Source organism: Gammaproteobacteria bacterium (assembly GCA_013697705.1).
GTDB lineage: Bacteria > Pseudomonadota > Gammaproteobacteria > UBA6002 > UBA6002 > UBA6002.
The window spans coordinates 1-57,671 of the sequence record JACCWJ010000004.1 but is presented as its reverse complement, the minus strand read 5'-3'; the positions used below and the strand labels follow the sequence as shown (position 1 = coordinate 57,671).

Here is a 57,671-nt window from a genome sequence, read left to right as displayed (position 1 = left end):
CGCATTAATTCTTTTCGGTCATTAACACCCGCCACTTCCTCGAGAGAGGGAGCTAAAAGACCAGCGATTTTATGGTCATTTTCAGCGACAAGGGAGATGATATCAGTTAAATAATATTCAGATTGCGCATTGTGATCTTTGAGTTGGGGCAACCATCTTTTAAAGGCAGCAGCGGGACCTGTTAAAATTCCAGTATTCACTTCCTGAATCAATAACTGGTCGGGTGTAGCGTCTCTATGCTCGATAATCGCCACAATCTCGTTATCAGGATTTCTAATGATCCGTCCAAATCCGGTAGGATCATCGAATGTCGCTACTAAAAGTGCAAACTGCTGCTCATTGTCGGCCAACAACTGTTTTAAAGTAGCCGTTTTAATAAGCGGCACATCACCATAAAGAATTAAAACTTGGTGATCATCGGGAATATGGGGCAAGGCTTGCAGAACTGCATGGCCCGTGCCTTTAGGGTTGGCTTGATTTACCCAATTAACGGGCAAATCCCCTAATGTTTCTCTGACGCGACTTCCGCCGTTACCATATACTACATAGATGGCATCTGGATTGAGCGTCTGCGCTGTTTTAATTACATGGAGAAGAAGGGGCTGACCTGCGAGCTGATGAAGTACTTTAGGCAATTTCGAATACATTCGTTTGCCATAGCCTGCGGCCAGAATAACCACACTTAAGGTCATTCGCCTCGACCGAATTTCTTACGAATTTGTTTCACGTGTTTGATAGCGCGAAGTCTTGCCGCTGCATCTGCGAGCTCACTTAATGTTTGGGAATATTCAATATTTGATTTGCGACTTGAGGCGGTTTTCTCTGCACGCTGGCGCGCTTCCATCGCGGCTATTTCATCTAAGTCTTCAGCTCGAACTGCAGTGTCAGCCAATACCGTGACAATATCAGGCTGCACTTCAACGGTCCCACCCGAAATATAAAAGACTTCTTGCTTACCGCCTTGCAAGGTGACTCTTATTAAGCCAGGCTTTAAGGTTGTTAACAGGGGAGTATGACCGGGCATGATACCAAGTTCCCCCTGACTGCCTGAGACGGCTACCATTTCAGCTCGCCCCGAAAAAATTTCACCTTCTGCGCTTACAATATCTAAATGTACGCTCATCGCCATTTTTACACCTTTATTTATAATGACTTAGCACGTTCCACGGCTTCATCAATGGTGCCAACCATATAAAATGCCTGCTCTGGAAGATGATCATATTCACCGCTAAGAATCGCTCTGAAGCCTCGAATGGTATCTTGAACCGATACATATTTTCCAGGTTGACCTGTAAAGACTTCAGCCACGAAGAATGGCTGAGATAAGAAACGCTGAATACGTCTTGCACGACGAACGGATGTTTTATCTTCTTCCGATAACTCGTCCATCCCTAAAATTGCGATAATATCTTTTAATTCTTTGTAACGCTGTAAGGTTCCTTGAACCGCTCTGGCGACATCATAATGTTCTTGTCCAATGACTAATGGATCAAGTTGACGACTTGTAGAATCTAAAGGATCAATTGCTGGGTAAATACCTAATTCCGCGATTTGGCGCGAGAGTACAACCGTTGCGTCTAAATGGGCAAACGTTGTTGCTGGTGAAGGATCTGTTAAATCATCCGCAGGTACGTATACGGCCTGAATAGACGTAATTGATCCTGTTTTGGTAGAAGTAATTCGCTCTTGAAGCATTCCCATTTCTTCTGCTAAGGTGGGTTGATACCCTACTGCAGAAGGCATACGACCTAATAATGCTGAAACCTCGGTTCCCGCTAAGGTATAACGATAAATATTATCGATGAATAATAAAACATCGCGACCTTCATCACGGAAAGCTTCAGCGATCGTCAAACCCGTTAAAGCCACTCGCAATCGATTTCCGGGTGGTTCATTCATCTGTCCATATACGAGAGATACCTTATCTAGTACGTTTGAATCTTTCATTTCATGATAGAAATCGTTTCCTTCACGTGTTCTTTCACCTACTCCTGCGAAAACGGAATAGCCACTGTGTTCAATCGCAATATTTCGGATAAGCTCCATCATGTTAACTGTCTTACCTACACCCGCACCCCCGAACAGTCCGACTTTACCGCCTTTAGCAAAAGGACACAGTAAATCGATCACTTTAATTCCGGTTTCTAATAATTCGGTGCTCATCGCTTGATCGGTAAATTTAGGCGGAGCGCGATGGATTGGTAGAATTCGGTTGGCTTTAATTTCGCCTTCTTCATCAATAGGGTTACCGAGTACATCCATGATGCGACCCAGGGTATCTTTACCCACTGGCACCATAATAGGATCACCCGTGTTCACTACCGCTAAACCTCGCTTTAGTCCATCAGATGAGCCCATAGCAATAGTACGAACAATTCCATCGCCTAATTGCTGTTGTGCTTCTAGCACTAAGTTTGTTTCCACAACTTTCAAAGCATCATAAATTTTAGGTACGTGACCGCTAGGAAACTTGACGTCCACTACTGCGCCAATAACTTCAACAATTTTACCCGTGTTAGTCATGAATTCTTAATCCTCTCTACAAAGTACTAAACAGCGTCTGCACCAGCTACAATTTCAGCGATTTCTTGCGTGATAGCAGCTTGGCGAGCCTTATTATAAATTAATTGCAGGTCTTTAATAATTTCACCTGCATTCTCTGTGGCATTTTTCATTGCCACCATTCTTGCGGATTGTTCACTGGCTATATTTTCTATTGTTGCCTGGTAAACCTGTAATTCTATATAACGCACCAAAAGCACATCTAAAATTTCTCGCGCATCCGGCTCATAGATATAATCCCAGTATTCTGGGGTATTCTGCGAAGGCACTACCACCGGAAGTAAGCGTTTGATTTCAGGTTTTTGGGTCATGGTATTAACAAATTCATTAGAGATTAAGTAGAGGGCGTCCAAGGTGCCCTCATTATATTTATCGAGCATTGTTTTAATAACACCGATTAAATCATTAATAGTGGGTCTATCCCCTAGATGATCTGCTTCTGCGACGATGTTAGCTCCAATACGCTTGAAGAAATGTTCGCCTTTTTGACCAATAACACACAGCTCTGACTCAACATTTTTGTTGTTCCAAGCTTGCATATCCGCTAGCGCCGTTCTAAATAAATTAATATTTAAGCCACCACAAAGTCCACGATCAGTTGAGATAATTATGTACCCCACCTTTTTAATACTTTCACGAGGAGTCAGGTAGGGATGTCGATATTCACTATGGCTACGAGCGATGTGTTCAATCACCCTTAATATAGCCTTAGCATAAGGACGTGTGCGCAGCATATGCTCTTGAGCTCGACGCATTTTACTCACAGCAACCAATTGCATCGCGCTCGTAATTTTCTTCGTCTTTTCTATGCTTTTGATTTTGGTCTTAATTTCTCTACCGATGGCCATTATTAACTACCACGATTGTGTTTTCTTAAATTCTTTAACTGCTTCATGAAGCTGTTTACCAATTTCGTCATTATAAACAGGATTCTCATTAATGGTTTGCAATAAATCAGCGTACTTATCATTCATAAAACGTCGCAGCTCTTCCTCGAAACTAACCACCTTTTTAAGTTCAACGTCGTCAAGGTATCCTTGATCGGCGGTAAATAAGGTGATAGCCATGTCAGCAACACTAAGAGGAGAATATTGTTTTTGTTTTAAAATTTCAGTACTACGTTGCCCACGCTCTAATTGTTTTCGAGTAGTTTCATCTAAATCGGACGCAAATTGTGCAAAGGCTTCTAACTCACGGTATTGCGCTTGAGCTAATCGAAGGCCACCACCAAATTTTTTAACTATCTTGGTTTGCGCAGCACCACCCACCCGAGAGACTGATAACCCTGCGTTAACAGCAGGCCTGATACCCGAGTTAAACAAATCTGTGTCGAGATAAATTTGCCCGTCTGTAATAGAGATTACATTAGTAGGAACGAAAGCAGAAACGTCGCCCGCTTGAGTTTCGATAATGGGTAATGCAGTCAATGAACCTGTTTTACCTTTCACGCGACCGTCGGTCATTTTTTCCACGTATTTTGCACTTACCCGTGCGGCACGCTCTAATAATCTTGAATGTAAATAAAAGACATCCCCAGGATACGCTTCGCGGCCTGGCGGTCTTCTTAATAAAAGAGATATTTGACGATAAGCCCAAGCTTGTTTGGTTAAATCATCATAGATAATCAGTGCATCTCGGCCACTATCCCGGAAGTATTCACCCATAGTGCAGCCAGAATAAGGAGCAATAAACTGGAGCGATGCTGACTCTGCAGCTGTCGCAGCAACCACAATGGTATGATCCATCGCGCCATGCTCTTCTAATTTTCTAACTACGGTTGCAACTGAAGATGCCTTCTGACCGATCGCCACATATATACAGATAACACCCGTATTTTTTTGGTTTATGATGGAGTCAATTGCAATCGCAGTTTTACCTGTTTGACGGTCACCGATGATCAATTCTCGCTGGCCTCGTCCTATGGGTACTAATGAATCAATACCTAATAATCCGGTTTGGAGGGGTTGATCTACGGATTGTCGAGAAATTACACCAGGAGCCACTTTCTCTATAGGAGAAAGATAAGGTGTATCAATTGGCCCTTTGCCATCAATCGGGGCACCTAAAGCATTTACTACTCTACCGAGCAATGCTTCGCCCACCGGAACTTCCAAAATTCGACCTGTGCATTTGACGATTTGACCTTCTGCAAGATGCTCGTAAGGTCCAAGCACAACAGCGCCTACTGAATCCTGCTCCAGATTTAAAGCCATTCCCGCAGTGCCACCTTCAAATTCCAACATTTCTCCGTTCATTGCCTCATAAAGACCATGAATCTGTGCGATACCGTCTTTCAATCTAACGATAGTCCCTTGTCGAGAAATTTCTGGGCTCAACTTTGCGCTTTCGATTCGCTTTTTTATGAGCTCACTAATTTCGGATGGGTTTAATTGCATCTTTGTTTGCATCTCGGTTATATCCCCCTAACAACTCAATCTTTCAAAAAGTCTATTTAGCTTGCTGCGAAGTGAGCCATCGATCACTTCATCACCAGCATATATAATTGCACCGCCAATAAGCGTGTTGTCTACTACAAACCGTATTGCAACCTGGCGATTTAAATAATTTTCCAAGGCTTGTTTTAAGCGTTGCAACCTGGGCGGGTCGATGGAATACGCGCTTACCACTTTCACTTCAATTCGTTTCTCAAGGTCAGCCACGCAGTCTTCAAATAGTTTGGCAATAGCGGGCAGTAAATTTAATCGCTTCCCTTCGGCAAGTAAGTTGATGAGGTTTTTTGAGTCCTCATTTATTGATTCGCCACCAAGATCAATAAAAATGCTAGCCAGCTCTTCTTTTGGCACGAGCGGGCTCGTTAAAACAGGTTGCATTTCTTTACTACTTGCAATGAAGGCTAATCTTTTTAGCGTATCTGACCATTCTTTAAGCGAGTGCTTTTCACAAGCTGATTCAAAAATGGCTTTCGCATAAGGTCTCGCAACGGTCGTGATTTCAGACATAGTTAAATCTCATCAATCAACTGGTCAACCAAAGCGTTATTGGCTGACTCATCAATTTTTTTTTCTAGAATTTTTTCTGCACTCGCAATAGCCAGCGTCGCCACTTGTTGTAACAAATCATGTTTTGCAGTCTGCATTTCTTGAGCAATTTGATCTTTGGCGAGCATCACTAGACGCTCCCCTTCTTCTCTTGCCTTTCCTTTTGCATCTTCAATCATACGAGTAGCACGCTGAGCCGCTTGATCGATTAATTTAGCGGCTTCGAGCTTGGCATCACGCAGACTTTCGGTTGCTTTATGTCTTGCAAGCTCAAGCTCATGATGACCCCGTTCTGCTGCCTCTAAACCATCGGCTATTTGCTTACGCCGATCCTCGAGCGCCTTCATCATAGGTGGCCAAATATACTTCATTGTCACGCCGACCAAAATCATGAAAGTAATCATTTGGCCCAATAAAGTAAGATTTATATTCACGTCTCTGACCTCTAGTAGATTATTGAGCGACTTTGCCTACTTGCTCAAGCAGTGCAGCAACAAATGGACTATCCACAGTAAACCATAAAGCGATACCCACACCGATCATCGTAACCGCATCCAGTAATCCCGCTACAATAAACATTTTTACTTGTAGTTGTGGAATCATCTCAGGTTGTCTAGCCGACCCTTCCAGAAACTTTCCGCCTAATATTCCAAAACCAATTGCAGTGCCTAACGCGCCTAATCCGATGAGTAATCCCACCGCCACCGCAGTTAAACTTTGAATTTCAGCTATATATTTCAATGTTTCCATTGTATCTCCTCAATTTTGTTAATATTAATGATCTTCGTGAGCCAAACTTAAATACACAATCGTTAGCATCATGAAGATAAACGCTTGTAATGTAATGATTAAAATATGAAATAATGCCCAAGGGCCTCCAAGAGTCCATTGTATCCATGCAGGTAACAGCGCAATCAAAATAAAAATTAATTCTCCTGCATACATATTTCCAAAAAGCCGCAATGAAAGTGAAATTGGTTTCGCTAATTCTTCCACGCATCTCAGGAAAAAGTTAAAAGGCATTACCAATATATTCCATGGGAAAGGATAGGGCCCGAAGGGGCGCATGAAATACTCATTAAATACACCACGAGCGCCTTTAATTTTAAAGCTATAATAAATAAGTAATAAAAACACAGAGATGGACATCGCAAATGTTGCACCAAGATCTGTGGTTGGTACAGCCCTCAAATAAGGTACGCCTACCATTGAGGTGGCGCGTGGCAACAAATCGACTGGCAACAAATCCATCGCATTCATCAAAAATACCCACACAAATATGGTGAGGGCGAGAGGAGCGATAAGAGCGCTTCTGCCATGAAAACAATCTTTGACCTGAGTGTTTACGAAATCCAGCACAACTTCAACAAAATTTTGGACCTTTCCAGGAGCGCCAGAGGTGGCTCGCTTAGCTACTGTTCTAAAGAAAATGATAAAAATAGAACCGAGCAACATCGAAACGAATAATGTATCGAGATTTAATGTCCAAAAGCCACCATCACCTAACGACATTGTCTTTAGATTAAATTGCAAATTTGTTAAATGATGCTGAATATATTGCGATGCAGTTGCCGGACTTTCCACGTTCATATTTTATTAACCGTTCGATGTCTGAATAATGCTGTAAACCAAAAAGTAAATTGTGCAACGATATAGCCAATAAAAATGGCTAATTTATTCATATTAAAATATTTAAATGCTATGACGAATAGTACAATTGTAATTATAAATTTCACAACTTCACTTATATAAAATGAAGTAATAATCTGGCGCGTTGCTTGTGCGCCTGTTTTTGCAAATAGTTTATGTGCAAAGTACGCATTCGGTAGTATACAAATTATTCCTCCCCAAAAAAATGAAAAGGCTGTATTACCGCTGCCCATAAAATATATTAAGACTGTCGCGAATAAGATCACGATGATCTGGATGTATACGTAGCTAAAAGCAACACCCCTGATGGATCGGAGGATGTTATTAGACAACGCTGCACCTCTTTGCCGTTTTTATGAGACCTGGCGGAGTATATATGATTTTGAGAATGATTTACAACTGTGTTTAATGCTATAGCTTATGAAAATATTAAATTTTCAAAACGAATCGATCTTATTCCTCAAAATGCTCCAAAATCGAATGTAATTGGTCACTATTTTTATAATGCACAATTAACTTGCCCTTGTTTTCATCCTTTGCCTTTATTGTGACTCTCAGACCCAGATGTTTAGCTAATGTCTTTTCGATCCGAGCCAAATTTACATCTTTTTCGACAGGAATAGGGATATCAGAAAGATTTAAAAGGCGTCTAATGTAGAGCTCGGTTTCTCGCACGGATAATTTTTTTAAGTTAATCTGTTTTGCTACTTGTAGCTGGCGTTCTTCATCGAGGGACAATAGTGCTCGTGCATGGCCCATTTCGATCTCGCCTTTCTCCACCATCAACTTTATTTCAGAAGGAAGGGTTAATAACCTCAATAAATTACTGATTGTTGCTCGCGACTTGCCCACTATCGTCGCTATCTCTTGATGTGTTAATGAAAACTCTTGGCTTAATCTTTGTAAGGCAATCGCTTCCTCTATTGCATTCAAATCTTCTCTTTGGATATTCTCGATCAAGGCCATTGCTATGGCAGCTTCATCAGGGATGTCTCTTACTATGACCGGGATTTCTTTTAATCCGGCAATTTTTGCCGCACGCCACCGCCTTTCGCCAGCAATAATTTCATAGCGTTTTGCTGCAATTTTACGCACTACAATGGGCTGAATAATCCCTTGAGATTGGATTGACTCAGCTAATTCTTGCAAAGATTTTTCATCAATATCTCTTCGAGGCTGATATTTTCCAGGCTGAATAGCGTCAAGATCCAAGTTTTTTAGTTCAGGGTGCTTATCAGCTTCGCTACTTGGGGTGTCAACAACTTTTACCTCTGTCGACATACGGCTAAGTAATTCATTTAATCCAAGATCACTAAGACCTCGTCCTAATCCTCTCTTCTTAACTGTCATACTCAACCTCTTGTCTTTGATTAATAGCCGACGTTTTAGTTTGTTTGCGAACAATCTCTCCTGCCAAAGCAAGGTAGGCAGCCGCTCCTTGAGACTTATTGTCATACAATAAAACGGGCAGGCCATGGCTGGGCGCTTCGGCCAGACGAATATTTCGTGGGATGACTGTTTGATATACTTTTTCGCCAAAGTGGCTGACTAGTTGATCTGATACTTCAATCGCCAATCGATTTCTTCCATCGAACATTGTCCTTAGCAACCCTTCCAATTCCAGGGTTGGGTTAGCTGAATAACGCAGTTGTTCAATGGTGCTTAGTAATCCCGCAAGACCTTCCATTGCATAATATTCACATTGCATAGGAATCAATACAGAATCACAAGCGACTAGGGCGTTGACGGTCAGCATATTTAGCGAAGGAGGGCAGTCTATTATGATATAGTCATACTCGTTTTTTGCTGAACTAAGGCTTTCTTTTAACAGAAATTCACGTCTTTGTTGCTTAAGCAAGCGGACCTCAGCCACAGTCAAACTATTATCAGAAGGTAGCACCTCGTATCCCGCCGGCGCCATTACCTTGACCCCAGCTACATCCGCTTCACCTATTAAAATATCATTCATAGTAGGGGATGTTTCGAGTGGACGCACTCCACTGCCAACGGAAGCATTGCCTTGAGGATCTAGATCAACCAGTAAAACTTTCCGCTTGGTCGCAGCAAGCGATGCTGCAAGATTGACACAGGTGGTGGTCTTTCCAACCCCCCCTTTTTGATTAGCAACAGCTATAACATTACCCATCAAGAGATCCTTTAATACAGACTAAATGTCGCTGTTCGTTGAGCCCAGGAACTAGTAATTTGTGAACTTTAACATGGTTGTTTATATTTTGCAGCTCTGCACTCGGATAAATACCCTTCATAATAAGTAATTCGCCGCCTGCACAAAGTAGGTGTCTTGTTTGTAACAAAATATTCTCAATAGAGGAGAATGCTCTTACTAAAATAGTATCGAAATATTGCTTGGGGTGATAATCCTCTACTCTGGATTGTATAACCTCTACATTTTTCATCTGTAATTCTGCAACCGCCTGGGTCATAAAACGCGTTTTTTTGCCATTGCTGTCAAGCAACGTAAAATCCTGGGCGGGTAGGGCTAAGGCACAAGGTATTCCAGGCAAACCTGCGCCTGAACCAACATCTAGAACTTTTTTGCCCCGAATATAAGGTGTAATGCTGAGACTATCCAAAAGATGACGCTGAATAATTGCTTCAGGCTGGACAATAGCGGTTAAGTTATAGACCTTATTCCATTTGATTAGCAGGGAAATAAAAAACAGTAATCTTTCTTGATCAATGTCTGATAATTTTATGCCCAATTCATTTAGTCCAGCATCAAGCACTGTTAATAATGAATTCTTTTCATTCATAAACTTAGTACCAGGGGATTAAAAGGTCGTTTTTTTAAGATGAATAAGCAATAACGAAAGGGCTGCCGGAGTTACACCCGGGATGCGAGAAGCTTGACCAATGGATGTAGGTTTAACCTCCTTGAGTTTTTGTCTGACTTCGCTCGACAATCCTTGTACCTTGTCATAGTCAATTCGAGTGGGCAACGTGGTTTCTTCATTGCGCCGCTGGCGCTCTATTTCTGCCAATTGTCGTTGAATATAACCTTCATATTTTGCCTGAATTTGTATTTGTTCTGAGACCTTGCTATCTGCTACCGGCTCTCCAAGTCCTTTAATATTCATTAAAGTAGCATATTGCGCTTCTGGCCGTTTAAGTAAGTCCATGATTCTATATTCCCGTTCTAAGGATTTCCCAAGCGCTTTACCCACTTCTAGACCTGCCTCGGAATGGGGTAGAACCCAGGTAGAATGCAATCGTTCGCGTTCTTTTGCTATCGCTTCACTTTTTTGGTTGAACAGGTCGTAGCGGTGATCATCAACTAATCCTAAGTGACGCCCAATTTCGGTTAAACGTAAATCAGCATTATCCTCTCGAAGAATCAACCGATGTTCAGCGCGACTCGTAAACATACGATAGGGCTCTTGCGTGCCGGCAGTAATTAGATCGTCGATTAGAACCCCTATATAAGCCTCATCTCGTCTCGGCGACCATAATTCTAAATCGAGAGATTTTCGCGCCGCATTTAAGCCAGCAATAAGTCCTTGCGCTCCTGCTTCCTCGTAACCTGTCGTCCCATTAATTTGCCCAGCAAAAAATAATCCTGGGATGGCTTTAGTTTCAAGATAGGGGGTTAGGTCTCTCGGATCAAAGAAATCGTACTCAATTGCATAGCCAGGGCGAGTAATATGAGCTTGTTCAAGACCTGTAATGGTGCGTAAGAATTTTTCTTGGATATCAAAAGGTAAACTCGTAGAAATGCCATTGGGATACACTTCATGCGTCGTAAGTCCTTCAGGCTCTAGGAAAATTTGATGGGATTGCTTGTCAGCAAATCGCACCACTTTATCTTCTATGGAAGGACAATACCGCGGCCCTATACCCTCAATAATTCCTGTATACATGGGCGATCGATCAAAACTTTGTAAAATTATTTCATGGGTCTGAAGATTAGTATGAGTGATATAACAATTAACCTGCTCAGGATAACACTCACTTGCTATGAAAGAAAAATGGGGAATAGGGGAATCGCCAGGCTGTTTCTGGATCTTTGAATAATCAATAGTTCTGCCATCTATGCGAGGGGGTGTCCCCGTTTTTAAACGATTAACACGCAAGGACAAATCCCGTAAGCGCAGGGCTAAAGTCATAGCAGGAGGATCACCTGCGCGACCTCCTTGATAGTTTTCTAATCCTATGTGGATTTTTCCACCTAAAAAGGTACCCGCTGTAACAATGACTTGTCTTGCGTAAAACTTTATTCCAATTTGAGTCTGAACACCTATGACTTGATCATTTTCAAGTAAAATATCATCGACAGCTTGTTGAAATATTCTCAAATTAGGCTGATTTTCAAGTTTATAGCGTATGGCTTGTTTATACAGAAGCCGATCGCCCTGCGCTCGGGTTGCTTGTACTGCCGGACCTTTACTTGAATTTAACGTTCTAAAATGAATTCCTGCTTTATCAATCGCACTGGCCATTGCCCCTCCCAGGGCATCAATTTCTTTCACGAGGTGACCTTTACCAATACCACCAATAGCAGGATTGCACGACATCTGGCCTAAGGTTTCTATATTATGAGTCAGCAAAAGTGTTTGAACGCCCATGCGCGCGGCGGCTAATGCAGCTTCCGTTCCGGCGTGACCTCCTCCTACTACAATGACGTCATAACAATTTGAAGAATTCTTGCTCATATGAATGTCCAGCTACTTACCTATACAAAAAGAAGAAAAGATCTCACCTAGCAGATCATCATTACGAAATTCACCGGTGATTTCTGATAAAGCATTTTGCGCCTCTCTAAGTTCTTGTGCAACTAACTCGCCCGCTTTGTACTCCACCAATTGTTCAAGCGCTTTTAAACAGTGGGATTGCGCCTTGAGTAATGCCTCCAAGTGTCTTCTTCTCGCAATAAAAAGGTTGTTTCCACCCCCATACCCCATGCACTCTTTTAAATGCTTTTTGAGTAAATCAATACCGGCATCTGTTTTTGCAGAAACATTGATGACAGTAAATCCTGAATTATCGGGAATAGCCATTAAGGGCGCTTCACCCGTCAAATCAATTTTATTTCGGATGAGGGTTAGGCGCTGCTCCAAACCTTTGAATTGCTGTAGAAGTTCATGAGTCGCACATTGCGAAGGTGCAGTTGATACCGCATCAACCACTAATAAAATTCTGTCAGCTTGAGGAATTTCGTGCCACGCTCTTTTCATCCCTTCCAACTCGATTATATCGGCGGTTTCACTTTCTTCTCTAAGCCCCGCTGTATCTATGACGTGCAGGGGTAGACCATCAATGAGAATTGTTTCTCGAATGACATCACGGGTTGTCCCAGGAATATCACTGACAATAGCAGAGTCATGACCACTTAAATTATTTAATAGACTTGATTTGCCGGCATTTGGATAGCCTGCTATGACGACCTTCATCCCCTCGTTCAAAGCACGTCCTTGTTTGGCTTGTATTAAGATGGTTTCAAGTTGCGCCATTAACCCCTTTAATTGGGTTAGAATTTTTCCATCAGATAAAAAATCAATTTCCTCTTCTGGAAAATCAATCGCTGCTTCCACATAAACCCGTAAGGTCACGAACTCATTTACTAAGCGACGAATTTGTTCTGAAAATTTGCCTTGCAAAGAATTGATTGCACTTCTTGCCGCCTCAGCCGACGAAGCTTCTATCAAGTCTGCAATCGCTTCTGCTTGTGTCAAATCGATTTTATCATTCAAAAAAGCTCTTTCTGAAAACTCTCCCGGCCTTGCCATTCTCACACCGAGTTTCAAGATTCTTTGTAATAAAATATCGATAACAACACTTCCTCCATGGGCATGAAGCTCAAGGACATCTTCACCCGTGAAAGAATAAGGAGACTTAAAATAAAGCGCCAGACCCTGATCAATGACAGAACCATCGTGATCTAAAAAATCGCAAAAAGTGGCATAACGCGGACTCGGTAATCTACCTAAAATTAATTGTGCAACTTCTGAAGCTGCCTGACCTGAAATTCGGATGATTCCGATGCCACCGCGACCCGGCGGAGTAGCCTGGGCCGCAATGGTATCTTGAAAGAGAGGATTCATTTATCGACTACTGCTTACTCGAGTCTTTGTCTTTGTTTTCGGCAACGATTTTTTGCCTTCATTTTCGACCTTTCGCATGATGTACCACTGCTGCAAAATAGATAAACAGTTATTTACAATCCAGTAGAGCACTAGCCCTGCAGGGAAGGTGGCAAATAAAACCGTAAATACGACCGGAAACAGCATCATCATTTTTGCTTGAACAGGATCTGGCGGAGGCGGATTCAGTTTTTGTTGCATCATCCAGCTCAACCCCATCAATATGGGAAGAACGTAGAAGGGATCTTTTACCGATAAATCATGTATCCAAAAAATAAAGGGCGCTTGTCTTAGTTGGACACTTTCTATTAACACATAGTAGAGTGCTATAAACACTGGGATCTGTATGACCATGGGCAAGCAACCGCCCAAAGGATTTACTTTTTCTTTTTTGTAAAGCTCCATGGTCGCTTGGCTTAATTTTTGTCGATCGTCGCCAAATTTATCTTTCAAGGCTAATAAACGAGGTTGTAAATTGCGCATCCTCGCCATGGACCGATAACTCGTTTCTGAAAGTTTGTAGAAAAGTAACTTAATCATGACCGTTACTAAAATGATGGCGACGCCCCAATTCTTAACAAATTGATGTATCCACTCCATTACTTTGAAGATGGCAACAGAAAAAATAGAGAGCCATCCGTAGTCAATGACGCGATCCAAGTTAGGTGCTACTTGTTTCAACACATCGGCAATTTCTGGACCAGAGTACAAAGTTGTGGCAACGTTTTTTACACTGTGCGGCGGCACTGTAAGTTCAGGTGTTTTAAAACCAATGGTATAGATTTTATCAGCGGGTTTATCGGTAGGGCCTATAGAAGACACACTACTAAAATATTGGAGCGGCTCAGCAAGGTTGGGAACTAAGGCGCTCACAAAATAGCGTTGCTGCATTGCAAGCCAGCCATTTTTAACAACCCTATTTAAGTTTTCCTTATCCATCTTGCTGTAACTGATTTTTTCATACACATCTGCAGGACTGGAAATAGCAGCTCCGCGATAAGTATGTAAACCAAAGATGTTGTTTTCATCGGAGAGGCCACGTCGCTTAATTTGTGCAAAAAGATTGCCCTGCCACGCTTCATTTGCATTATTTTGAAGAGCATGGTTAAGGTTGATATCGTACTTACCTCTTTTGAAGACATAGGTCTTCTTGACTGTGATGTTATTTCCCTTCCAAGTAAGGTCTACCGCTAAATCGTCTTTATTTGGGTCTAACTGATAAACACTTTGGGGTGATTCAAACATCGTCTTTGACGTTTCGAGTCCATTCTTGCTATCGAAGCCACTCTCGGTAACATAGTAATTTGCCGTGTCATCCGTTAACAAACTGACTGGAATTTGCGGAGTTTCATACGCTACGGGGTACTTTAGTAATTTAAGAGAAACAATATTTCCCCCAACTTTATCGATTTTTATATCAAGCGCATCTGTTTTCACTTGAATAAAACGGTCTTGAGGATTTTTTTCTCCCGTTGTCACACTTCCTGGAGCTGCAGGAGTTAAAACAGGCTGAATAGCCGAAGGGGCAACTTGTGCTGCGACTTGGGGTTTTGGAGCGTAATCTTTCTGCCATGCGGTCCAAAGTAGGAAACCCGTAATGGCTAAAGCAAAATAAAGGTAAATTTTTCGATCATACATATTTAATTACTTCGGTTGTGGCGTGGTACAAAAATTATGCGAACTAATGACCGGGTCATATCCGCCCGGATGAAAAGGATGACACTTTAACAAACGTCGTACGATTAAATAACTACCTTTGATAAGGCCACAGTTAGTTAAAGCCTCGATAGCGTATTGCGAACAACTTGGGTAAAAGCGGCATCGTGGCCCAAGCATGGGGCTTAGGGTATAGCGATAAATTTTTAAACCGAAAATTATACTTTTTTGTAAAAACTTATTAGTTTTGTCCACAAAAAGTCCAAACATAATTGTATCTCGTGATTACTTAGCTCTAACAGCGTGGAATAAATCAAGAACACCATATCTAGATTGGCCGTTAAATCATCTCGTCTCAGTCGAAAGCTTTCTCTGACGATGCGCTTGATTCTATTACGATCTACTGCTCGTGGCACTTGCTTCTTGGCGACGCTAATTCCAATCCGGGAATGAGCTAGTTCATTCTGACATACTAAGACACTGATACCATGATGGCGGAATTTTCGCCCATTACGGTATACTTTTTGAAAGCTCTCAGCGGCTGCAAGTCTAGAATCCTTCTCTAACTTTTTCGGTTTAAGCACTTAATACTTTGCGACCTTTACGTCTTCTGTTCTTTAATATCTTGCGACCATTGGCAGTAGCCATTCTAGCCAAAAAACCATGGACACGTTTACGCCTTAAATTGCTGGGTTGAAAGGTTCTTTTCATGGGGATTCTCTTCAGTTCGAAATCAAACAGCCAAGGATAACAGGAGCTAATAATTTTTCAACTAGAAATTCACTAAAAAAATAAAAACCCCAACGCATTATTAATAATAATAGTAATTAAATTAATTACTTAGTTGTGGTTATTAAGGAGGCCTATTAATGTGGGTAACCTGGAAAAACATAGTAAAATTAATACATTAACAGAATATCTGAGCCTATGAGAGTGTGGATAAGCCTGGGGATAGAACTGTTTAACTCTGTATAATTTCAGGGTCTTTAAAAGCAACCTAGTTCTCGCACAGTAAAATAACAGGAAGTTAACCGTTTTCACACAACCCTTATTTTAAGTTTAACTGCTCAAAAGCTATGGCTGTTCATGTGCTTGTGATATATTTTTAATTGTTAAATACAAGGGATGAGGCTATGAAAAAGTACAGTAAAATTTTATTAGCAGTGGAACTGGATACAAAATGTGATGACCTACCCGTTGCAAAAGCTAAAATGTTGGCCGAGGAATTTAACGCCGAGATCTACCTGTTACATGCTATAGAACATTTGAGTAGCTACGGAGCCGCTTATGGGGTGGCTGCTGGCGCAGATATCGAAGAAATGTTGCTGGAAAATGCTAAGGAATTAATGATTAAGATAGGTAAAAAGCTAGAAGTACCCGAAGCCAAGCAGCATATTAAAGTCGGCCCTGCTAAAGCGCTTATTCTGGAAGAAGCCGAGCATCTAGGTATTAATCTGATTATAGTGGGTAGTCATGGACGTCATGGGATGCAACTATTATTAGGCTCTACCGCAAATGCAGTATTACATGGTGCGAAATGTGATGTGTTGGCCGTACGAATCAAAGATTAATAGCGTATTCTTATAGGATTATACTTTTTTTAACATTGCAAAGTAGAACCCATCCATGCCTAGCTGCATACCGGGGAGTACCTGTCTACCCACTGACACTGGTACTCCCCATGCGGCCTCTATTTTTTCTTCGTTACAGTCGAGAGTTTCCTCAATAAAGCGGCTCGCGACGTTTTCGTTTTCTTCTGGGAAAATCGAACAGGTGACATAAAGTAACACCCCCCCTCGTTTCAATAAGGGCCAGAGGCTGTTTAAGGCAGCGTACTGCGTTTTACTTAATGCTGTGATATCGGAAGGTTCTCTAAGAATTTTAATGTCAGGGTGACGGTTAATGACCCCCGTAGACGAACAAGGAACATCCAGAAGAATTCGATCAAAATAATTCTTCTGCCACTCATCTAATGCCAAAACATCTTGGCAAATAATAGTGGCTGTTAAATGCAAACGCTCCAGGTTCTCTCTGACCTTTTCAAGCCTTTGGGAATCGTCATCTAGAGCAATTAATTCTTTGAGTTGAGGTTGAAGTTCAAGCAGGTGACAAGTTTTCCCACCAGGCGCCGCGCAAGCGTCTAGAATTCGCTCATTGGCTTGCGGTGCTAATAATTCAGCCGCTAATTGCGCGGAACCATCTTGCACTGAGATCAGCCCTTCATAGAAGCCGGGCAATTCTCTTACATCTACAGCTTGATTAACAAAAATACTGGAGTTGGTGTGAGGAAGGCCTCTTCCGTCAATCTGCTTTTCCTGCAACAAATTCAGATAATTTTCCCGAGAGATTTTTAGTTTATTGACTCGGAGACAAAGGGGCGGATGCTCATTATTCGTTTTTAAAATGGTTTGCCATGTTGGCCAGTCTTTTTTAATTTGAGTGATAAACCATTCTGGATGAGCGTAAAAAGCTTCTTCATTCTTTGCTAGCTTGCTCATAATCGTGCCTTGCTGTTTCAGAACATTACGCAGTACCGCATTAACTAAGCTGGCCGCCCATTCTTTATTAAGTTTTTTAGTAGCATTTACTGTTTCCGAGAGCGCGGCATGATCTGGGATGCGGGTATATAAAATTTGGTATACACCGACTAACAAAAGCGCATAAATATCCCGGTCTTTGCTTTTTAAAGGTTTTTTTATAAATTGATTGATGATGAAGTTCAGTTGAAAATACCAACGGATTACGCCATAACAAAGTTCCTGCACTAAGGACTTCTCTTTCTGCGATAATTTAGCTATTTCAGAGCGTAGTTGAGATAACGATCTTTTCTCATAAAGCACTTTTACAATTAATTTAGCTGCAATTAATCGAGGCATAATTAGTTCTGAAGCAAGGATATATCAGCAATATGCAAGAATAATTGCCGTAAGTTAGCTAAGAGTAGCAGGCGGTTATTGCGTAATTTTTCGTCATCGACCATCACCATTACCTCATCAAAAAAATGGTCTATGGGGCCTCTTAAATCTGCAAGGAGACCCAAGGCGGCTTGATAATCATAGTGACGGCAAAATTCTTCAACTTTTTTAGCCACTTGTTCAATAACGGTCGCTAAGTTTTTTTCAGCGGTTAATTCAAACAGGGCAAAATTATAATGAGTATGGGGAGGAAAAATTGTCTGTTTTAAAATATTACTCACTCTTTTATTGGCAGCGGATAAGGCTTGTGCGCTTGGCAGTTGTTGGAAGTATTGAATAGCTCTAATACGGGCATCAAAATCGAGGGGTGAGGTGGGAAAACGGGCATTGACTGAAGCAAAAATATCCGCACTAATACCCTTTTCAAAATACCATGATCGCAGACGCTCTAACATAAAGATCAACGTTTCTTCTACGACGTTCGCATTTTCTAAGCTGTGGTATCCTTTCGCGGCTTCCTGTAATAAATCACGCAAGTCGAGTGCTAATTCATTTTCAATTAGTATTCTAAGTACCCCCAGCGCCGCGCGGCGCAAGGCAAAGGGGTCTTTCTCGCCGGTCGGGGCTTGTTTAATGCCAAAAACTCCCACTAAGGTATCGAGTTTATCTGCTAAGGCGACGGCGCTGCTGAGCGGTAAAGTCGGGACGCTATCTCCGGAAAATTTAGGATGATAGTGCTCCTTAATTGCCGTAGCGACTTCTTCCGATTCTTTGTTTTCCAAAGCATAGTAAAAGCCCATTATACCTTGCAATTCAGGGAATTCTCCTACCATCTCGGTAGTAAGATCTGCCTTGCAAAGCAACCCAGCACGTAGCGCCTTTTGCTTATCGGCGTTAATTTTTTCCGCAATAAAACCAGAAAGTTTGGAAATTCGAATGGCCTTTTCGTACAACGTTCCAAGTTTGTTTTGGAACACGATCGTATTTAACTTCGTTAAATTGGCTTCGATGCCTTGTTTGAGATCAGAATGGTAGAAAAATTCGGCATCAGATAGTCGAGCCTTAATGACTCTTTCATTACCCGTTACTACTTCTTCAGGTTCTTTACTTTCAATATTTGCAGTGGCGATAAAATAGGGCAATAACAATCCTTGGTCATTGACGAGAGGAAAGCATTTTTGATGCAGTTTCATAGCTGATATTAAGGCTTCTTGGGGTACTTTAAGAAAGCGCGAATCAAATCGGCCTAGAAACGGGACTGGCCATTCTACGAGACCGGTCACCTCATCTAGTAGGCTTTCATCTATAATGACACGGCCTTTTTCCTTTGCTATTGCAATGATTTTTTCTCTAATATCCTCTTTACGCTGTTCAAAGTTAGCGATGACGAAACCTTTTTCTTTTAAAGTGGCTTCAAATTGAGCTGGATCATTAACAGTAATGGGTTCGGGATGATGAAAACGATGACCATAGGTTTTATTATCGGTGTCTAAATCGAATAATCGACAAGGTATCACCTGCGATCCATACATCATTAATAGCCAATGCACTGGACGCACAAACGCAGTGGAATGGTTACCCCATAACATGGGTTTGGAAATAGGAAGCTCCTGTAACGCTTTTTTTACCAAATAAGGAGCCAATTCAAAAATTGTTTCGCCAGGTTGTAATTGATTATAGAAAAGACAATCTCCTTTGGGAGTATTTTTTATTTCTATTTTGTCCAAAGTGACCTGACAGGATTTTGCAAAACCGATTGCAGCAGGAGTAGGATTGCCTTGTGGATCATAGGCTATCGAAACCGCCGGGCCCACACGTTCAAGGCATCGATCCTCTTGATTTGGTTTGAGATTTCGCACCCATACAGCCAAACGTCTGGGCGTTGCAAAAAATTGTATTTGTTCGTAAGGCAGAAATGCGTCAGTTAATTCCTGACTGATTTTATCGGCGAGACAAGAGGCGAGTAAGTATAAAGATTTAGGAGGTAATTCCTCTGTGCCTATTTCAACTAAAAAATCATCATATGTTTGATCCATATTTTCCTCTTACGCTACATCTCCTCCGCTTAAATGGACAAGACATTATAATTCTTAGACGACCGCGGCTTTATCCATCATTAGTTTAGAGTTTTTTTTTAAGAGCAGTGGAAAGTTCAATTTTTCTCGGGTTTCATAATAGGCTTTCGCTACGGCGAATGCCAATTTTCTTACTCTAAGAATAAATCGTTGTCTTTCTGTAACTGATATGGCTCGTCTTGCGTCCAATAAATTAAAAGTATGGGAAGCTTTAAGAACAAACTCGTAGGCAGGAAGGGGCAGATTAGCCGCGATTAATTTTTGCGATTCTTGCTCGTAAATATCAAATTGGCTGAATAAGTAATCAACATTTGCATACTCAAAATTATAGGTCGACATTTCTACTTCATTCTGGTGAAACACATCACCGTAGGTTACCGTGCCTTCTGAATTTTTGGTCCACACCAAATCATAAAAACTGTCAGCCTTCTGTATGTAGAGAGCAATTCGCTCTAAGCCATAAGTGACTTCACCGGTGACAGGTCGACATTCAAGCCCGCCTATTTGTTGAAAGTAGGTAAATTGACTAATCTCCATACCATTTTGCCATACTTCCCAACCCAGCCCCCAGGCTCCTAAGGTGGGTGATTCCCAATTGTCTTCTACGAAGCGGATATCATTGATAAGGGGGTCGATTCCTAAGTAACGTAAGGAACCTAGATAGAGGTCCTGGATGTTGTCTGGAGAGGGTTTGAGCACCACTTGGAATTGGTAATAATGTTGCGTTCGATTGGGACTATCTCCATAGCGACCATCTGTAGGTCTACGAGAGGGCTGTACATAAGCTGCTTTCCAGGGTTCGGGGCCAATAGCCCTTAAGAAGGTGGCGGTATGAAAGGTGCCCGCCCCAATTTCCATATCATAAGGCTGCAAGATAATACAGCCTTGTTTTGCCCAGTAATGTTGTAAAGCTAAAATCATGCCTTGGAAGGTTTTAACATCTATATTATCTGCATCATGTATCAATGGGCGTACCTCTGAACCGGGGTTACCTTCTCTCGCTGAACGAGAGAAGGCGTTGTTAGATTATTTACGTACTTGGGTAATGGCCTGCTTTAAGCTCTCAATAGTTACCGCCCCGGGAACATATTCCACATGGCTACCACTTCTATTTGAAACGATAAAAGCGGGTGTTCCTAAAAGTCCCAAAGCTTGTGCTAATTTGAAGTTATCATTGATTTGATCCTCGACGATCTTACTCTTCATATCGGTTTCAAGCTGCTGGGTATTTAGTCCAGCATTTTTAGCTACTTCCATTACTTTCTGATCGGTTAAAGGTGGCGCTGCTTCTAACAAGGATTTATGAAACGCTAAAAATTTATCTGGGCCTTGTTTCATTGAAGCAATGGAGGCTTGAGCTGCATATTTTGAGGAGCCGCCGAAAATGGGCAGTTCTTTGATAACTACTCGGATTTTCCCGTCGCCTTTTATCAGACCGCCAACCACCGTTGACATCTCGCGACAATGAGTGCATTGATAATCTAAAAACTCGATGACCGTAACATCGCCGTTATGATTGCCAACGGTAGGGCTGTGAGCTGAATTAAACAGAGATTTAGCATTTTTTGAGACAGCCAGTTGCGTTTTTGTTTTCGCTTTTGCTAATTCCTGGTCTTGATATGCCTGAGAGGCTTCAACTAAAACTTGAGGATTTTGAACTAGATAGTCATGGACTACTTTTTGAATTTGTTTTACTTGAGTATCAGAAAGGTCATTTATCGGGGGAGTGACATTGGCAGTATTCTTCGCTGCCGCAGGGGGCGTCGCTGTGGGCTCAGTTCCTTTAGCTGCTTGTGATGAAATCAAAGCAAAAGAAAACAAACCCGCCATTAACAAATGGTTTATCTTCACTGGATTATCCTTCTTGCTGGTTATTACAAATTAACAGTAGCATGGACTACTTACAAGTCAAGACACTTATTGGGCACTTAGGGTGCTTAGATGGAGCGCTGCGGTATCCGGGTTTTTGCTTTAGCGGGCAAGTATCAGATGCTGCTGCGCTGCATTAGTGCACTAGTTATGAAGGGATTCTTTGATTTTATTCATCGCATTTTTCTCAAGCTGACGGATGCGTTCTGCTGAGACGTTGTACTTACTGGCCAGTTCATGAAGAGTGGCTTTTTTATCCACTAGCCAGCGTTGTTGGAGAATATCTTTGCTTCTTTCATCTAGGTTCGCCATAACAAGGTGAAGTTTTTGTTCCCGACTTTCAGACCAATCTTCCGCCTCGAGTGTTCTTGCTGGGTCATAGCGATGATCTTCTAAATAATGTGCTGGAGACTGCCTTTCGCTGTCGTCGTCCTGAATCAGGGGATCAAAAGTTTCGTCTTGTAAATGGAGCCTAGCTTCCATCTTACGCACATCTTTTTCGCTCACCTTTAAATCATTCGCAAGATCCTGAACTTCTTTTTGGGAAAACCAGGTTAAATTTTTGGAGGCTTTTCGTAAATTAAAAAAAAGTTTACGTTGAGCTTTAGTCGTGGCGACTTTGACAATTTTCCAGTTTTTAAGGATAAACTCATGGATCTCTGCCTTTATCCAATGGACAGCAAAAGACACTAAACGTACTCCCACCTCAGGATTGAAACGTTTAACCGCCTTCATTAATCCAATATTGCCTTCTTGAATAAGATCAGACTGGGGGAGGCCATAACCGCCGTAACCTTTGGCTACGCGGATAACAAAGCGTAGATGCGATAAGATGAGTTGACGAGCTGCCTCTAAATCGCCGTTATAATAGAGGTTATGAGTTAGCTCTTTTTCTTCTTCGACACTCAATAGTGGAATTTGATTTACCCAATGAATATAGGCTTCTAGACTGCCTATTGGGGCAGCAAACTGTAATTTTTGTAAATTTTTTCCCATAGCTCACCTTGGAATTTAACAGAAAATAATGTTAGCACTCTTTGCGGGAGAGTGCTAACAAAAATAATTATGAGATTTTAGCATGTTTATAAAAGGCCAGCCAAGCCCCCACCCACCCGAGGCTGGTACTTATAAGGAGCGTTAAGAAGAAAACTTTAGAGAGACTAAAGAGGGTGGAGTAACTCAAATTATAAGAACGTAACAATTCAAAAAGCGGCGTTTTTAGGGCTATAAGAAGGACAATCAGTAATATCAGACTAATGATGCCTGCTCCCAATCCCAACAAAAAACCGAGGTATAAAAAGGGACGTCTTATATAAGGGGTCGATGCGCCAATAAGCTCCAAAATATCCATTTCTTGTCGATTTTTTTGGGTAGCTCCTTGAATGGCATGGCTAATGATAAAAAGCACCCCAATACTGAAGACGATGGAAAGCACCAAGCTGAGTCTGTTGCCTAACTGTATTAGGGCAGACAGACGGTTTAACCAATCAAAATCTAAATTAATGCTAGCTACCAATGGCATAGTACGAAGTTTTTGACTTAAGTCTTGGATTTTTGAGGGAGTAGTTGGATTAAGTTTTAACATCACGACAGGGGGCAGAGGGTTTTGATCTACATTGGTTAATAGACCACTAAAGTCTTTTTGCTGCGCCAATTCCTGCAAGGCTTGTGCTGCAGATATATAAGTGACTGCCTTAATTTCGGGATCTTGTTTAAGTTGATTTAGCCATTCTGAAATAGTGTTTTCTTGAGCACTGGTTTTAAGATAAATAGTCACCTGGCTGCTTGAGTTGATATAATCCGTAGCCTGTTGCAGGGATTTCAACGTAAGGAGCAAGGTGGATGTTAGGAACAGCGTGATAGCAATAATCGTGCAAGTAACTAACGTGCTTAGAGGGCTGCTTATGCTTTGGTTAAGTGCATCCGTGAAAGCCTTGTAATGGTTGGTAAGTAAGCGTTTGTCCCCACGACTGGGGGTCGACTTCTTTACCTGGGGCTTTTTTTTGACAGGCTTCGTAACAGGTTTACGCATCGATAACTCCTTGAGATAAGTTACCTTTTTTCAGTCCTAATATTGGATATTTCATTTGAGCGATCAATCCAAGATCATGGGTTGCAATAAGCACAGTCGTCCCGACTTGATTAAATTGCTCAAAAAGCTTCATGATTTCCGTCGAGAGATGCGGATCTAAATTTCCCGTGGGCTCATCTGCCAATAGGATAGCAGGCCGGTTTACGACCGCCCGAGCAATTCCCACCCGTTGTTGTTCTCCCGCTGAAAGGCTGGTGGGGGAGCATTTTTCCTTCGTGAGTAGGCCCACTTTATCTAATGCAGCCCGAACCCGATGACTGATCTCTTGATTGCCCATTCCTGAAACATACAGTGGTAGGGCTACATTTTCGAAGACGGTGCGATGGGGCAATAACAAGGGATTTTGAAAAATCATTCCGATACTTTGTCGCAGGCCGGCGATGGCCTGTTTGGTAATTTTAGCGAGGTTTTGTCCGCTAATAATGACGTTGCCTTGGGAGGCATCTTCCATTTTCATAATGATGCGAAGGAGCGTGCTTTTTCCGGCCCCTGAATGGCCAGTTAGAAAGACCATGTCGCCTTTTTCAAGATGAAAAGTAACGTCAGCTAATGCTTGATGGCCCCCTGCATAACGTTTGCTTACGCGTTCAAACTTAATCATCAATTACTCCTGAGCTGAGCTTAATTTATGAAAAAAGTGCATCCACAAACTCTTTGGGATCAAATGGAATAAGATCTTCGACTTGTTCACCCACCCCAATAAAATGAATAGGGAGCTGGGTTTTTTGTGCAATGGCAAAGACTATTCCCCCCTTTGCAGTTCCATCTAGCTTGGTAATGATAATGCCCGTGACGCCCATTGCCTTATTAAATTGCTCGGCTTGCCGCAAAGCATTCTGGCCAGTGGTAGCATCAAGAACGAGTAAAATCTCATGAGGAGCTGTGGTTTCAATTTTGCCTAAGACCCGTTTAATCTTAATGAGCTCTTCCATTAGATGATTTTGAGTGTGTAACCTACCTGCTGTATCTGCTATTAGTAAATCAAAATCTCTTGCTTTGGCGGCTTGTAACGCATCATAAATTACCGAGGCGCTGTCTGCACCGCTATGTTGAGCAATAACAGGGATGTTATTACGTTGACCCCAGACTTGGAGCTGCTCAATGGCGGCTGCACGAAAGGTATCACCGGCGGCTAACATTATTTTGGTATTCTGTTTTTGGAAAAGATGCGCAAGCTTGCCGATACTGGTTGTTTTCCCTGAGCCATTTACCCCAATAACAAGTATTACTGCGGGTTTAACAGTCACTTCTAAAAACTTTTTTTGATTTTTAGGCGTAAGGATTTCTAGCAGATCTTGTTTTAATGCGCCATAAAGTGCTTCCGCATCTGCGAGTTCTTTACGAGAAATCTTTCTGGTCAAATCTGTGATGATGGCTTGAGTAACGTCAACACCGATATCAGCTAATATTAGTTGCGTCTCAATTTCTTCTAGTAAGACTTGATCAATTACTTTTTTCCCCAGAACGATGGTTCCAAGGCCTCTAGAAAAGGAATCGCGGGTTTTTTTTAAGCCTTTTGAGACAGAAGCGAGAAAACCGTCTTCTTTTGTCTCCTTATTTTTGTTTGATTTAAGAAAACTTAACATGTAAAAACCCTTTTCTACTTTGGAAACCGCATTAAATCAGCTATTCTATGCATCTTTGTCGGTTAATTGGGGTACGGAAATAATATGCGTCTTTATATATTACTATGTAGTCTGTTTTTTATCATTAGTTCCAATCTGGCGCTAGCAAATTCAGCGGTAAACGAGTACCAGCTCCCTAATGGGTTAAAAGTATTAATCAAAGAGGACCACCGGGTGCCCGCAGTTGTCACCCAGGTATGGTACCGGGTAGGTTCTAGCTATGAACCCAATGGCATAACAGGTATTTCGCATGCGCTTGAACATATGATGTTTAAAGGCACCACAAAGTATGGTCCTGGAATGTTCTCCAAAACGGTCGCAGAAAATGGGGGCGAGGAAAATGCCTTTACCTCTTATGATTACACTGCTTACTATCAACTGTTTGAAGTCAATAAGTTGCCGATTAGTTTAGAGTTGGAATCAGATCGGATGCGTAATCTAAACCTTCGCGATCAGGATTTTCTAAAAGAACTTGAGGTGGTGAAGGAGGAACGGCGATTACGAACCGATGATAACCCTCAAAATCTAACTTTCGAACGTTTCTTAGCCGTCTCTAATGTGGCAAGCCCTTATCATCACCCGGTTATTGGCTGGATGTGGGATTTGAATGAAATGAAGGTCACCGATGTACAAAAATGGTATCAAACGTGGTATGCGCCAAATAATGCAGTGCTCGTTATTGTGGGCGATGTCAAACCGGATGAGACTTTTAAGCTAGTCCAAAAATATTTTGGTCCTTTGAAAGCAGGCGTTTTGCCCCCGGTAAAACAACCAGGGGAATTAAAAAATATTGGACTGCGTCGTATGACGGTGGCTACCCCCGCTAAATTGCCCTTGATAGTAATGGGATTCAATACCCCTGCTTTAAAAACCGCCCCCACCCGAAAAGAAGCTTATGCATTAGATGTATTACAGGCCGTTTTAGGCGGTGGAGATAGCGCACGATTTCCTACTAAAATTGTGAGAGGCAAACAACTTGCTACTGACATTCAAGTGGGTTATGACATCTTTAGTCGATTGGATAATATTTTTAGTATTACCGCCATTCCCTCCCAAGGAAAGAATAATCAATTGCTGGAAAATGCGATTTTAGAAGAAATTAAACTTCTGCAAACTTCATTGATTAGTCCCCAAGAATTGGAGCGCGTTAAAGCACAGGTAATTGCTAACAAAACCTATGAAAAAGATTCCATTATGAATCAAGCAAATGAAATAGGCTCACTAGAAGCCGTGAATCTCACGTGGCGTGAATCTGAGAACTATGTGAAAGAGGTCAGCACAATTTCAGCAGCAGATGTTCAGGCGGTTGCCAAAAAATATTTAATCTTAGATAGATTAACTATCGCCACCCTCAAACCATTGCCACTTAATAAAAATACCCAGGATCAACCCATTGTTAATACGGGGGGGCAGTCGAATGTCCGCTAAACGACACTTTTTTGTTATTGCATTAATTCTTACCTTTTTAAGTACTATGGCTGCTACCGGGGCTGAGAAACCTTCGATTCTGCCTATAAAAAAATGGTCAACAAGTACTGGGACACCCGTTTTCTATGTGTACGAAGCCGAACTTCCGATGGTTGATATCCAAGTCATCTTTGATGCAGGATCGTCACGAGACTTAATGCAACCCGGTTTGGCTAAAATCACCAACGAAGCGCTTTCATCGGGTACTACAACCATGAGTGCTAATGACATTGCAGCTGCTTTTGATAACGTTGGGGCGCAATTTTCTGCTGCGGTCAATCGTGATATGGCGATTGTCGCCTTACGAACTTTATCAGATCCGAAATATTTTCAACCCGCTTATAACACCTTTACTGAAGTCCTGACTAAGGCTCATTTTCCTGACAATGAATTCAAACGAATTCAAAAACAAACCTTAAATCTCCTGGAAGAGCAGGAAGAACAACCTAGTTCTATTGCATCGAAAGCTTTTTATAGTGCCGTTTTTGATAATAATCCTTATGGGCATCCCATAACCGGCACTAAGCAAAGTATTGAGAGGTTAGGAGTCAGTGATCTTGCAAAGTTTTATAAGCAATTTTATTCGGCGCGAAATAGCTTCATTGCCATCGTGGGAAATATAAAAGAAGAACAAGCGAAAGTAATTGCCGAGAATTTATCCACTCACCTGCCCTTGGGTGAAGCGCTGATAGGGTTAGACTATAAAACCAAGCCAGACGCAGAACGTAATCGCCATATCGCATTTCCTTCAAGTCAGACGCATGTGTTGATAGGTCAGACGGGTATCAGCCGCAAAGACCCCTCCTATTTTCCTATGGTAGTAGGAAACTATATATTAGGTGGAGGCACTTTAACCTCTCGTTTATTCGATGAAGTACGAGAAAAGCGGGGTTTAGCTTATTCAGTACGCAGTCAATTTTCAGCGCTAAGAGATCGGGGCCCTTTTATCATTGAATTGCAAACTCGTAATAGTGAAGCGAATAATGCGATTAAAATAGTAAATGATACCTTGACCAAATTTGTGCAGGTAGGTCCTACGGCTCAAGAATTGAATTCAGCGAAAAAGAATCTCACTCAAGGCTTTATTCTGAGATTAGCCAGTAATTCAGCGATAATTAGTCAGCTGGTCAATATCGGTTATTATCAGTTACCCCTAGACTATCTTGATAGTTATCAAAATAACATCTCGAAGGTTACGGATCAGCAGATCAAGACGGTTTTTCAATCGCTTATTCATCCAACTAATCTTATTACTGTAACAGTCGGTAATAATGCAGCGGAAAAAAATGCCCAGACAAAACCTTCCTAAATTTTCAGAGATACGAATTATTGGAGGGACTTGCAGGGGGCGAAAGATTAAGTTTCCTGAGTTAGAGGGGTTAAGACCCACTCCGAATCGCATTAGGGAGACATTATTTAATTGGCTCGCCCCCTCAATACAAGGCGCAAATTGTCTGGATCTTTTTGCAGGTAGTGGTGCGTTGGGGTTTGAGGCCCTGTCTCGGGGTGCTCAACATGCCTTGATGTTGGACGCTTCTGCTGATATTTGTCATGCATTAATGGAAAATAAGAATAAGCTGGGCTTAGCGTCGGCTGAAATTGTTCAAGCTAACTTTCCTTACCCCCCTTCCATCTTGGCTACCCGTCCTTACGACATTGTCTTTTTAGATCCACCCTTTCATTGTGGGTATGTTCAACAGGCTCTAGAATGGTTAAAAGTCAATTGCCTGCCACCGGGGGCGCTGATCTACATCGAGTCAGAAAGCAGGGATGATGTAATTCCCCTGCCTTTAGATTGGCAGATTCTGAAAGACAAGCGAGCGGGCAACGTTCGTTACACGCTGATCACAAATTAAACGTCGATATTATCCGCTTCAAGGGCATTTGCTTCAATAAAGAGTCGTCGTGGCTCAACTTGATCGCCCATGAGAGTGTTAAAGATCTGATCGGTGGAAACCACGTCTTCAATTCTGACCTTCAACATGCGGCGTACTTTCGGATCCATTGTTGTTTCCCATAACTGAGAAGGATTCATTTCGCCTAAACCTTTATAACGTTGGATTGCAAACCCTTTCTTCGCCTCATCCAACATCCATTGTATTGCCTCTTGCATATTAGCAATGGGATGTTTTTGTTCATTACGTTGAATGTAGGCGTCAGGCTTGATGATACCCTTTAGCTTGCTTACGAAATTTGCGATCGTTATATAATCGCTAGTAAGAAAGAATTCTTTTCTAAATACATAATTTGTTGCAACGCCGTGTTCTTTGACAATAATGATGGGTTGATACGTATGGGTTTCAGGATTCTCATGTACGCTCGACATGATTGTGCTGCCACCGGCTTGTAAGCGAGATAAAGCTATGGTTTCTATGGCTGCTAGCCATTGCTCTACTTTCTCTTTTTGAGCTAAGTCGTCCCCTTCTCCCCATATCGGGTCGACTTGGAGTAGGCTTTCTAAAACAATAGCGGGAAAACGATTCGATAACCGTTTAATGATTTTCTTAATTTCACGATATTGTTTGGCCAGGGTTGCCAATTCAACTCCCTCGATAATAGTGCTATTCGAGGCAGAGGTGTGAATCTTCGTATTGTTCAATGCCAGTTCAAGTAAGTATTCTTCTAAAGCGTCATCATCTTTAATATATTGTTCTTGTTTGCCTTTTTTAACCTTGTACAGCGGAGGTTGAGCAATATAGATGTGACCTCTCTCAATTAACTCAGGCATTTGGCGATAGAAAAAGGTTAATAGGAGCGTGCGGATATGCGATCCATCCACGTCAGCATCGGTCATAATGACGATGAAATGATAACGTAGCTTGTCTGGATTATATTCATCTTTACCTATTCCGCAGCCCAGGGCAGTAATGAGGGTTGCTAATTCCACAGAAGACAGCATCTTATCAAAGCGTGCTTTCTCTACATTCAAAATTTTGCCCTTCAGAGGGAGGATTGCCTGATTTTTACGATCTCGGGCCTGTTTGGCAGAACCGCCTGCTGAATCGCCCTCAACAATAAATATTTCTGAAAAACGAGGGTCTTTTTCTTGGCAGTCGGCTAACTTTCCGGGCAGACCAGCGATATCCAGAACGCTTTTACGCCGGGTCATCTCTCTCGCTTTTCGTGCCGCTTCGCGCGCACGTGCGGCATCAATAATTTTCATTACAATGGCTTTGGCTTGTTGCGGATTTTCTAAAAGATATTCCTGCAACTTATCGGCTGTAATAGATTCAACCACGGGTTTTACTTCTGATGAAACCAATTTATCTTTCGTTTGCGAAGAAAATTTTGGATCAGGTACCTTGACCGACACAATCGCCGTTAATCCTTCGCGCGCGTCATCACCTGAGGTGCTAATTTTGAATTTTTTGCCAAGCCCTTCTTTTTCAATATAATTATTAAGGGTTCTTGTTAAAGCGCCACGGAAACCTGCTAAATGCGCCCCCCCATCGCGTTGAGGAATGTTGTTAGTAAAGCAAAAAATACTTTCTTGAAAGCTATCATTCCACTGGAGAGCAACTTCAACACCTACTCCGTCTTTATTGTCAGCGGTAAAGTAAAAAACTTTATCATTTATTGGCGTTTTATTTTTATTGAGATATTGCACAAAGGCGCGAATACCGCCTTCATATTGGAAGATATCCTCTCTGCCACTACGTTGATCTATAAGGTGAATGCATACCCCTGAATTTAGAAAAGAAAGCTCTCTTAAGCGTTTGGCTAAGATATCATAGTGGTATTCGATAACATTCTTGAAAATTTCAGTGCTGGGTCTAAACCTTATCTCCGTTCCTGTTTCTGAAGTTTGATCATATGCTTCTAAGGGCGCTTGAGGCTCTCCCAAATGATACGTCTGCTTATAAACACGACCTTTTTGGCGAATAATGAGTTGTAATTCTTCTGAGAGCGCGTTTACAACAGACACGCCTACGCCATGTAAGCCACCGGATACTTTGTAGGCATTATTGTCAAATTTGCCGCCGGCATGGAGTATGGTCATGATCACTTCGGCTGCAGAACGACCCTCCTCTTGATGCATATCCGTAGGAATGCCTCTGCCGTTGTCTTTGACCGTTACGGAGTTGTCTGAATTAAGGGTGATCGTAATTTGAGTGCAGTGCCCTGCTAACGCTTCATCTATAGAGTTGTCTACTACCTCGAACACCATATGATGCAAGCCGGTTCCGTCGTCAGTGTCTCCAATATACATCCCTGGACGTTTTCGTACCGCCTCTAATCCTTTATAAATTTTTATGCTTGATGAATCATAAATAGTGGTGTTGATAGACGCCATAGTTGCTCCAGTGCTGCTCAAATTTTATAAATGGCTACAGGCAGAGACGACTCACGTAGTTGCCTGCAAGCTTGAAAGATTAGTGCTGATTTAAACGTCTATTATACCATGAAATCGGGGGTGAAGCGTAGCAAAATCAAGGATTTAAAATGGTGTCGCAATGTTACACGTGGAACCCCGCCCGCCTTTTTTCATCGAATATTGCCATGTTCCACGTGGAACATCTTCGCCTCAGGGGAGGGAGCTAAATCCGCAAAGCTGTCAATTTCGATTCCGGTAATAAAAATCTGCGCTTCCATGGAATTAATTATGTCGGTGACTAATTTGCGCTTACTTTTATCTAGCTCAGAGGGCAGGTCATCAATTAAATAAACACATTGCTTATTCCTTTGGGAATGAAGCAAGAGCCCTTGAGCAAGTTTGAGGGCATAAGCCACCAGCTTTTGCTGACCGTGCGATAAAAGGTCGGCCGCATTCACAGTATCTAACTTGATCTGGAGGTCTGCTCGGTGGGGGCCTTGATGGGTATACCCTGCTTGCTTGTCGCGCAAAAATGAATGGCAAAGAGCATCCTGGAGGGAGCGTTGTGAGCTCCACCCGGGAAAATAATGAAGGTGGAGATTTACGTCGGGCAACAGAGCGGAAAGCAAGGGATATAAGACGGGTTCCAGATCGGCAAGATACGCCCTGCGTCTCATATCAAGCCAATCCGCAGAGATAATTAACTCTTCATCCCATGCGGATAGATCGGAATATGAAGTTGATATCTTTAAGCTTGCATTGCGTTGTCTTAAGATTCGGGTTGATCGTTGCCAATAAGTAAAAAAAGAAGGTTCCACGTGGAACACGCCCCAGTCGAGAAACTGACGGCGAGTGAGAGGACCAGAATTCAGTAAAAGGTGGCTGTCAGCATTGATGAACTGTAAGGGGAGGATAGAGGCGATCTCAACCAAGGAGCTAGCGGCTTGCCCCCCAATCCGAATGGCTGAAGCTGAATTATCCTTGCTTCTCTCCACCCCTACTGGCAAGGTAGCTCCGCAAGGCTGTGTCAATTGAGTAAAAATAGAGAAACCTTCGGCACCATGGTGAATGAGCCGTGCAATATTGCGGGTTCGGAATGAGCGCCCTATGCCTAAGTAGTGAAGCACTTCTAGTAGGCTGGTTTTGCCGCTACCATTTTCGCCATAAAAAAGATTAATACGAGGACCAAGCTCAATAGCTACCTGTTGTAGATTACGGAAATTAGTAATTTCAAGGCGATTTATTTTCATACATAAGCGCTAGAGCCGCATTGGCATTACTACAAAAACGCTGTTCCCATCACCTTTGTCGCCTTCAACGAGAATGCTACTGTTAGAGTCAGAAAAAGTAAGCATTACCGTCTCATCGTCAATGGTGTCGAAAATGTCTGTAAGATATTTGACGTTAAAACCGATGTCCAAATCAGCTTGTTGATAATCGATATTAATTTCTTCTTCAGCTTCTTCACGATCAGGATTGTTAGCAATGATGCGAAGTAACCCATTACGAAGCTGTAATTGTATGCCGCGAAGTTTTTCGTTAGAAAGGATTGAGGCCCGCGTTAATGATTGTTTTAACAATTCCCTCGGAACCGCAATAACTTTATCGCCGCCTTTGGGAAGCACGCGTTCGTAATCAGGAAAACGCCCATCAATTAATTTCGAGGTGAAAGTGAAATGAGGGCCTGCGATACGGAGGTGATTAGCCATGATAGAAACCTGCACTTCTTCTTTTGAGTCATCAATTAATCGAAGGAGCTCGGTAACTCCTTTACGGGGGATAATCACTTGGGAGAAAGCGTTGCTGATAATAGTGGCTTCGACAATATTTAAGGCCAGGCGATGACCATCAGTAGCAACCCCACGGATAATGCCTTCTTTGACTTCCAATAGCATGCCGTTGAGATAATAGCGAACATCCTGCTGGGCCATAGCAAAGTAGGTGCGTTGAATGAGAAAGCGTAGATTCTTTTGTTCAATATTAAAATCTAGCACACTGTTTGTTTGATCAAGGCAGGGGTAGTCTTGAGCGGGCAAGGTAGTTAACGAAAACCGACTTCTCCCCGACTGGAGCAGTAATTTGTCCTTTTCAGTTACTAGGTCAATGAGAGAATGGTCCGGAAGTGAGCGACAAATATCGACCAGTTTGCGCGCGGGCACGGTTATTTCGCCAGGTGCAGAAGGTTGATTAAGCGGTAAATTAATTTTTAATTCTACTTCAAGATCGGTAGCAATGATGGATAGCCCTTCCTGCACATTTAGCAAAACATTCGATAAAATAGGTAATGTTTGGCGTTTTTCGACAATCCCAGTGACAAGTTGCAACGGCTTTAATAGCTCTTCACGCAGTATTGATAATTTCATAAATTATTCCTTATGCTCGCTAAATTAGGTAGAAAGAATACGTAGCAGACTAATATAATCTTCTTTAATATCAATGATTTCCGCCATTAATTGTTTTACTTTACGGCAGGCATGGAGCACCGTAGTGTGGTCTCTACCCCCGAAGGCTTCCCCAATTTCAGGTAGGCTATGATTGGTGAGCTCTTTAGCGAGGGCCATCGCTATTTGGCGGGCTCTTGCTAAGAAACGACTTCGCTTTTTAGATAAAAGATCGACAACTTTTATTTTGTAATACTCTGCCACCGTTTTCTGAATGTTATCAATCGATACCAGTTTAGCTTGAATAGCGAGCAGATCTTTTAATGCTTCTCTAGCGAAATCTAAAGTAATGGATTGACCCGTAAAATGTGCATTGGCGATAACGCGTTTTAAGGCGCCTTCTAATTCTCTGACATTAGATTGAATCCGCTTTGCGATGAAAAAAGCCACCTCATGCGGTATGGCAACATTCGACTGCTCAGCCTTGCTCATTAGAATAGCGACCCGAGTTTCTAATTCGGGAGGTTCAACTGCTACCGTTAATCCCCAGCCAAATCGTGATTTGAGTCTATCCTCAAGCCCTTTAATTTCTTTAGGGTAATTATCACAAGATAATACAATTTGGCGTTCGCCTTCAAATAGCGCATTAAAAGTATGGAAAAATTCTTCTTGAGAGCGATCTTTGCCGGCAAAAAATTGAATATCATCAATTAAAAGTGCATCCATTGAACGGTAAAACCGCTTAAAATCATTCATCAAGTTGCGTTGTAACGCTTTAACCATGTCAGCCACAAAACGTTCAGCATGCAGGTACATTACTTTCGCATTAGGATTTTTTTCTTGAATGATATTGCCAATGGCGTGCATTAAGTGGGTCTTACCTAAGCCAACGCCCCCATAAAGGAGCAAGGGGTTATAGGCGGTGCCTGGATTTTGAGCCACCTGAAAGGCGGCCGCGCGCGCAAGTTGATTCGACTTGCCTTCGACAAAGTTACTAAAATTAAAAGAGCGATTGAGATTGTTCGCAATCGAAAAGCTAGTATTAGAATTTGAGGTCACAGCCATGGGGGGAGGTTTAATAATAAAACCAGGCGATTTTTTTGAAGACCCAATTTCAAGAGTGACTTTATAAGTGACAGATTGACTAATATCTTTCGTCAACACCGTGATTCGCTCGAGGAAGCGTTCAGATATCCACTCTAAAACAAAACGGTTAGGGGCAAATAATAACAAACAGTCCTGCTGTTCTTGGGCTTGTAAGGGCCTAATCCATGTATTGAATTGTTGTTGAGGTATTTCATCTTGGAGATGGGTTAGGCATTTGAGCCAAATGGGCGTTTCATTCATAGTATCTGAATTCGACTTTTGCCAATTTGACATTTCCATTACCCTAATTATTTTTTGTTAGAAGAAGAGGGCGCAATTTTAACTCCTTTTAAACAAGTTATCCACAGTACAACTCAACAATGTTTACATTGATTAATACGCAGGAGTATCCTGTTATTTCGGAAACCTCATTAACATCTCAAGGAAAAATTATGCTGCGACTCGCGGGTATTGGTGCCCTAGGAAACATGCTTAGTCACTCGGCAATGCATCTATTGGGTGAAAATAGTCCAGCACGTTTTCTGCGCATATATGATCGAAACCCTGTTGATATAACGAAGGCGCATAGACGAGAAGCATGGCAAGTGCATGGGGCTAAACTTGTCTCGAGTTATGAAGAACTAATTCAAGGAGGTGATTTAGAGGGGATTATCATCTGCGGGGGTAAAAATGGCGATGATATCAGCATTTTTACACAAGTTATCAACCAGATTAATCAACATTATCCCGATGACAATAAACCTTTCATACTCCATTTTTCTACTGTGAGTGTTGAATTTGTCGAGTCAGCTAATAAGGCTTGTTATCACCATAAGATTGAATACGCAAACTATCCCCTCACGGGCGGGGTTAAGGGAGCTGAAACTGCCACCATGTTAGTCCTGGCCAGTGGCGCCAAATCATTATATGAAAGACTCGAGCCCTTACTAAGAAAAATAGGCAAACCTAACTATTACGGGGAGGAGGTTTCAATGGGAGCGAAAGTTAAGCTCATTGGACATTTAATGGTGTTCAATGGCTTGATGGGAATCACCAGTGCAGCCGCATTACAAAATAAATCGTTAAAACTGTCTTTGCAAACTGAAGAAGAATTCTTCAACTTTTTGAATCAAGGAGCGGGGGGAACGCGGCAATGGGACATCACCCTTAAACAAGCTATTGTTGAGGGAGTGTGGGACAAGGGATTTTTACTTGTTCATGCGGCTATCGACGCTATTTATACGGCAGATTTGCTCATTAAATATCACATGCCAGCAATATCTATCTATCCTATTCTGCAAATCTCTACCGCATTTAGTTTTTTGGTGGATCAGTACGGTCCCCAAATAGCGACTCAGTCCCTCTTAAAGGCCATGGTGGCTTCTCCTGGGGCATTAGATGAATTTACGAGGCGTTTTCAAGATATTGATATTCAGGCATTTTTAGAAAATTCGATCAAGGCTCTCCCTGGATCGCTACAAGAAAAAGTTAAGCTCCGGATAACCGAGCAAGATTTTGTTCTCTCCTAAACTTGCTTTTTATTTTTTTGAACTATACTAGTTTTGATCATAGTTATTTATATGTAAATTGCGAGCAAAAATCATTTATTTTAATATATTATACGGATATAATATTAAAAAACGTGGAGAGAGAGTTTTTTTATGAGTACTACACTAACCCTTGGCGTCTGCCAAAAAGAGCCTTCTCCGATCAGGAAGATCGAAGAAGAGTTGAAACAGGCCTCACAAACAATTCTAAGCAATTATCTCAAAGATAACAGTAAAGTAGCGGATGACTACGATAGTCGATATCGTCTGCAAATTGCTTCAATCAAATGTAGCCAAGAACTATCTCATTGCGCTAAAAATGCTTTTGATAATCTCAAAAAATTAGGTAGGTCTCCTACTGAAGTACAAGACAAATTTAACAAAATAAAATCCAATGTCGAAAACCATTTGGAAATCGTGTTAGGGGAGTCTTCAAGATTATATTTCGAAGCAGCGTGCAGTACTATTTTGAGCCCCAAGGGAGAGCGGCCCAAGGTTCCTTTAAACAATTTGGAGAGCCGACCAAGTTATGCTGCTTGGCGCAAATAAATTATAAATCATCAGCCACTAGAGGCGAACGTCCATTTTCGGCTGAATTTCACTTAAAAATGAAAAGAAAACTGCTCACATACCTATGTATGCTGCGCTTTTTCATTTTCATTTTTAAGTGAAATTCAGCGCAAAACTGAACGTTCGAGCAAAATTCAAAAATTAGTGCTGAATAGTTACATTATAAATTAGTTAATACTAAAACTGCGCCGATTAAGGCTACGACAAAATTAACGGTAATTTGATTACTTAGTGTTGTGTGTAGAAAAAAATAATTAATCAATGCCATGGTGAGTAAGCCAATCCCCGCTCCCAGCCACTTTCTTTTCTGTAATTTTCTATTCAATAACAAAATTGCTTCAGGACGTTCTATATTTTGGGGAGTTGTTTTTACGACCAGCGCGTTATGTATTAAGTCTGGCATCTCCAGAATTTTATCTAGCCATTGCGGAGCTGATCGGTGGATTTTCTGTAGCAGAGCCAATGGGCCCATTTCTTGTTTTACCCATTTTTCAAGATAAGGTTTTGCCGTCGTCCAAAGATTAAGCTCGGGATAAAGTTGCCTACCGAGACCTTCAATGTTTAACAAGGTCTTTTGTAATAAAAAGAACTGCGGCTGTACTTGCATATCAAATTCACGCGCTGCCTGAAATAATTTCAATAATAATTTTCCAAAGGAAATATCTTTCAGTGGTCGCTCGAAGATGGGTTCACATACTCCACGTACTGCAGTTTCAAATTCGTCGATACGTACATTTGCCGCCACCCACCCCGACTCCACATGTAGTTCTGCGACTCGTCTATAATCGCGACGAAAAAATGCGAGTAAATTTTCAGCAATGTATCTCTGATCAGAAGGACTCAATGTGCCCATGATTCCAAAATCGACGGCGATATACTGAGGATCAAGCGGATTTAGTTTGTTCACAAAAATATTACCCGGATGCATGTCTGCATGAAAAAAACTATCGCGTAACACTTGAGTAAAAAATATTTCAACACCCCGCTCCGCTAATTTTTTAAGATCAACACCATGCTGTTTAAGCTGCGTTAAATCCGAAATAGGTATGCCAACAATTCTTTCCATAACAAGAATTTTACTACTACTGTAGTCCCAAAAAACTTCAGGGACATAGAGCACAGGCGAGCCTAAAAAATTTCGTCGTAACTGAGAGGCATTGGCGCCTTCGTGTAAAAGATCTAATTCATAACTAATGGAACGTTCAACTTCTGCGACTACTTCAATGGGTCTCAAGCGTTTGCCGCTGGGAACAAATTTTTCAGTCAGTGCTGCCATACTATAAAGTAGGCCAATGTCGCGGCGAATAATTTTGTCTATGTTGGGGCGTACAATTTTAATAACTACTTTTTTACCATTTAAAAGCGTAGCGGCATGCACCTGAGCAATTGAAGCAGAGGCTAAAGGAATTGGATCAAAACTTGCAAAAACTTCTTCAATAGGTTTTTTATATTCTGATTTTAAAATCTGTAGCGCAATTTCTGTCGGAAAAGGAGGAACCTGATCTTGCAGTTTTTCAAGTTGCTCTACAATATCTGCTGGAATTAGATCGGGTCGCGTAGACAGTATTTGACCAAATTTAACGAACACAGGGCCAAGCTGTTCCAGAGAAAGTCTTAACGACTCTCCGCGCGATTTCTTATCTTTATCCATCCAATACCATGGGCTGAAATAACTCAGAAATGAAAATGATTGGAGGGACGGAGCCGAAAATACAAACGTGTCTAATCGATTACGAAATAATATAAAGTTGATGTGGAATAAGCGTAAAATTAGCAAAGGTCGTGTGATAAATTTCATTGTTTCTCGATATCCTCTAAGCGATCCCAACGTGCTTCTAAACGCTCTATGTCATAACGAAGCTTCGAAATCTCATCGTAAAAATCTTCCACTTCTTCGCGGGTAGGAATGAAGCGTTTTTCTTCTTGTATATAATCCTTCACATCTTCGATAGTGCGCAGGGTATTCGTGGTGGAAGATTGCTTCACTTTGCTCCACAACTTCGTTATTTGATTAGTGGTAAAATCACCGGCTAAAAATGCAATATATTCTTCCCAATTGATATCAATTGATTGAATAAAGTGTTGAGTGTCCTGCGCAAAATCAATGTCACCCTCAATAATCAGATCTTGTGCAGAGTTGCCCGGTTTTATTTGCTTCAGTAGAGAAATTACATCGCCGACAATGAGTGCATCTGGAACATGTTCATACACAGTGTAGACATTTATTTTATTTGGCAGAAATCTAAAATAAAAAGAGTGATTAAAATCTTTAAGTTGCAACGTAAGCGTCTTGCCAGCATGTTTGGTGAGTAAATCGTGGTGTGATGGATCTAAAACGATAAGCTGATTTATAGTTGTTTCTAACATACGAGCTAGAATGAGTTTAATCAATTTTATAGCCTCTATGAATAGCCACTATGCCGCCTGTTAAATTATCATAACGACAGTTTTCGAATTTTGCTGTCGTCATCATGCTGCAAAGGGTTTCTTGATTAGGATGCATGCGAATAGATTCTGCGAGATAGCGATAGCTTTTATCGTCTTTTACAAAAAATTTCCCCAATAAAGGCAGAACATTAAAGGAATAAAGATCATAGAGCGAACTCAAGATAGGGGAAGTGGGATGTGAAAATTCTAAAATAAGAAGTTTTCCGCCAGGTTTGAGAACCCTGTAGATAGAGTTGAGTGCTTCTTGTTTGTGGGTCACATTGCGAAGGCCAAAACCGATGGTAACGCAATCAAAACTGTTATCTGGAAAGGGGATTGATTCGGCATTTACTTGTAAATAATGGACATTATTCACTCGCCCATTTTCGATCAGACGTTTTCGAGCGATAGCCAACATCGATGCATTGATATCTGTGACGAACAAAGACCCTCCATTTAGGAGAGGTGCCATTTTCAATGCCAAATCACCTGTGCCCGAAGCAAGATCTAATATCTGATCGGTGGGTCGTATTGATGCGATTTCAATAGCAAATTGTTTCCAAAGTCGATGTACCCCGAGTGACATGAGATCATTCATCAAGTCGTAACGTGTAGCGACAGAATTAAACACCTCGGTAACTTTTTTTGTTTTCTCGTCAAAAGAAACGTTTTCATAACCGAAATGCGTAGGTTTATCTTGGGAGGGTGACATAATGCGTCCTAATCAAAAAAATCAAATTATACTTGATTCAATAAAATGTTGCAGCTTGATAAAGGCTTTGTTAAACAGTATCTCCAATAGTAAAAGGTCGTCACTATATTGCAACCTCGTTCCATGACTTTGGTGAGCTCAGCCGTAGAGCTGGATCTTGCGAACAAGTTAGGGGCATGGAGTGTTCAAAGGATTTAGGGCAGCATGCGATTAACGCTTATTATTTATCTACTGATGTTGGTCATTTTGTCGGGCAGTGCAGAAGCTTATCCTTCCTTGCCGCAATTTTCTTTTGCCGCCGAAAAAAGTGATTTCTATGGATTAGTGGTAAATCCTCGCTATGCCAATCTCTTAACTGACACGAGTGCGCTTGGACTTGAAATAGGATTTGGTGCGAGAGAGTTTCGATTAGGAGGCACTCTGTCCAGCCTCCTATTCTATAATCAGTGTCTTAAATTCACAGCGGAATACTTGTCGCAGCAAAATCAATTTAATTTCTTAGAAGGCACGCAACTTTTATGGAATGAGCAACATACTTTCGCCGCGGGGTACGCTTATCTATTAAAAAATGCACCGATTTCAAGTTTCAATTTGGGGATCTATGAAGGTGGATCCCGGGATGAGAATTTATCACCCATCTATCATGTAGCAGATGATATTGACATTCTTTATCGTAATATCAAGGGGGCTACACTGTATGGCGGCAATGCCGGTGTTAGTCTCCAACCCTTGTTATTCACGAAAATTAATTTAGATTTATATATGGATGTCATTAATTATCGAAACATAGCAGAAGCCCAGCCCAGCAAGGGAGGACTTGGATATGGAATTAATGTGGAACAGATTTTGCACCCTCGCTTTTTGTTAACGCTTAATGCTGTTCGTCGTGAAATATATGATCAATACAATGTAAAACTAAGCTGGCTCATTCTAAATCACCTCTGTTCTCGATTAGAGTTATCGTTGTTGGGCCAATATGTTGCCGGAAATTTGCCCCAGCCAAAAGAAACAAGAGTTGGCTTAATGTTAACTTACCGATGGAATAACAGCAGTGGTGTTTTTGACTATAGCAGGGCTCCGTCTTTGCAAGAGTATATTCTCACTGCTGCGACCAGGCCATTAATCAGAATGCCTAGAACATTTGTGGCGAGAGACCAAAAGATTGTTTTGCTACCACGTTTGTGAACTACTTTTTTCCTCTTAAACCAAGTATTATTCAGGGTCGTTACGAAGGAGACATTAAATGAAAATATTAGGGATGATGTTAGTTTTCATACTTACCTTAGCTCAAAATGTCTGCGCCCAGCCTCTAGAATATAAAGATGAACCCAGTTTTTGCCAAAGAGTTACCAAATATATTTACCAAAGACCCGATCTTACGGTGAGAAATACGCCTATCCGTATCCGTACACGTAGCGATCATCCCATTGCCCCTCGAATAAAATTAACACGAAATTTACCTTTTATTGATGCCGTTTTCATTAGAGGTGGAGTCGATCTACAAATTATCGGTACGCCGGGCTGTAATAAAATTTCAGTCAAAACGGCATATCCTGGTCTGGGTGTCAAAGTATGTGATGGGGCTATCTACATCAGTAATACCAAGCCGGTTGATTGCAATCAAAATCCAAAACCTTGCATCAAACTTTGTATTAATGAATTACGCCATTTAGTGGTCGCGGGTACTAGTTGCTCGGCGGGCGGGAATAGCTGCATCACAGTTAATAATATTCATTCGCCTTGTGGTTTGGAGGTGGAGAGTTGCGGCAGTGGTTTAATATGTATTAATGGTCCAGTTAATTTAGTACGCGTGATGAATAATGGCACCGCGACAATCTGTGTTAACCATATCCAAAGTGATCATCTGCATGTGCTGGGGACTAAGTATGGCGTAGTTCGGTTATCAGGATCAGCCGATTTATTATTGATACGATCATTCCAACACGCTACTGTTGATGCGCGATTTGTCTGTTCCCATACCGCGCTCGTACAAGCAGCTGACGAATCCTTCGTAACGGTACGTTCCGTCGGGAGTTTGCAGGCCTTTGCAAGTGGTATGAGTAATGTGTATTACTACGCTAAACCGGGTGAGCTAATCCAACATAATGTCTTGTCTGGAAATGTCTTTCCCATGGGCGGATGGTAAATTTCAATGTAGATAGGTGCAGATTCGATTTCTCCAGCCAGGCAACCATTTACCCTCATGACTGGAGGGGGAAGCCTGTCTAACTCTTTCTGTGAGAGCATTATTTGCTGACCAAACAAAAGCTTGCACGGTGTTTAAATGGCATGGCGCATACCTCATGCCTTCCACCACCTGTAACAAACCCCAGCCTGAGCCTCTTTTTGAAAACACCCCCGCTCCTTCACCTTTAAAGTTTACATAATCGACTAGCGCATAAATACCTTGCGGGGTTGATGAAAGATTTACGAATTGCTCAAAGATAAATTCTCTGTCTTCGTATGGGGTATTTGTAATGAGTTTTGGTAGCGCATTAACGAGTCGATAGACCATGAATTGTGCTTGAACGGGGATGGTGTCAACAAGAAACTGGCGGAGTTCTTGCATTTTTTTTGATTGTTGAGCTGCTTGAAATTCTTCTCGAGTATGCCAAGGGCAGGGGGGTGTGATTTCACCTTGCAGCCAGTACGGCACGGTTACACCCACTCTTTCCATATATCTGATTAATTGGGGGAACCCATCTTTGGCTGAATTAAGATGTCCCTTAGGAAACCAATTAAAGTGTCCAATCCCCAGAGAAGCAAATCTTTCGCCATTATTCCATGTGGTGAGACCGGCAATTTTACCATTACATTCGTTGTACCAAATTTTAATTCCAATTCTAAGTGCGGATTCGCGATTGATATCAATGAAGGGGTAGCCAAAAGCAGGTGTTAAATAACATAAGAGTAAGATAAGAAAAAAAACGCGTCTCACAAGTGTATCCCTACTGCGTGGTTTTAGATGGGCCTGCAGATTTTTGCGCTAAAGTGACTAGGCAAACTCCAAATAATATAAGTAAAGCCGCTAATGAAGTCCAGCAAAGCGATGCCAGAAATAGAAAGGGACCTAGGGATTGCCAAAAAGCATAGCCCAGAGCCGGCACCCCACAGCTACCTAATATGAAGAGTAGGTTATGGCAATAAGTTGCTTTCTCACGGCCATTATATAAAGTAAACTTTAAAACTATTTTGTGTTAAAGGCTTAAATAACATGATAGTCCCTAAGACACTCCCCATTCATCCATTTTGGAATTTTTCTGTAAAAATTTACCGCGAACCCATTGTTGAAGAAAGCTTAATTACATTACAAAATGAACGTGGTCTCAATGTCAATATTGTTTTATTTTGTTGTTGGTTTGCATTATGCGATCAGGGCCGTATTCCCAAAAGCGATTTGAAACAAATCTTAATCAATATTCAACCTTGGCATGACCGCATTGTATTGCCGCTTCGTAGAATTAGACAACAACTAAAAGAGCAACTAAATCCCCCTTGGCCAGAAATAAGAAACGAAATATTGCGACAAGAGTTAGCCTCCGAGCAAATCGAACAGCTCATCATGTTAGAACAGTATGCCTACAAAACTAGGCCTATTCGAACTACCTTTCAAAAAATTATTGATATCTGCAAAAATATCGCCGTGTATTGCCATTTATTACAGGTTTATTTAGATGCTAGCGATTGCAGTAGTATTAGCAACGTGTTGGGGACAATCTTTTCGAAAATTGATCATGAAGATATTCTGCGTTATTGTATGGAGCATTTAATTGAAAAAGAATTACAATCAATGAGTTTGACTGCTCAATTTCCCTTAGACTTATAGACTTATAACGTAGACCTAGGAACTAAAATGACTGCATTCAAAAGGATTTTGTTGATAGCGCTATTATTATTAACGCTAGTCTATATTGGTTATCAACTTTATCTTATTTTCTCTCCGCTAAGGATTGCACGAAATGAAACTAAATATTTTCATTTAGTAGATGAATATCAAGTGTTAAGAATGCAACGTTTAGTACTCCAGGAAAAATATGCGCTTGGACACTTAAAAAATATCAATTCAGTACAATCACGCAAAACATTATTGCCTAATGCGACGCTGGCTTTGCATCAAGGGGTAATATATCACCAGCCCATTGCGCTCTCCCTAGAGCAAGCGAAAACTTTTGAACAATTAGAGGCTTATGTGAGCAATAATAAACCATTGCGGCCGCAGTCCCTCACTAATGATGAAAAATTTTTGTTAAATGCCCCTTCTGATAATTTTACATTGCAATTAATGGGTGTTAGAGAGCCTGAGGAATTAACGCGGTTTATCCGCGATAACAAGGTACAAGAAGCTAAGATATTTCATACCTACTACTTAGACAAAGATTGGTATGTGTTGGTCTGTGGTCTTTATAAAAATCATACAGAAGCATTGCAAATGATGGATAACTTGCCAGAAACCATACGCACACAAAAACCCTGGATTCGCCAGATATCTAATATTAAGAAAGCAATCCAAATTTATCGGTAAGGATTTTCATGCGTTTATTGCGATTTTTAATACTTCTGCTCAGCATGCTTCAGTTGTTACAGGGTTGTACCCTGTTATGTCGAGTGAACTGTCGAACGGTCGAACACATTCAGAGGCCCTGCCCGTCAGCGCCTTGCGGAGTGTTCCCACGTGTTTGTCCCGCCGTAAAATTGCCGGGATTTTATCGGCCTGATTTTGGTTGTATTGAAAATTTGCAAAAACTTACGGCATTACGCCAACGTGGAATTGGGGTAATTGTGCTGGGTGATAGACTACGAATTATTTTACCAACGGACACGCTTTTTACCCGTGATTCAATGGAGTTTTGTGCGCCAGTTGATATTAATGATTGCCATGTTTCCACCCTCGCAGACATTGCAGAAATAATCAAATGCATCTCGTGTGTGCCGGTCGTAATTACGGGTCATACCGACGATGTGGGATCAAGACCTGAAAGATTTCGTCGTTCACGCGCAATGGCACAAGCGGTTGCTGCACATTTATGGGCTCAGGGAGTAAGCTGGGATAGATTAAGAGTCATTGGCCGAGCAGATTGTGATCCGATTGCCAGTGATATGTCTGTATTTGGTAGTACCGATAATCGGCGCGTGGAAATAAGGTTAGATTTTAGTCGTAATTACAATTACAACTGTCGCTATAATAATGTTTATTGCCCGGACTGCGTAGGTAAGTAATTAATCATTTCCATCAGCGAGATGTTAAGAGAGGGGGTTTTTAGCGGCACCAACCAGGCACATCGCCATCTCTAATGACTGCTCATAATTTAATCGTGGATCAACTAATGTTCTGTAAGCCTCTTTCAAGTTAGCTTCTGTTAATCCACGTGCCCCACCAATACACTCTGTGACCTCATCACCTGTTAATTCAAAATGTACCCCTCCTAGATAGCTATTTTGCGCTTGATGGATTGCAATCGCTTGTTCTAATTCGGAGAGAATAATATCGAATTGTCGTGTTTTGTAGCCCTCTGTCGTTTGTGTAGTATTGCCGTGCATAGGATCGCAGGTCCATAACACTTCAGCGCCCAGAGATTGCACCGCTTCTATTAAAGGAGGCAATTTTTCAGCGATGTGGGTCGAGCCAAAACGATGGATCAAGGTAAGTTTGCCCGGTTCATTATTCGGATTTAAGCGCTCTACTAACTGCGTAATTAATGAGGGAGTCATTGAAGGACCCACCTTAATTGCTACCGGATTGGCAATGCCGCGAATATATTCAATATGAGCGCTTTCAAGTGAGGCTGTCCTCATTCCCACCCAAGGATAATGCGTGCCTACATTGTACCATTTTCCAGAATCATCCTGACGAGTTAGCGCTTGTTCATAATGAAGATGCAGGGCTTCGTGGCTGATATAGAAGTCCATTCTTTTCATTGTTTCTGAAACACCGTCAATAGCTTTGATAAATTCCATTGCGTCATGTACCTGATCTACAATGAGATGATATTCATGTTCCATACCCGATTCTTTCTTGAAACGTAAATTCCAATATTCAGGGTGAAATAAATTAGCAAATCCACCTGAAACAAGAGACCGGATAAAATTCAACGTCATCGCTGAATATTCATACCCTTCTAGCATTCGGTTAGGGTCTGGACGCCTTGCCTGTTCTTCAAATGCAGCATCATTAATGAGGTCACCGCGATACGTTGGCAACGTTACACCATTGATAGTTTCAAAATCAGACGAGCGTGGTTTTGCATACTGTCCCGCAATTCGCCCTACGCGTATAACGGGTTTATGTAAGCCATGAAGCAGTACTAGGCTAATTTGAAGTAAAATTCGTATCTTATTGAGAATGACATCTGTGTTACAGTCAGCAAAACTTTCCGCGCAGTCACCCCCTTGCAATAAAAATGCTTCTCCGCGCGCGGCTTTTGCTATTTGAGACTTAAGTTGCTCTATTTCAAGTGGAATTACGAGTGGCGGAAGTTTTTGAAGTTTATTAATCACCCGATCGCGTTCTGATAGGGAAGGATAATCTACCTGCTGTTCGATTGATTTTTTTTGCCAAGATTCTAATTGCCACGGCATATCATTTCCCCCTTAAATACCTACTCGCTGCTTTTGCATTAACCGCCAAATCACGAAGAAATGTTGTTATGGGCCTACAATTAGAGTGCTTATCATTTCATGCGATGAGATGAACAGTAACGCCAGAGGATAATCTTATCATTATTGTTGATATTTTTTATAGTAATTCATTAACCCCTGGGTGGAGCTATCGTTGGAGGGTTTTTGATTGTCAGTAGAAAGTTGCTGATAAATTTCGCCAGTGAGCTGCTTTCCGAGTTCCACTCCCCATTGATCAAAGCAGTTAATATCCCAAATGACGCTTTGTACAAAAACCTTATGCTCATACAATGCGATTAAGGAGCCGAGAGAGAAGGGGGTAAGCTTAGGAATTAAAAGTGTGTTACTAGGACGGTTTCCCATTAACACTCGGTGTGGTAAAACCTTTTCAATTTCCTGATCTGATAAATTTTGTTGATGTAATTCTTGTCTCACTTCCTGCTCAGTTTTCCCAAGCATAAGTGCCTTACTCTGACTTAAACAATTGGCGACTAACCAAGTATGATGATCCTCAAGGGGATGATGGCATGTTACCGGAAGAATAAAATCGATTGGAACAAGTTGGGTCCCTTGATGTAACAACTGATGAAAAGCATGCTGGCCATTACTACCTACCATGCCCCAGATCACCGGACTTGTTGCATAGTCCACTTTTTCACCATTATGACGTCGGTATTTCCCATTGCTTTCCATTTCTAACTGCTGCAGATAAGCGGGAAGTAATTCGAGGTATTGGTCATAGGGCAGGATGGCATAACTGCGTACATTAAAGAAATTCACATACCAAATATTTAATAGGGCTAAAATCACTGGAATGTTTTTTTCCAAAGGAGAAAGTCGAAAGTGTTCATCAATAGCATGAGCGCCGTCCAATAGAGAATGAAAATTCTCCATTCCTACCGCGATTGCAATGGGCAAACCAATGGCTGACCATAATGAGAATCGTCCTCCGACGAAATCCCAAATAGGTAATATATGGTCGATGCCCCATTCTGTTGCTTTTTCAGGACAGGCAGTTATAGCAATAAAATGTGCAGCAAGCGCTTCTTTATTCGGACAAGCTTTAAGTAACCAATTTTTTGCACTGAGGGCATTAGACAATGTTTCTTGAGTGGTAAACGATTTTGAAGCAACAATGAATAACGTAGTTTCAGGATTTAAATTTTTTGTGGCCTCCCAAATATCAGTGTCATCAATATTAGATACAAAATGACATTGCACTTTATTTTGATGATAAGGTGACAGCGCATAAGTGGCCATCGCAGGTCCTAAATCTGAGCCACCAATGCCAAGATTGACAACATCTGTAATAGGTTTATTGCTGAAACCCAGCCATTCTTGGTTGTGGATTTTTTCCACGATGCATGTCATTTTCTCGAATGCAATTTGGATCTCTTGCGTTACATTTACTTTGTCGATATATATCGCAGGGCTAGAAAAATTACGCAGGGCCGTGTGCAGTGCTGAGCGATCCTCGGTAGAATTTATTTTTTCACCCGTGAATAACCGCTCTATTTGCTGTTGCAGATTACATTCTTTAGCAAGTTTAACGAGTAAGTGTAAGGTTTGTTCTGTAATAAGATTTTTAGAATAATCAAATAGCAAGCCATTCGATTCGAGAGAAAATCGTTTAAAACGTTCGGGATCTTCTTTAAATAGATCTCTCAAGTGCAAATTATCAAAAAGTTGCGCGTGATCTTTTAATTGTTGAAAGATTTGATGATGTTCTAACATTGCTTCAAACATATTTACAAATTCGTTTTATACGGCAGCGATTAAGCACGCCGATTTTTACTAGACAAGCTCACGAAAGTAGCTGTGAGTACCTTGAACACCAATAGCTTTTCCTAATCGATCGAGTGCCACAGCATAAGCCGCTGTGCGCATATCAATTTTTTTATCGTTCATCAATTGATACACCTCATTAAATGCCTTCACCATTACCACTTCCAGCTTATGGTGTATTTCTTCTTCAGTCCAATAATAGCCGGCTCTGTTTTGTACCCATTCAAAATAACTTACTGTTACGCCGCCTGCATTCGCTAAAATATCGGGCACTACCATGATATTTTTTTCAGCAATTATAGAATCTGCATCATTAGAAATAGGTCCATTTGCTACTTCTATGATTATTGGAGCTTTGATATTTTTCGCATTCTTTTCATGAATCTGATTTTCCATCGCAGAAGGGATGAGAATATCAACTTCTAGCTCCAGCAATTCGTCATTAGTAATTTGGCTTGCAGGAATTTTTTCCATCACAGAACCTTGGCAATAGACTGCTTGAACTTCTTGTGTTTCTAATTTGGCGCGAATCAAACTCGGCACGTCAAAACCTGTTTTGCTATAGATGCCGCCCTTTGAGTCGCTTACAGCAACTATTCTGTAGCCGTCTGTGTGTAATAAATGGGCTACATGTTGTCCTGCATTTCCGAAACCTTGTACCGCAACGGTAATGTCATTTGGGTTCCAGCCTTTTTTCTTTTCTAGCTCTTTAATACAGTAATAGGCGCCGCGACCTGTAGCATCATCACGTCCTAAGCTTCCGCCTAACTCTATAGGTTTGCCGGTGATAACAGCAGGAGAATGACGATGATTCAATTTAGAGTATTCATCCATCATCCAGCCCATGATCATTGAATTAGTGTAGACATCGGGTGCTGGAATATCTTTATCAGGTCCAATAAAATAAACGATTTGTTCAATAAATGTTCTGCTTAGTCTCTCAACTTCTAGTCGTGATAATTTTTTCGGGTCTACCGTAATGCCCCCTTTTGCACCCCCGTAAGGAATGTTGACCACAGCACATTTGAATGTCATCCATAAGGCCAACGCTTTTACTTCATCTAACGACACTTCCGGGTGAAAGCGTATCCCGCCCTTGGTAGGGCCTCGCGTATTATCGTGATGCACTCTATAGCCTGTGAAAATTTTCAACGAGCCGTCATCCATCCGCACCGGTATCGAAACCTCTAATGCCGCCTTAGGATGTTTTAACCTTTCCAATGCTTCTGAATCAATGGTCGAATAGTTAAAGGCTTTATCAAGTCGAGCTAGGGCTTGGTCAAAAATTGTAGACATAGAGGCTCTCCTTATTTGGTAATCTCTTTCCTGAGACAGGCGCAGTCTAGCATTTAACTCTATGAGGTACCATATTTTTCCTGATACGAAAGTATGGTTTCGAGCGCCTCATGATGTTGCGGATGATGTCTTAAATATTCAATAATATGGCGCAATTTAACGATACTGAGGGCCTTAACATTATAACGCGTTTCAATTTCTTTCATTGCAGTTAGGTCGCCTGACCCTTTTTCTTCACGATCAAGAGCGGTAATAATTCCAATTAACTGTGTTGGAAAAGTAGCGATTAACTCCGCTGTTTCTCTAAATGTTGTACCGGCACTAATCACATCATCAACCAGTAATACGCGACCTTGTAACGGAGATCCAATGATGTAACCTCCCTCGCCATAGGCTTTTTGTTCTTTGCGATTAAAACAAAAAGGCACATCCTGTTGATATTTTTCATAGAGGGCGATGGCTACGCTCGAGACAATGGGAATACCTTTATAGGCGGGGCCAAAAAGTATATCGTATTCTATGCCCTCGTTTATAATGGCCTTAGCGTAAAATTGGCCTAATTTAGCCAAGGAAGCAGCAGTATTAAATTGTCCTGCGTTGAAAAAATAGGGACTTTTACGTCCAGACTTTAAAGTAAAGTCGCCAAATAGAAGCGCTTTTTGTTCAATAAGAAATTCAATCAGCTCATATTGATACGGTTCCATCGAATATCCTCTGTGGTAGCACGGTCTTTATGTTGGACAATAAATTGGTTCTACTTGCCGTCGTCTCGCGAACAAGTCTCGGGGTACTGCGTGATGGTAACCCTTGAAATAAGCTTTTGTAAATTCTTGTCCGTACAAAGAGTACGAGTTTGGTTTGCGTTTAAAAAAAGGTACAATAAATAGATGAATGAAACAAATATTCTTGCAAATTTAAATGAAAAACAGCAACAGGTGGTCTCCGCCCCTCTGTCTCATCTTGCTGTTATTGCAGGCGCTGGAAGTGGCAAAACACGGGTTTTAGTGCACAGAATCGCTTGGCTCATTGAAAAAGGCCATGTGTCTGCGAATAGAATTTTAGCGGTTACATTTACTAACAAGGCAGCTTCCGAGCTTCGTGCTAGAGTGGAAAATCTTACGCACTTATCGATAAGAAGTATGTGGCTGGGTACCTTCCACGGGCTTGCGCATCGTTTTTTACGTTTACATTTTCAACAAGCAGATTTGCCTGCAACATTTCAAATACTCGATTCTGATGACCAATACCGTCTCATAAAAAAAGTACATACTGCTTTAAATTTAGATAATGACAAGTGGCCACCTAATCAATCTCAGTGGTATATCAATAACAAAAAAGATGAAGGAATACGTCCCCCACAAATTTTGGCAGAATCCCATTTTGATAAAATCCTGCAAAGAGTTTATGAGAACTATGAAGAACAATGCCAACGAAGTGGGTTAGTAGATTTCGCCGAATTATTACTACGTAGCTATGAGGTATTATTAAAAGACCTAAATTTACAGCAACATTATCAAGATCGTTTTGCCCACATATTGGTGGATGAATTCCAAGACACTAATGCCATTCAATATGCCTGGCTAAAACTACTGGCGGGAAAACAGGCCAACCTGATGATTGTGGGCGATGATGACCAATCCATATATAGTTGGCGCGGTGCTCAGATCGAAAATATTTATAAATTTAATAGAGAGTTTCAGGCCGAAATTATTCGGTTAGAACAAAACTATCGCTCAACGAAAACAATTTTGTCTGCGGCAAATTCAGTCATTGCGAATAACAATAATCGATACGGAAAAAATTTATGGACTGAAGGCCAAGAGGGAGATCTTGTTTCAGTGTATATGGCTTTTAATGAAATAGATGAGGCTCGATTCATTGTAAGCCAGATAAAAAATTGGCGAGAAGAAGGAACGTCGTTGCAGGAAATTGCAATTTTATATCGTTCAAATGCTCAATCTCGCGTGTTAGAAGAAGAGTTACTTACTGCAAGTATTCCTTACCGGATTTATGGCGGTCTCAAATTTTTTGAGCGCGCCGAAATTAAAGACGCGCTCGCTTATCTGCGATTATTAGCCAATCCGTTTGACGACGGGGCATTTGAACGTGCGGTTAACATGCCTCCACGTGGAATAGGAAATACTACTTTAGCCGCTGTTCGAGAACATGCGCGAATGACTAACCAAACATTATGGCAAACCAGTGAACAAATGGTGCACGAAGGCAAGTTAACAGCTCGCGCGAACCAAGCGTTGGGTGGATTTCTTAGACTAATCCAACGGTTTCAGCAAGAAACGGGCGATTTAACTATTGCAATGCAAACCAAATATGTCATAGATCAAAGTGGGCTATATGAACATTACAGTAAGGATCGCTCCGACAAGACGCAATCACGCCTTGAAAATTTAACTGAACTTATTCAAGCGACACAGCAATTTCGTGCAGAAGATGCGTTTGCACTACCACCGTTACAATCTTTTTTAAGTTATGTAGCACTTGAAAGTGGTGAAAACCAAGCAGAACAGTACGAAGATAGTGTGCAATTAATGACCCTCCACTCAGCCAAGGGACTTGAATTTGAAATTGTTTTTTTGTCAGGGATGGAGGAAGGGTTATTTCCGCATAAAATGTCAATGGAAGAACCCGGTCGCTTAGAAGAAGAAAGGCGACTCTGTTATGTTGGCATGACCAGGGCGCGAAAAAAACTCTATCTCACATATGCGGAAGCAAGGCGCATAAATGGTAGTCAAACTTACCGTTACCCGTCACGATTTATTAATGAAATCCCCTCTGATTTGATTCAAGAAGTAAGAATTCGTCCTAAAGTTATGCGCCCAGTTCAGTTTTCCACAACGTCGATCATTCCTCATGATACGGGTATTGATTTCCAGCTGGGTGAAAGGGTTAGCCATCGGAGTTTCGGAGAGGGGGTGGTGATGAATTACGAGGGACAAGGTCCACAAGCACGTATCCAAGTTAAATTTCGTAAGGCAGGGATTAAGTGGTTGGTCCTAGAGTTTGCCAAGCTCGAAAAATTAGCTTAAAGCCTCTAGAGGCGAACGTCCATATTTGGCTGAATTCCAACGAAAAACTCAAAGAAAACTGCTCACATACTTGTGTATGCTGCGCTTTTTCTTTGAGTTTTTCGTTGGAATTCAGCGCAAATCTGGACGTTCTTGCCAGTGGGGGGATGGGTGTTGACAGAGGAATGTGGGGACCTAGCTTATTTGTGTCTACTGAGGTTGGGTAAAACCTCGAATGCGTTCAAATATGCCTTTGATAAAGGCGAGGCCTAGTAAGGCGAAGATGTCGAAAAAGAGAAATGTCCATCCAGGAATGCTCAGTCCCAAGAAGCTCCAGCTGACTTTCGCACAATCTGCAGACCCTAGGAACATTGTTTTGATGGCCTGTGATAAAGGCAGTGACTTGAGAAGGTAACTTATTCCCGGGACACAGATTTCCCCCAAAGGATTAGGCTGTCCCTGAAGCCATAGATGCCTGCCAGCGAACACCATGCCAAATATAGCGAGCATTAATGTCATAGTGCCATATATTCTTTGCCCTCGTGTTCCCGGATTATGGATGCTGGCAACCAGGAAGATGAAGGCGAGAAGTCCAAAGACGCACCGTTCAATAACGCAAAGGGGGCAAGGTTGAAGATTTAGTACGATTTCCATGTAATAGGCGAAAGCGATGAGCCCGCAACACATCGTAAAACTAATTAAATTAATGGATCGTCCCGTAATTATTTTCATTTTTTTAACTTAACATAAAATATTAATAATTGTAACCATAGCTCAATTACGGTAGTTCGCCAAGGAAAGGGGTGCCATATTTTAATGCAGGCAGGTTAAGATGGCTGGCTAGACTTTGACCTATATCTGCGAAAGTTATTCGTTTGCCGATTGAGCCAGGGCTTTTCACGCCGGGGCCGTAGACTAGAATAGGAATGTGCTCTCGGGTGTGGTCTGACCCCGGCCAGGTGGGGTCGCATCCATGATCCGCTGTAATCACGACAATATCTTCAGAGGTTAATAAGCCATTTATTTCTGGAAGGCGCTGATCAAACTCTTCTAAGGCAGCCGCATATCCCTCTACGTCTCGTCGGTGACCATAGGAAGAGTCAAAATCCACAAAATTAGCAAAAATAAGGGAGCGATCAGGCGCTGAAGTCAGGGCATCCAATGTGGCATCAAATATTTTCATATTCCCCACCGCTTTAATTTCTTGAGTAATTCCCTGGTGAGCGAAGATGTCAGCGGTTTTTCCAATGGCGATTACTTCACCTCCTGCGCTTTTAAGCTTATCAAGCAAGGTGGGCGCAGGGGGCGGTAGAGAGTAATCTCGGCGATTACCCGTACGATAAAAGTGGCCGGGTTCTCCAGAAAATGGGCGTGCGATAACCCTTCCGATGTTAAACGGGTCTACAAGACGTCTTGCAACTTCACAGAGATGGTAAAGACGATCTAAACCAAACGATTCTTCGTGTGCGGCGATTTGGAACACACTGTCCCCTGAGGTATAAACAATCGGTTTGTCACTTCTTATATGCTCTTGGCCAAACTCATCAATAATTTGAGTGCCTGAAGCATGTCGATTACCTAGAATGCCAATGACACCAGTCTCTTCAATAAAGGCATCCGTTAGACTTTGAGGGAAGCTAGGGTAGGTAGCATCAAAATATCCCCAATCGAATAAAACAGGAACGCCGCATATTTCCCAATGACCACTCGGCGTGTCCTTGCCATAACTAAGCTCCACGCCATACCCGTAACGAGCGTTGTATAAAGACGTATCCGGCGGGCCACCGATGCTTTCACTTAGTGCAGCGAGTAAGCCTAACTGGGAAAGATGAGGAATGCGAAGGGGCCCGTGTGATTTACGTTTTTGCGCAGAGGTTGATAATTTGCAGTAGTCCAGAATGTGGCCTAATGTGTTGGCCCCTTTATCACCATATTTATCGGCATCTTGAGAAGCGCCGATTCCAAAAGAATCGAGCAATAAAACAACAACTCTTTTCACTATCACTCCACATCGATGATATTTATTTAGGCGTGCTGCCAAACGTTTCTTTGATAGATAAAGCCGCGAAAAAAGCGACAACAATACCGATTGGGAAGAGCCACATGGCGAATTGAAAATCATGCGCTGAATACTGACGCAGACCCATTGCCATCGTACCCGTCCAGTGATAGTCCATTAACCATCCAAATAAAGGCTCAAAAATAGCGCCACCACTAATTGCGCAAAGTGACACCACGCTAACGCAGGTCGCAGTGAGCATGCGTTGATTGCTTTCTGTTACGACGGGGTAGCTAATTACTTGGGTGCTGGTGGTCCATCCTAATAAGAAGAAAAGTAACAGCAAAATAGGTAAGGTTAAGTTTGAAGAGAACATAATTAATGCAACTACTATAGAAGAAGCGATAGCGCCTACTATCATCGGTTTTTTACGGGTTTCCAGTTTATCTGAAAGCCACCCCATCATTGGAGAGCCAACAATGGTCCCTAAGAAGATCATAGAGGTCACAATGGTTGAATCTGTTCGAGTTAGATGGTGAACGCTATTTAAATACAGGCTACCCCATAACCCTCCTAATAGAAATAAAGGTAAGTTTAAAAGGCTAGTATAGATACCGCAAAACCAATTTTGTCGTGAGAGAAAGGCGTGTTTCATACTCTGCCAATTGCCATATTGTTTTAACTCTTGGCGGTCAGTATCAAATTCGCTGCGCATATGTGCAGGAAAGTCTCGGACGAAAATAAAGATGAGCACAATAATGCCCATCCCTAACATAGCATCGAATTGCAAGGCCGCTCGCCACCCCGTGCTATTCACGAGTAAAGTTAGGGGCGCCTGAGCAATCATGCCGCCTACCATCGCCATGGTGACGATTAATCCTGATATTAAGGCCATACGTTGTCTTGGAAACCAGCGAGAAGCAAGTCGTATACAGCTAAGAAAACAAAAAGCGCTACCAATGCCAGTTAAAAAACGACACAGAGTCACTAATTCAATGTTGCGGGCTAAGGAAAAAGAAAAGGTTCCGGCCACACAAACGGTCAATGCAATGATGATGATTTTTTTAGTCGAGAAGCGATCCAGAATTAACCCTGCAGGAACTAAAAACAACACATTGGCATAGAAGTAACTTGCCGAAAGCTTTCCTAGCATAGCGGCTGTCAATGAAAACTCCTGCATAAGTTGAGCATTCATGGCATTGAACATATTCATTTGAATAAATTCATAGAAAAAAAATAGAGAAGCGATAAAGCACACTACCCAGGGAGCATATTTTGATTCTTGCTTAATGAAGTCGGCGCCCTGTTCTAAGGTTAAGTTTTGGGAATTCATACATTATCCAGCGGTTTACAATAGGTTTCACGAATAAAAAAAGCGGCAATGAGTCCTATTACAAAGGCAACAGGGATCATCGACATCGCCAGCATAAAATCATTTTTTGAATATAAAGGCACCCCATTTAGATACCGATGCTGCCAATTAAAAGACACGAGGGTGCCAAAAAGAGGCTGTAATGTGCCCCCCGCCATAATTAAAGTTGATGCGATTCCTTCGGAGGTGCCAATCAAGGCTTTTGGATTGCTTTCTGCAATTAGAGGATAACTGATTATTTGGCCGCTAGTAAAAAAGCCTATTGCGAAAAAAAGTAACAGTAAACTCAAGAGGGACAAAGAGGGTGTGAACATCACAATTAAAATAGAGGCTAACGACAGACTGGCGCAAATAATCATTGGAAGTCGCCTTTTCCCTATTCGATCGGAACACCACCCAATCAGGGGAGAACCTATAATAGTGCCAAAGAAAATCATAGAGGTAACGAAAGACGCCTGCGTTCTTGATAATCCTTGTATTTGAACAAGGTATAACCCTCCCCACAGGGCTCCGAGTAAGAAAATAGGTAGGTTAAGTAGGGAGGTATATAATCCTGCCAGCCAATTCTGTAGGTTTGCTAAAGACCGGCCAAAGGCCTTAATAAAAGCTTTACCCGCAAGATTTGTGTGAGCTGCAACATTGCCCTCAGTCGGGCCGTCCTTGACGAAAAGCATAATTAAAACAAGGATTAACACGCCAACCGATGCATTGATTAGCATCATTTTTCGCCAACCAAGCATATCCGTGAGTAACGTCATTGGTGTTTGGGCTAACATTCCCCCAAACATGGCTAAGGTTACAATCAGCCCGATGACCAACGCTAACCTTCGCGGAGGAAACCAATTAGCGGCTAAGCGTATGCAGCTAATGAGACAGAATGAGCCTCCTAGGCCAGTAATAAAACGGGAAAGCTCGGCAATCCAGATTTGATTCATCGTGGCGAATACGTAAGTACATAGAACAGAAGAACTCATGGCGACCAAAATAACTTTTCGGGTAGAGACTCGATCCAAGATCATGCCTGCGGGTATGAGAAAAATGAGCGTAGCATAGAAATAATTTGCAGAGATATGACCGACGCGTGCTGCAGATAAAGAGAATTCTTTCATTAACGAGGGAGCTATTGCATTAAATATATTTACTTGCATGAATTCAAAAAAGAAAAATAAGGCGGCGCAAAAGCACGTCAGCCATGGAAGGTACCTGGCGTTGTCCGCAACTGATGCTGGGGTTACCGTGCCTGTAATCACAGAACTCATTGAGACTCCTGGTATCTATTAATGAAAACGGATAAATTTTAACTTATTTTTGCTATAAAAACCATGTTTTGCCGCGTAAAAATGATTCACGCAAACCCAGCCTCGTACCTAGATCGACTCATCTGCGTCGGGTTCGCGATCCCCTTTGCGCGGGCCTGCGACTCCCTATGCGTCGGCTCCGCGACTTGCCTCTACGTCGGCTCCGCGACCCCCTATGCGTCGGCTCCGGCGACCCCCCTTTACTACGTCGTCCCGCGACTTGTTCGCGGGATCCAG

At 41.8% G+C, this 57,671-nt stretch carries 55 protein-coding genes (1 of these 55 running past the window's edge); 12 read left to right on the top strand and 43 right to left on the bottom strand.

Going from position 1 to position 57,671, the window contains the following annotated elements; all coding sequences use genetic code 11:
• The 19 genes from glmU to rpmH all read right to left on the bottom strand — a co-directional run.
• Positions 1-692, bottom strand: partial view of a bifunctional UDP-N-acetylglucosamine diphosphorylase/glucosamine-1-phosphate N-acetyltransferase GlmU gene (gene glmU, locus H0U71_00910; GenBank protein ID MBA2653613.1) — the 5' portion only. It extends 676 nt beyond the left edge of the window; only the first 692 of its 1,368 coding nucleotides appear in the window; the start codon lies at positions 690-692; its stop codon lies beyond the left edge, outside the window.
• Complete coding sequence (locus H0U71_00905) at positions 689-1,129, bottom strand: F0F1 ATP synthase subunit epsilon (protein MBA2653612.1); 441 nt, start codon at positions 1,127-1,129, stop codon at positions 689-691. The genes glmU and H0U71_00905 overlap by 4 nt, the downstream gene beginning before the upstream one ends.
• Positions 1,130-1,143: 14 nt before the next feature.
• On the bottom strand, positions 1,144-2,523 hold the full coding sequence (atpD, locus tag H0U71_00900) for a F0F1 ATP synthase subunit beta (protein MBA2653611.1): 1,380 nt from the start codon (positions 2,521-2,523) through the stop codon (positions 1,144-1,146).
• Positions 2,524-2,549: 26 nt separating this feature from the next.
• Positions 2,550-3,410 carry a F0F1 ATP synthase subunit gamma gene (atpG, locus tag H0U71_00895; GenBank protein ID MBA2653610.1) on the bottom strand — a complete coding sequence of 287 codons (861 nt, stop codon included), beginning with the start codon at positions 3,408-3,410 and terminating at the stop codon, positions 2,550-2,552.
• A gap of 6 nt (positions 3,411-3,416) precedes the next feature.
• Entirely contained in the window at positions 3,417-4,958 is a 1,542-nt protein-coding gene (locus tag H0U71_00890) for a F0F1 ATP synthase subunit alpha (GenBank protein MBA2653609.1), read from the bottom strand.
• Positions 4,959-4,985: 27 nt separating this feature from the next.
• The gene (locus tag H0U71_00885) at positions 4,986-5,522 is read right to left on the bottom strand and encodes a F0F1 ATP synthase subunit delta (GenBank protein ID MBA2653608.1); all 537 of its coding nucleotides are present in this window, start codon (positions 5,520-5,522) and stop codon (positions 4,986-4,988) included.
• A 2-nt stretch (positions 5,523-5,524) separates the two neighbouring features.
• A complete protein-coding gene (locus tag H0U71_00880) occupies positions 5,525-5,995 on the bottom strand; it encodes a F0F1 ATP synthase subunit B (GenBank protein MBA2653607.1) in 471 nt (156 codons plus the stop codon).
• A 19-nt stretch (positions 5,996-6,014) separates the two neighbouring features.
• On the bottom strand, positions 6,015-6,311 hold the full coding sequence (gene atpE / locus H0U71_00875; GenBank protein ID MBA2653606.1) for a F0F1 ATP synthase subunit C: 297 nt from the start codon (positions 6,309-6,311) through the stop codon (positions 6,015-6,017).
• Between the two features lie 24 nt (positions 6,312-6,335).
• The gene (atpB, locus tag H0U71_00870) at positions 6,336-7,151 is read right to left on the bottom strand and encodes a F0F1 ATP synthase subunit A (GenBank protein ID MBA2653605.1); all 816 of its coding nucleotides are present in this window, start codon (positions 7,149-7,151) and stop codon (positions 6,336-6,338) included.
• A complete protein-coding gene (locus tag H0U71_00865; protein ID MBA2653604.1) occupies positions 7,148-7,543 on the bottom strand; it encodes an ATP synthase subunit I in 396 nt (131 codons plus the stop codon). Before H0U71_00865 ends, atpB begins: the two co-directional genes overlap by 4 nt.
• Positions 7,544-7,664: 121 nt before the next feature.
• Positions 7,665-8,561, bottom strand: coding sequence for a ParB/RepB/Spo0J family partition protein (locus H0U71_00860; GenBank protein MBA2653603.1), 897 nt, complete (start codon positions 8,559-8,561; stop codon positions 7,665-7,667).
• Positions 8,551-9,357: a ParA family protein gene (locus tag H0U71_00855; protein ID MBA2653602.1), complete on the bottom strand. Its 807-nt coding sequence runs from the start codon at positions 9,355-9,357 to the stop codon at positions 8,551-8,553. The genes H0U71_00860 and H0U71_00855 overlap by 11 nt, the downstream gene beginning before the upstream one ends.
• The gene (gene rsmG / locus H0U71_00850) at positions 9,350-9,985 is read right to left on the bottom strand and encodes a 16S rRNA (guanine(527)-N(7))-methyltransferase RsmG (protein ID MBA2653601.1); all 636 of its coding nucleotides are present in this window, start codon (positions 9,983-9,985) and stop codon (positions 9,350-9,352) included. Before rsmG ends, H0U71_00855 begins: the two co-directional genes overlap by 8 nt.
• Before the next feature lie 18 nt (positions 9,986-10,003).
• On the bottom strand, positions 10,004-11,881 hold the full coding sequence (gene mnmG / locus H0U71_00845; protein ID MBA2653600.1) for a tRNA uridine-5-carboxymethylaminomethyl(34) synthesis enzyme MnmG: 1,878 nt from the start codon (positions 11,879-11,881) through the stop codon (positions 10,004-10,006).
• Positions 11,882-11,893: 12 nt separating this feature from the next.
• Positions 11,894-13,270, bottom strand: coding sequence for a tRNA uridine-5-carboxymethylaminomethyl(34) synthesis GTPase MnmE (mnmE, locus tag H0U71_00840; protein MBA2653599.1), 1,377 nt, complete (start codon positions 13,268-13,270; stop codon positions 11,894-11,896).
• Positions 13,271-14,947, bottom strand: a complete 1,677-nt coding sequence (gene yidC, locus H0U71_00835; GenBank protein MBA2653598.1) for a membrane protein insertase YidC — start codon at positions 14,945-14,947, stop codon at positions 13,271-13,273.
• A 6-nt stretch (positions 14,948-14,953) separates the two neighbouring features.
• The gene (gene yidD / locus H0U71_00830) at positions 14,954-15,235 is read right to left on the bottom strand and encodes a membrane protein insertion efficiency factor YidD (GenBank protein ID MBA2653597.1); all 282 of its coding nucleotides are present in this window, start codon (positions 15,233-15,235) and stop codon (positions 14,954-14,956) included.
• Positions 15,184-15,549 carry a ribonuclease P protein component gene (gene rnpA, locus H0U71_00825; GenBank protein MBA2653596.1) on the bottom strand — a complete coding sequence of 122 codons (366 nt, stop codon included), beginning with the start codon at positions 15,547-15,549 and terminating at the stop codon, positions 15,184-15,186. The genes yidD and rnpA overlap by 52 nt, the downstream gene beginning before the upstream one ends.
• On the bottom strand, positions 15,542-15,682 hold the full coding sequence (rpmH, locus tag H0U71_00820) for a 50S ribosomal protein L34 (protein ID MBA2653595.1): 141 nt from the start codon (positions 15,680-15,682) through the stop codon (positions 15,542-15,544). The genes rnpA and rpmH overlap by 8 nt, the downstream gene beginning before the upstream one ends.
• Before the next feature lie 416 nt (positions 15,683-16,098).
• Here rpmH and H0U71_00815 point away from each other — a divergent pair, with 416 nt between their 5' ends.
• On the top strand, positions 16,099-16,536 hold the full coding sequence (locus tag H0U71_00815; GenBank protein ID MBA2653594.1) for a universal stress protein: 438 nt from the start codon (positions 16,099-16,101) through the stop codon (positions 16,534-16,536).
• A gap of 18 nt (positions 16,537-16,554) precedes the next feature.
• Here H0U71_00815 and rsmB read toward each other — a convergent pair whose 3' ends face one another.
• From rsmB to ftsY, 8 genes are all read right to left on the bottom strand, one after another.
• Entirely contained in the window at positions 16,555-17,841 is a 1,287-nt protein-coding gene (rsmB, locus tag H0U71_00810; protein MBA2653593.1) for a 16S rRNA (cytosine(967)-C(5))-methyltransferase RsmB, read from the bottom strand.
• A gap of 2 nt (positions 17,842-17,843) precedes the next feature.
• Entirely contained in the window at positions 17,844-19,916 is a 2,073-nt protein-coding gene (locus H0U71_00805) for a glycine--tRNA ligase subunit beta (GenBank protein MBA2653592.1), read from the bottom strand.
• A gap of 54 nt (positions 19,917-19,970) precedes the next feature.
• Positions 19,971-20,876, bottom strand: a complete 906-nt coding sequence (glyQ, locus tag H0U71_00800) for a glycine--tRNA ligase subunit alpha (protein ID MBA2653591.1) — start codon at positions 20,874-20,876, stop codon at positions 19,971-19,973.
• A gap of 105 nt (positions 20,877-20,981) precedes the next feature.
• A complete protein-coding gene (locus tag H0U71_00795) occupies positions 20,982-21,806 on the bottom strand; it encodes a DsbA family protein (protein MBA2653590.1) in 825 nt (274 codons plus the stop codon).
• A gap of 162 nt (positions 21,807-21,968) precedes the next feature.
• Positions 21,969-22,820 (bottom strand): RNA polymerase sigma factor RpoH, encoded by an 852-nt coding sequence (gene rpoH, locus H0U71_00790; protein MBA2653589.1) that lies wholly within the window; start codon positions 22,818-22,820, stop codon positions 21,969-21,971.
• Between the two features lie 67 nt (positions 22,821-22,887).
• Positions 22,888-23,856: a hypothetical protein gene (locus H0U71_00785; GenBank protein ID MBA2653588.1), complete on the bottom strand. Its 969-nt coding sequence runs from the start codon at positions 23,854-23,856 to the stop codon at positions 22,888-22,890.
• Positions 23,849-24,517: a cell division ATP-binding protein FtsE gene (gene ftsE, locus H0U71_00780; GenBank protein MBA2653587.1), complete on the bottom strand. Its 669-nt coding sequence runs from the start codon at positions 24,515-24,517 to the stop codon at positions 23,849-23,851. Before ftsE ends, H0U71_00785 begins: the two co-directional genes overlap by 8 nt.
• Positions 24,518-24,542: 25 nt before the next feature.
• Positions 24,543-25,502, bottom strand: coding sequence for a signal recognition particle-docking protein FtsY (gene ftsY, locus H0U71_00775; protein MBA2653586.1), 960 nt, complete (start codon positions 25,500-25,502; stop codon positions 24,543-24,545).
• 84 nt (positions 25,503-25,586) lie between these two features.
• Here ftsY and H0U71_00770 point away from each other — a divergent pair, with 84 nt between their 5' ends.
• The 3 genes from H0U71_00770 to rsmD are packed head-to-tail and all read left to right on the top strand — an operon-like array spanning position 25,587 to position 28,864.
• Positions 25,587-26,969: an insulinase family protein gene (locus tag H0U71_00770; GenBank protein MBA2653585.1), complete on the top strand. Its 1,383-nt coding sequence runs from the start codon at positions 25,587-25,589 to the stop codon at positions 26,967-26,969.
• Positions 26,959-28,317: an insulinase family protein gene (locus H0U71_00765; protein ID MBA2653584.1), complete on the top strand. Its 1,359-nt coding sequence runs from the start codon at positions 26,959-26,961 to the stop codon at positions 28,315-28,317. The genes H0U71_00770 and H0U71_00765 overlap by 11 nt, the downstream gene beginning before the upstream one ends.
• On the top strand, positions 28,295-28,864 hold the full coding sequence (gene rsmD / locus H0U71_00760; GenBank protein ID MBA2653583.1) for a 16S rRNA (guanine(966)-N(2))-methyltransferase RsmD: 570 nt from the start codon (positions 28,295-28,297) through the stop codon (positions 28,862-28,864). Before H0U71_00765 ends, rsmD begins: the two co-directional genes overlap by 23 nt.
• Here rsmD and gyrB read toward each other — a convergent pair.
• From gyrB to dnaA, 4 genes are all read right to left on the bottom strand, one after another.
• A complete protein-coding gene (gyrB, locus tag H0U71_00755; GenBank protein MBA2653582.1) occupies positions 28,861-31,302 on the bottom strand; it encodes a DNA topoisomerase (ATP-hydrolyzing) subunit B in 2,442 nt (813 codons plus the stop codon). The two genes, rsmD and gyrB, sit on opposite strands and share 4 nt — an antisense overlap.
• Before the next feature lie 191 nt (positions 31,303-31,493).
• Positions 31,494-32,573, bottom strand: a complete 1,080-nt coding sequence (gene recF / locus H0U71_00750) for a DNA replication/repair protein RecF (GenBank protein MBA2653581.1) — start codon at positions 32,571-32,573, stop codon at positions 31,494-31,496.
• Positions 32,574-32,582: 9 nt separating this feature from the next.
• On the bottom strand, positions 32,583-33,686 hold the full coding sequence (dnaN, locus tag H0U71_00745; protein MBA2653580.1) for a DNA polymerase III subunit beta: 1,104 nt from the start codon (positions 33,684-33,686) through the stop codon (positions 32,583-32,585).
• Between the two features lie 24 nt (positions 33,687-33,710).
• Positions 33,711-35,084, bottom strand: a complete 1,374-nt coding sequence (gene dnaA, locus H0U71_00740; protein MBA2653579.1) for a chromosomal replication initiator protein DnaA — start codon at positions 35,082-35,084, stop codon at positions 33,711-33,713.
• Between the two features lie 158 nt (positions 35,085-35,242).
• Between dnaA and H0U71_00735 the strand changes: the two genes are divergently transcribed.
• Both H0U71_00735 and H0U71_00730 read left to right on the top strand, forming a co-directional pair.
• Positions 35,243-36,319 (top strand): NAD(P)-dependent oxidoreductase, encoded by a 1,077-nt coding sequence (locus H0U71_00735; GenBank protein MBA2653578.1) that lies wholly within the window; start codon positions 35,243-35,245, stop codon positions 36,317-36,319.
• A gap of 132 nt (positions 36,320-36,451) precedes the next feature.
• Positions 36,452-36,886, top strand: coding sequence for a hypothetical protein (locus H0U71_00730; protein MBA2653577.1), 435 nt, complete (start codon positions 36,452-36,454; stop codon positions 36,884-36,886).
• Positions 36,887-37,067: 181 nt separating this feature from the next.
• On the opposite strand, the gene ubiB is transcribed toward H0U71_00730, so the two are convergent.
• From ubiB to ubiE, 3 genes are read right to left on the bottom strand one after another with little or no spacing between them, the layout of a single operon-like run.
• Positions 37,068-38,705, bottom strand: coding sequence for a ubiquinone biosynthesis regulatory protein kinase UbiB (gene ubiB, locus H0U71_00725; protein ID MBA2653576.1), 1,638 nt, complete (start codon positions 38,703-38,705; stop codon positions 37,068-37,070).
• Positions 38,702-39,298 carry an SCP2 sterol-binding domain-containing protein gene (locus H0U71_00720; GenBank protein ID MBA2653575.1) on the bottom strand — a complete coding sequence of 199 codons (597 nt, stop codon included), beginning with the start codon at positions 39,296-39,298 and terminating at the stop codon, positions 38,702-38,704. Before H0U71_00720 ends, ubiB begins: the two co-directional genes overlap by 4 nt.
• Positions 39,291-40,046: a bifunctional demethylmenaquinone methyltransferase/2-methoxy-6-polyprenyl-1,4-benzoquinol methylase UbiE gene (gene ubiE / locus H0U71_00715; GenBank protein ID MBA2653574.1), complete on the bottom strand. Its 756-nt coding sequence runs from the start codon at positions 40,044-40,046 to the stop codon at positions 39,291-39,293. Before ubiE ends, H0U71_00720 begins: the two co-directional genes overlap by 8 nt.
• Before the next feature lie 204 nt (positions 40,047-40,250).
• Here ubiE and H0U71_00710 point away from each other — a divergent pair, with 204 nt between their 5' ends.
• Both H0U71_00710 and H0U71_00705 read left to right on the top strand, forming a co-directional pair.
• Positions 40,251-41,231 (top strand): hypothetical protein, encoded by a 981-nt coding sequence (locus tag H0U71_00710; GenBank protein MBA2653573.1) that lies wholly within the window; start codon positions 40,251-40,253, stop codon positions 41,229-41,231.
• A gap of 58 nt (positions 41,232-41,289) precedes the next feature.
• Complete coding sequence (locus H0U71_00705; protein MBA2653572.1) at positions 41,290-42,192, top strand: DUF2807 domain-containing protein; 903 nt, start codon at positions 41,290-41,292, stop codon at positions 42,190-42,192.
• A gap of 3 nt (positions 42,193-42,195) precedes the next feature.
• On the opposite strand, the gene H0U71_00700 is transcribed toward H0U71_00705, so the two are convergent.
• Positions 42,196-42,984, bottom strand: coding sequence for a hypothetical protein (locus tag H0U71_00700; GenBank protein ID MBA2653571.1), 789 nt, complete (start codon positions 42,982-42,984; stop codon positions 42,196-42,198).
• A 276-nt stretch (positions 42,985-43,260) separates the two neighbouring features.
• On the opposite strand from H0U71_00700, the gene H0U71_00695 reads away from it, so the two are divergent.
• Genes H0U71_00695 through H0U71_00685 form a run of 3 tightly spaced genes read left to right on the top strand, consistent with a single transcriptional unit; the run spans position 43,261 to position 45,263 of the window.
• On the top strand, positions 43,261-43,872 hold the full coding sequence (locus H0U71_00695) for a TIGR02444 family protein (GenBank protein ID MBA2653570.1): 612 nt from the start codon (positions 43,261-43,263) through the stop codon (positions 43,870-43,872).
• Positions 43,873-43,899: 27 nt separating this feature from the next.
• The gene (locus tag H0U71_00690) at positions 43,900-44,568 is read left to right on the top strand and encodes a hypothetical protein (GenBank protein ID MBA2653569.1); all 669 of its coding nucleotides are present in this window, start codon (positions 43,900-43,902) and stop codon (positions 44,566-44,568) included.
• A gap of 8 nt (positions 44,569-44,576) precedes the next feature.
• Complete coding sequence (locus tag H0U71_00685; protein MBA2653568.1) at positions 44,577-45,263, top strand: OmpA family protein; 687 nt, start codon at positions 44,577-44,579, stop codon at positions 45,261-45,263.
• Between the two features lie 24 nt (positions 45,264-45,287).
• Here the strand turns inward: H0U71_00685 and H0U71_00680 are convergent, their stop codons facing one another.
• From H0U71_00680 to pyrE, 4 genes are all read right to left on the bottom strand, one after another.
• Positions 45,288-46,622, bottom strand: coding sequence for a 3-deoxy-7-phosphoheptulonate synthase class II (locus tag H0U71_00680; protein ID MBA2653567.1), 1,335 nt, complete (start codon positions 46,620-46,622; stop codon positions 45,288-45,290).
• Between the two features lie 141 nt (positions 46,623-46,763).
• The gene (gene pgi / locus H0U71_00675) at positions 46,764-48,395 is read right to left on the bottom strand and encodes a glucose-6-phosphate isomerase (protein ID MBA2653566.1); all 1,632 of its coding nucleotides are present in this window, start codon (positions 48,393-48,395) and stop codon (positions 46,764-46,766) included.
• A gap of 60 nt (positions 48,396-48,455) precedes the next feature.
• Positions 48,456-49,742 carry a Glu/Leu/Phe/Val dehydrogenase gene (locus H0U71_00670; protein MBA2653565.1) on the bottom strand — a complete coding sequence of 429 codons (1,287 nt, stop codon included), beginning with the start codon at positions 49,740-49,742 and terminating at the stop codon, positions 48,456-48,458.
• A 59-nt stretch (positions 49,743-49,801) separates the two neighbouring features.
• Positions 49,802-50,446 carry an orotate phosphoribosyltransferase gene (gene pyrE, locus H0U71_00665; GenBank protein ID MBA2653564.1) on the bottom strand — a complete coding sequence of 215 codons (645 nt, stop codon included), beginning with the start codon at positions 50,444-50,446 and terminating at the stop codon, positions 49,802-49,804.
• A 183-nt stretch (positions 50,447-50,629) separates the two neighbouring features.
• Between pyrE and uvrD the strand changes: the two genes are divergently transcribed.
• A complete protein-coding gene (gene uvrD, locus H0U71_00660; GenBank protein ID MBA2653563.1) occupies positions 50,630-52,786 on the top strand; it encodes a DNA helicase II in 2,157 nt (718 codons plus the stop codon).
• 189 nt (positions 52,787-52,975) lie between these two features.
• On the opposite strand, the gene H0U71_00655 is transcribed toward uvrD, so the two are convergent.
• From H0U71_00655 to H0U71_00640, 4 genes are read right to left on the bottom strand one after another with little or no spacing between them, the layout of a single operon-like run.
• A complete protein-coding gene (locus H0U71_00655; GenBank protein ID MBA2653562.1) occupies positions 52,976-53,497 on the bottom strand; it encodes a disulfide bond formation protein B in 522 nt (173 codons plus the stop codon).
• A gap of 46 nt (positions 53,498-53,543) precedes the next feature.
• Entirely contained in the window at positions 53,544-54,767 is a 1,224-nt protein-coding gene (locus tag H0U71_00650) for a phosphopentomutase (protein ID MBA2653561.1), read from the bottom strand.
• A gap of 19 nt (positions 54,768-54,786) precedes the next feature.
• Positions 54,787-56,097 carry an MFS transporter gene (locus H0U71_00645; protein ID MBA2653560.1) on the bottom strand — a complete coding sequence of 437 codons (1,311 nt, stop codon included), beginning with the start codon at positions 56,095-56,097 and terminating at the stop codon, positions 54,787-54,789.
• Positions 56,094-57,395, bottom strand: a complete 1,302-nt coding sequence (locus tag H0U71_00640) for an MFS transporter (protein MBA2653559.1) — start codon at positions 57,393-57,395, stop codon at positions 56,094-56,096. The genes H0U71_00645 and H0U71_00640 overlap by 4 nt, the downstream gene beginning before the upstream one ends.
• Positions 57,396-57,671: the final 276 nt, after the last annotated feature.

Excerpts from the sequence above, each read along its gene's own strand:
- H0U71_00905 (MBA2653612.1), bottom strand. The coding sequence starts at position 1,129 with ATGGCGATGAGCGTACATTTAGATATTGTAAGCGCAGAAGGTGAAATT.
- atpD (MBA2653611.1), bottom strand. The coding sequence starts at position 2,523 with ATGACTAACACGGGTAAAATTGTTGAAGTTATTGGCGCAGTAGTGGAC.
- atpG (MBA2653610.1), bottom strand. The coding sequence starts at position 3,410 with ATGGCCATCGGTAGAGAAATTAAGACCAAAATCAAAAGCATAGAAAAG.
- H0U71_00890 (MBA2653609.1), bottom strand. The coding sequence starts at position 4,958 with ATGCAATTAAACCCATCCGAAATTAGTGAGCTCATAAAAAAGCGAATC.
- H0U71_00885 (MBA2653608.1), bottom strand. The coding sequence starts at position 5,522 with ATGTCTGAAATCACGACCGTTGCGAGACCTTATGCGAAAGCCATTTTT.
- atpE (MBA2653606.1), bottom strand. The coding sequence starts at position 6,311 with ATGGAAACATTGAAATATATAGCTGAAATTCAAAGTTTAACTGCGGTG.
- atpB (MBA2653605.1), bottom strand. The coding sequence starts at position 7,151 with ATGAACGTGGAAAGTCCGGCAACTGCATCGCAATATATTCAGCATCAT.
- H0U71_00860 (MBA2653603.1), bottom strand. The coding sequence starts at position 8,561 with ATGACAGTTAAGAAGAGAGGATTAGGACGAGGTCTTAGTGATCTTGGA.
- H0U71_00855 (MBA2653602.1), bottom strand. The coding sequence starts at position 9,357 with ATGGGTAATGTTATAGCTGTTGCTAATCAAAAAGGGGGGGTTGGAAAG.
- rsmG (MBA2653601.1), bottom strand. The coding sequence starts at position 9,985 with ATGAATGAAAAGAATTCATTATTAACAGTGCTTGATGCTGGACTAAAT.
- mnmG (MBA2653600.1), bottom strand. The coding sequence starts at position 11,881 with ATGAGCAAGAATTCTTCAAATTGTTATGACGTCATTGTAGTAGGAGGA.
- mnmE (MBA2653599.1), bottom strand. The coding sequence starts at position 13,270 with ATGAATCCTCTCTTTCAAGATACCATTGCGGCCCAGGCTACTCCGCCG.
- yidC (MBA2653598.1), bottom strand. The coding sequence starts at position 14,947 with ATGTATGATCGAAAAATTTACCTTTATTTTGCTTTAGCCATTACGGGT.
- yidD (MBA2653597.1), bottom strand. The coding sequence starts at position 15,235 with ATGTTTGGACTTTTTGTGGACAAAACTAATAAGTTTTTACAAAAAAGT.
- H0U71_00815 (MBA2653594.1), top strand. The coding sequence starts at position 16,099 with ATGAAAAAGTACAGTAAAATTTTATTAGCAGTGGAACTGGATACAAAA.
- rsmB (MBA2653593.1), bottom strand. The coding sequence starts at position 17,841 with ATGCCTCGATTAATTGCAGCTAAATTAATTGTAAAAGTGCTTTATGAG.
- H0U71_00805 (MBA2653592.1), bottom strand. The coding sequence starts at position 19,916 with ATGGATCAAACATATGATGATTTTTTAGTTGAAATAGGCACAGAGGAA.
- glyQ (MBA2653591.1), bottom strand. The coding sequence starts at position 20,876 with ATGATTTTAGCTTTACAACATTACTGGGCAAAACAAGGCTGTATTATC.
- rpoH (MBA2653589.1), bottom strand. The coding sequence starts at position 22,820 with ATGGGAAAAAATTTACAAAAATTACAGTTTGCTGCCCCAATAGGCAGT.
- H0U71_00785 (MBA2653588.1), bottom strand. The coding sequence starts at position 23,856 with ATGCGTAAACCTGTTACGAAGCCTGTCAAAAAAAAGCCCCAGGTAAAG.
- ftsE (MBA2653587.1), bottom strand. The coding sequence starts at position 24,517 with ATGATTAAGTTTGAACGCGTAAGCAAACGTTATGCAGGGGGCCATCAA.
- ftsY (MBA2653586.1), bottom strand. The coding sequence starts at position 25,502 with ATGTTAAGTTTTCTTAAATCAAACAAAAATAAGGAGACAAAAGAAGAC.
- H0U71_00770 (MBA2653585.1), top strand. The coding sequence starts at position 25,587 with ATGCGTCTTTATATATTACTATGTAGTCTGTTTTTTATCATTAGTTCC.
- H0U71_00765 (MBA2653584.1), top strand. The coding sequence starts at position 26,959 with ATGTCCGCTAAACGACACTTTTTTGTTATTGCATTAATTCTTACCTTT.
- rsmD (MBA2653583.1), top strand. The coding sequence starts at position 28,295 with ATGCCCAGACAAAACCTTCCTAAATTTTCAGAGATACGAATTATTGGA.
- gyrB (MBA2653582.1), bottom strand. The coding sequence starts at position 31,302 with ATGGCGTCTATCAACACCACTATTTATGATTCATCAAGCATAAAAATT.
- recF (MBA2653581.1), bottom strand. The coding sequence starts at position 32,573 with ATGAAAATAAATCGCCTTGAAATTACTAATTTCCGTAATCTACAACAG.
- dnaN (MBA2653580.1), bottom strand. The coding sequence starts at position 33,686 with ATGAAATTATCAATACTGCGTGAAGAGCTATTAAAGCCGTTGCAACTT.
- dnaA (MBA2653579.1), bottom strand. The coding sequence starts at position 35,084 with ATGTCAAATTGGCAAAAGTCGAATTCAGATACTATGAATGAAACGCCC.
- H0U71_00735 (MBA2653578.1), top strand. The coding sequence starts at position 35,243 with ATGCTGCGACTCGCGGGTATTGGTGCCCTAGGAAACATGCTTAGTCAC.
- H0U71_00730 (MBA2653577.1), top strand. The coding sequence starts at position 36,452 with ATGAGTACTACACTAACCCTTGGCGTCTGCCAAAAAGAGCCTTCTCCG.
- ubiB (MBA2653576.1), bottom strand. The coding sequence starts at position 38,705 with ATGAAATTTATCACACGACCTTTGCTAATTTTACGCTTATTCCACATC.
- ubiE (MBA2653574.1), bottom strand. The coding sequence starts at position 40,046 with ATGTCACCCTCCCAAGATAAACCTACGCATTTCGGTTATGAAAACGTT.
- H0U71_00710 (MBA2653573.1), top strand. The coding sequence starts at position 40,251 with ATGCGATTAACGCTTATTATTTATCTACTGATGTTGGTCATTTTGTCG.
- H0U71_00705 (MBA2653572.1), top strand. The coding sequence starts at position 41,290 with ATGAAAATATTAGGGATGATGTTAGTTTTCATACTTACCTTAGCTCAA.
- H0U71_00695 (MBA2653570.1), top strand. The coding sequence starts at position 43,261 with ATGATAGTCCCTAAGACACTCCCCATTCATCCATTTTGGAATTTTTCT.
- H0U71_00690 (MBA2653569.1), top strand. The coding sequence starts at position 43,900 with ATGACTGCATTCAAAAGGATTTTGTTGATAGCGCTATTATTATTAACG.
- H0U71_00685 (MBA2653568.1), top strand. The coding sequence starts at position 44,577 with ATGCGTTTATTGCGATTTTTAATACTTCTGCTCAGCATGCTTCAGTTG.
- H0U71_00680 (MBA2653567.1), bottom strand. The coding sequence starts at position 46,622 with ATGCCGTGGCAATTAGAATCTTGGCAAAAAAAATCAATCGAACAGCAG.
- pgi (MBA2653566.1), bottom strand. The coding sequence starts at position 48,395 with ATGTTAGAACATCATCAAATCTTTCAACAATTAAAAGATCACGCGCAA.
- H0U71_00670 (MBA2653565.1), bottom strand. The coding sequence starts at position 49,742 with ATGTCTACAATTTTTGACCAAGCCCTAGCTCGACTTGATAAAGCCTTT.
- pyrE (MBA2653564.1), bottom strand. The coding sequence starts at position 50,446 with ATGGAACCGTATCAATATGAGCTGATTGAATTTCTTATTGAACAAAAA.
- uvrD (MBA2653563.1), top strand. The coding sequence starts at position 50,630 with ATGAATGAAACAAATATTCTTGCAAATTTAAATGAAAAACAGCAACAG.
- H0U71_00655 (MBA2653562.1), bottom strand. The coding sequence starts at position 53,497 with ATGAAAATAATTACGGGACGATCCATTAATTTAATTAGTTTTACGATG.
- H0U71_00645 (MBA2653560.1), bottom strand. The coding sequence starts at position 56,097 with ATGAATTCCCAAAACTTAACCTTAGAACAGGGCGCCGACTTCATTAAG.
- H0U71_00640 (MBA2653559.1), bottom strand. The coding sequence starts at position 57,395 with ATGAGTTCTGTGATTACAGGCACGGTAACCCCAGCATCAGTTGCGGAC.